The 57671-nt window shown below is 43.4% G+C and carries 58 protein-coding genes, 2 tRNA genes and 1 other RNA gene (2 of these 61 only partly in view); 28 read left to right on the plus strand and 33 right to left on the minus strand.

Features of this window, described 5'->3' with window-relative positions:
* Positions 1-1452 carry the 3' portion of a M23 family metallopeptidase gene (locus BANH1_RS05860; protein WP_015398443.1) on the plus strand. It extends 537 nt beyond the left edge of the window, so 1452 of the gene's 1989 nt are visible here — the last part of the coding sequence; its start codon lies off the left edge, out of view; its stop codon occupies positions 1450-1452.
* Positions 1453-1641: 189 nt separating this feature from the next.
* Here BANH1_RS05860 and BANH1_RS05865 read toward each other — a convergent pair whose 3' ends face one another.
* The 3 genes from BANH1_RS05865 to BANH1_RS05880 form a co-directional block, all read right to left on the minus strand.
* A complete protein-coding gene (locus tag BANH1_RS05865; protein ID WP_015398444.1) occupies positions 1642-3072 on the minus strand; it encodes a sensor histidine kinase in 1431 nt (476 codons plus the stop codon).
* A gap of 233 nt (positions 3073-3305) precedes the next feature.
* Complete coding sequence (locus tag BANH1_RS05875; RefSeq protein WP_015398445.1) at positions 3306-3860, minus strand: RNA polymerase sigma factor; 555 nt, start codon at positions 3858-3860, stop codon at positions 3306-3308.
* A gap of 6 nt (positions 3861-3866) precedes the next feature.
* Positions 3867-4070 (minus strand): NepR family anti-sigma factor, encoded by a 204-nt coding sequence (locus BANH1_RS05880; protein ID WP_015398446.1) that lies wholly within the window; start codon positions 4068-4070, stop codon positions 3867-3869.
* 161 nt (positions 4071-4231) lie between these two features.
* Between BANH1_RS05880 and BANH1_RS05885 the strand changes: the two genes are divergently transcribed.
* The 4 genes from BANH1_RS05885 to BANH1_RS05900 all read left to right on the plus strand — a co-directional run bounded on the left by BANH1_RS05885 (position 4232) and on the right by BANH1_RS05900 (position 7189).
* On the plus strand, positions 4232-5026 hold the full coding sequence (locus BANH1_RS05885; protein ID WP_015398447.1) for a response regulator: 795 nt from the start codon (positions 4232-4234) through the stop codon (positions 5024-5026).
* A gap of 20 nt (positions 5027-5046) precedes the next feature.
* The gene (locus BANH1_RS05890; protein ID WP_015398448.1) at positions 5047-6060 is read left to right on the plus strand and encodes a PAS domain-containing sensor histidine kinase; all 1014 of its coding nucleotides are present in this window, start codon (positions 5047-5049) and stop codon (positions 6058-6060) included.
* A gap of 265 nt (positions 6061-6325) precedes the next feature.
* Entirely contained in the window at positions 6326-6592 is a 267-nt protein-coding gene (locus tag BANH1_RS05895; RefSeq protein WP_015398449.1) for a hypothetical protein, read from the plus strand.
* A gap of 138 nt (positions 6593-6730) precedes the next feature.
* Positions 6731-7189: a hypothetical protein gene (locus BANH1_RS05900; protein WP_015398450.1), complete on the plus strand. Its 459-nt coding sequence runs from the start codon at positions 6731-6733 to the stop codon at positions 7187-7189.
* A gap of 17 nt (positions 7190-7206) precedes the next feature.
* Here the strand turns inward: BANH1_RS05900 and BANH1_RS05905 are convergent, their stop codons facing one another.
* Positions 7207-7896 (minus strand): DUF4167 domain-containing protein, encoded by a 690-nt coding sequence (locus BANH1_RS05905; protein ID WP_015398451.1) that lies wholly within the window; start codon positions 7894-7896, stop codon positions 7207-7209.
* 909 nt (positions 7897-8805) lie between these two features.
* Between BANH1_RS05905 and fdhE the strand changes: the two genes are divergently transcribed.
* On the plus strand, positions 8806-9675 hold the full coding sequence (fdhE, locus tag BANH1_RS05910) for a formate dehydrogenase accessory protein FdhE (RefSeq protein WP_015398452.1): 870 nt from the start codon (positions 8806-8808) through the stop codon (positions 9673-9675).
* An 869-nt stretch (positions 9676-10544) separates the two neighbouring features.
* Here fdhE and BANH1_RS05925 read toward each other — a convergent pair.
* The 18 genes from BANH1_RS05925 to infA all read right to left on the minus strand — a co-directional run bounded on the left by BANH1_RS05925 (position 10545) and on the right by infA (position 29927).
* Positions 10545-10970: a hypothetical protein gene (locus BANH1_RS05925; RefSeq protein WP_144050552.1), complete on the minus strand. Its 426-nt coding sequence runs from the start codon at positions 10968-10970 to the stop codon at positions 10545-10547.
* Positions 10971-11560: 590 nt separating this feature from the next.
* A complete protein-coding gene (locus BANH1_RS05930; RefSeq protein ID WP_051039118.1) occupies positions 11561-11827 on the minus strand; it encodes a hypothetical protein in 267 nt (88 codons plus the stop codon).
* Between the two features lie 5 nt (positions 11828-11832).
* Positions 11833-12486, minus strand: coding sequence for a lysozyme (locus tag BANH1_RS05935; RefSeq protein WP_015398455.1), 654 nt, complete (start codon positions 12484-12486; stop codon positions 11833-11835).
* Positions 12487-12591: 105 nt separating this feature from the next.
* Positions 12592-12816 carry a hypothetical protein gene (locus tag BANH1_RS05940; RefSeq protein ID WP_015398456.1) on the minus strand — a complete coding sequence of 75 codons (225 nt, stop codon included), beginning with the start codon at positions 12814-12816 and terminating at the stop codon, positions 12592-12594.
* Positions 12817-13221: 405 nt separating this feature from the next.
* Positions 13222-14193, minus strand: coding sequence for a phage tail protein (locus BANH1_RS05945; RefSeq protein WP_015398457.1), 972 nt, complete (start codon positions 14191-14193; stop codon positions 13222-13224).
* Positions 14190-15302: a tail fiber domain-containing protein gene (locus BANH1_RS05950; protein ID WP_015398458.1), complete on the minus strand. Its 1113-nt coding sequence runs from the start codon at positions 15300-15302 to the stop codon at positions 14190-14192. The genes BANH1_RS05945 and BANH1_RS05950 overlap by 4 nt, the downstream gene beginning before the upstream one ends.
* On the minus strand, positions 15299-15757 hold the full coding sequence (locus BANH1_RS05955; RefSeq protein WP_015398459.1) for a hypothetical protein: 459 nt from the start codon (positions 15755-15757) through the stop codon (positions 15299-15301). Before BANH1_RS05955 ends, BANH1_RS05950 begins: the two co-directional genes overlap by 4 nt.
* 56 nt (positions 15758-15813) lie before the next feature.
* Entirely contained in the window at positions 15814-17277 is a 1464-nt protein-coding gene (locus tag BANH1_RS05960; protein ID WP_015398460.1) for a hypothetical protein, read from the minus strand.
* Positions 17278-17976: a phage adaptor protein gene (locus BANH1_RS05965; protein ID WP_015398461.1), complete on the minus strand. Its 699-nt coding sequence runs from the start codon at positions 17974-17976 to the stop codon at positions 17278-17280.
* Positions 17977-18417: 441 nt separating this feature from the next.
* Complete coding sequence (locus BANH1_RS05975) at positions 18418-19536, minus strand: N4-gp56 family major capsid protein (RefSeq protein WP_015398463.1); 1119 nt, start codon at positions 19534-19536, stop codon at positions 18418-18420.
* Positions 19537-19678: 142 nt separating this feature from the next.
* The gene (locus BANH1_RS05980) at positions 19679-20518 is read right to left on the minus strand and encodes a hypothetical protein (protein ID WP_015398464.1); all 840 of its coding nucleotides are present in this window, start codon (positions 20516-20518) and stop codon (positions 19679-19681) included.
* A 48-nt stretch (positions 20519-20566) separates the two neighbouring features.
* Positions 20567-22429 (minus strand): portal protein, encoded by a 1863-nt coding sequence (locus BANH1_RS05985; protein ID WP_015398465.1) that lies wholly within the window; start codon positions 22427-22429, stop codon positions 20567-20569.
* Positions 22429-23754 (minus strand): PBSX family phage terminase large subunit, encoded by a 1326-nt coding sequence (locus tag BANH1_RS05990; protein WP_041583310.1) that lies wholly within the window; start codon positions 23752-23754, stop codon positions 22429-22431. Before BANH1_RS05990 ends, BANH1_RS05985 begins: the two co-directional genes overlap by 1 nt.
* Positions 23755-24570: 816 nt before the next feature.
* A complete protein-coding gene (locus BANH1_RS05995) occupies positions 24571-24900 on the minus strand; it encodes a hypothetical protein (RefSeq protein WP_015398467.1) in 330 nt (109 codons plus the stop codon).
* 428 nt (positions 24901-25328) lie between these two features.
* On the minus strand, positions 25329-27968 hold the full coding sequence (gene clpB, locus BANH1_RS06000) for an ATP-dependent chaperone ClpB (RefSeq protein WP_015398468.1): 2640 nt from the start codon (positions 27966-27968) through the stop codon (positions 25329-25331).
* Between the two features lie 553 nt (positions 27969-28521).
* On the minus strand, positions 28522-28764 hold the full coding sequence (yacG, locus tag BANH1_RS06005) for a DNA gyrase inhibitor YacG (RefSeq protein ID WP_015398469.1): 243 nt from the start codon (positions 28762-28764) through the stop codon (positions 28522-28524).
* Between the two features lie 29 nt (positions 28765-28793).
* The gene (locus BANH1_RS06010; protein ID WP_015398470.1) at positions 28794-29435 is read right to left on the minus strand and encodes a Maf family nucleotide pyrophosphatase; all 642 of its coding nucleotides are present in this window, start codon (positions 29433-29435) and stop codon (positions 28794-28796) included.
* A 273-nt stretch (positions 29436-29708) separates the two neighbouring features.
* Positions 29709-29927 carry a translation initiation factor IF-1 gene (gene infA, locus BANH1_RS06015; RefSeq protein ID WP_004856585.1) on the minus strand — a complete coding sequence of 73 codons (219 nt, stop codon included), beginning with the start codon at positions 29925-29927 and terminating at the stop codon, positions 29709-29711.
* A 355-nt stretch (positions 29928-30282) separates the two neighbouring features.
* On the opposite strand from infA, the gene purE reads away from it, so the two are divergent.
* The 7 genes from purE to BANH1_RS06050 all read left to right on the plus strand — a co-directional run bounded on the left by purE (position 30283) and on the right by BANH1_RS06050 (position 35403).
* The gene (gene purE / locus BANH1_RS06025; protein ID WP_015398471.1) at positions 30283-30780 is read left to right on the plus strand and encodes a 5-(carboxyamino)imidazole ribonucleotide mutase; all 498 of its coding nucleotides are present in this window, start codon (positions 30283-30285) and stop codon (positions 30778-30780) included.
* 1 nt (position 30781) lies between these two features.
* Positions 30782-31882, plus strand: a complete 1101-nt coding sequence (locus BANH1_RS06030; RefSeq protein ID WP_015398472.1) for a 5-(carboxyamino)imidazole ribonucleotide synthase — start codon at positions 30782-30784, stop codon at positions 31880-31882.
* A 443-nt stretch (positions 31883-32325) separates the two neighbouring features.
* The gene (gene ykgO / locus BANH1_RS06035; RefSeq protein WP_041583312.1) at positions 32326-32451 is read left to right on the plus strand and encodes a type B 50S ribosomal protein L36; all 126 of its coding nucleotides are present in this window, start codon (positions 32326-32328) and stop codon (positions 32449-32451) included.
* Between the two features lie 139 nt (positions 32452-32590).
* Positions 32591-33361: a tetratricopeptide repeat protein gene (locus BANH1_RS06040; RefSeq protein WP_015398473.1), complete on the plus strand. Its 771-nt coding sequence runs from the start codon at positions 32591-32593 to the stop codon at positions 33359-33361.
* 237 nt (positions 33362-33598) lie between these two features.
* Positions 33599-33758: non-coding RNA, 6S RNA (gene ssrS / locus BANH1_RS07265), on the plus strand.
* Between the two features lie 193 nt (positions 33759-33951).
* Positions 33952-34560 (plus strand): 5-formyltetrahydrofolate cyclo-ligase, encoded by a 609-nt coding sequence (locus BANH1_RS06045; RefSeq protein ID WP_015398474.1) that lies wholly within the window; start codon positions 33952-33954, stop codon positions 34558-34560.
* Positions 34561-34578: 18 nt separating this feature from the next.
* Positions 34579-35403 carry a TIGR00282 family metallophosphoesterase gene (locus BANH1_RS06050; protein WP_015398475.1) on the plus strand — a complete coding sequence of 275 codons (825 nt, stop codon included), beginning with the start codon at positions 34579-34581 and terminating at the stop codon, positions 35401-35403.
* A gap of 242 nt (positions 35404-35645) precedes the next feature.
* On the opposite strand, the gene murA is transcribed toward BANH1_RS06050, so the two are convergent.
* Positions 35646-36941, minus strand: coding sequence for a UDP-N-acetylglucosamine 1-carboxyvinyltransferase (gene murA / locus BANH1_RS06055; protein WP_015398476.1), 1296 nt, complete (start codon positions 36939-36941; stop codon positions 35646-35648).
* Positions 36942-37247: 306 nt separating this feature from the next.
* On the minus strand, positions 37248-37391 hold the full coding sequence (locus BANH1_RS07430) for a hypothetical protein (protein WP_015398477.1): 144 nt from the start codon (positions 37389-37391) through the stop codon (positions 37248-37250).
* 161 nt (positions 37392-37552) lie between these two features.
* Between BANH1_RS07430 and BANH1_RS06060 the strand changes: the two genes are divergently transcribed.
* Positions 37553-37627: transfer RNA gene (locus BANH1_RS06060), tRNA-Thr, on the plus strand.
* Positions 37628-37724: 97 nt separating this feature from the next.
* Here BANH1_RS06060 and BANH1_RS06065 read toward each other — a convergent pair.
* From BANH1_RS06065 to BANH1_RS06075, 3 genes are all read right to left on the minus strand, one after another.
* On the minus strand, positions 37725-38360 hold the full coding sequence (locus BANH1_RS06065; RefSeq protein WP_015398478.1) for a lambda exonuclease family protein: 636 nt from the start codon (positions 38358-38360) through the stop codon (positions 37725-37727).
* 454 nt (positions 38361-38814) lie between these two features.
* On the minus strand, positions 38815-39204 hold the full coding sequence (locus BANH1_RS06070; protein ID WP_015398480.1) for a hypothetical protein: 390 nt from the start codon (positions 39202-39204) through the stop codon (positions 38815-38817).
* Between the two features lie 308 nt (positions 39205-39512).
* Positions 39513-39830: a hypothetical protein gene (locus tag BANH1_RS06075; protein ID WP_015398481.1), complete on the minus strand. Its 318-nt coding sequence runs from the start codon at positions 39828-39830 to the stop codon at positions 39513-39515.
* A gap of 504 nt (positions 39831-40334) precedes the next feature.
* Here BANH1_RS06075 and BANH1_RS06080 point away from each other — a divergent pair.
* From BANH1_RS06080 to BANH1_RS06095, 4 genes are all read left to right on the plus strand, one after another.
* The gene (locus BANH1_RS06080; protein ID WP_015398482.1) at positions 40335-41393 is read left to right on the plus strand and encodes a YdaU family protein; all 1059 of its coding nucleotides are present in this window, start codon (positions 40335-40337) and stop codon (positions 41391-41393) included.
* A 50-nt stretch (positions 41394-41443) separates the two neighbouring features.
* Complete coding sequence (locus BANH1_RS06085; RefSeq protein ID WP_015398483.1) at positions 41444-43285, plus strand: toprim domain-containing protein; 1842 nt, start codon at positions 41444-41446, stop codon at positions 43283-43285.
* Between the two features lie 136 nt (positions 43286-43421).
* Positions 43422-44000, plus strand: a complete 579-nt coding sequence (locus BANH1_RS06090; RefSeq protein ID WP_015398484.1) for a hypothetical protein — start codon at positions 43422-43424, stop codon at positions 43998-44000.
* Between the two features lie 434 nt (positions 44001-44434).
* On the plus strand, positions 44435-44740 hold the full coding sequence (locus tag BANH1_RS06095) for a hypothetical protein (RefSeq protein ID WP_015398485.1): 306 nt from the start codon (positions 44435-44437) through the stop codon (positions 44738-44740).
* Positions 44741-44888: 148 nt separating this feature from the next.
* On the opposite strand, the gene BANH1_RS07435 is transcribed toward BANH1_RS06095, so the two are convergent.
* Entirely contained in the window at positions 44889-45044 is a 156-nt protein-coding gene (locus BANH1_RS07435; protein ID WP_015398486.1) for a hypothetical protein, read from the minus strand.
* Positions 45041-45196 (minus strand): hypothetical protein, encoded by a 156-nt coding sequence (locus BANH1_RS07440; protein ID WP_015398487.1) that lies wholly within the window; start codon positions 45194-45196, stop codon positions 45041-45043. Before BANH1_RS07440 ends, BANH1_RS07435 begins: the two co-directional genes overlap by 4 nt.
* Positions 45197-45912: 716 nt before the next feature.
* Between BANH1_RS07440 and BANH1_RS06100 the strand changes: the two genes are divergently transcribed.
* From BANH1_RS06100 to BANH1_RS06125, 4 genes are all read left to right on the plus strand, one after another.
* Complete coding sequence (locus tag BANH1_RS06100) at positions 45913-46209, plus strand: hypothetical protein (RefSeq protein WP_015398488.1); 297 nt, start codon at positions 45913-45915, stop codon at positions 46207-46209.
* A 1523-nt stretch (positions 46210-47732) separates the two neighbouring features.
* A complete protein-coding gene (locus BANH1_RS06110) occupies positions 47733-48080 on the plus strand; it encodes a hypothetical protein (RefSeq protein WP_015398491.1) in 348 nt (115 codons plus the stop codon).
* A gap of 537 nt (positions 48081-48617) precedes the next feature.
* Positions 48618-48971 carry a hypothetical protein gene (locus tag BANH1_RS06120; protein ID WP_015398492.1) on the plus strand — a complete coding sequence of 118 codons (354 nt, stop codon included), beginning with the start codon at positions 48618-48620 and terminating at the stop codon, positions 48969-48971.
* Positions 48972-49080: 109 nt separating this feature from the next.
* Positions 49081-49377, plus strand: a complete 297-nt coding sequence (locus BANH1_RS06125) for a hypothetical protein (RefSeq protein ID WP_015398493.1) — start codon at positions 49081-49083, stop codon at positions 49375-49377.
* A 943-nt stretch (positions 49378-50320) separates the two neighbouring features.
* On the opposite strand, the gene BANH1_RS06130 is transcribed toward BANH1_RS06125, so the two are convergent.
* A tRNA-Leu gene (locus BANH1_RS06130) sits at positions 50321-50405 on the minus strand.
* Positions 50406-50585: 180 nt separating this feature from the next.
* On the opposite strand from BANH1_RS06130, the gene BANH1_RS06135 reads away from it, so the two are divergent.
* The 4 genes from BANH1_RS06135 to dut all read left to right on the plus strand — a co-directional run bounded on the left by BANH1_RS06135 (position 50586) and on the right by dut (position 53492).
* Positions 50586-51197 carry a YqaA family protein gene (locus BANH1_RS06135; protein WP_015398495.1) on the plus strand — a complete coding sequence of 204 codons (612 nt, stop codon included), beginning with the start codon at positions 50586-50588 and terminating at the stop codon, positions 51195-51197.
* Positions 51198-51230: 33 nt separating this feature from the next.
* Positions 51231-51803, plus strand: a complete 573-nt coding sequence (locus tag BANH1_RS06140; RefSeq protein WP_015398496.1) for a disulfide bond formation protein B — start codon at positions 51231-51233, stop codon at positions 51801-51803.
* 136 nt (positions 51804-51939) lie between these two features.
* Positions 51940-52761 carry a VIT1/CCC1 transporter family protein gene (locus tag BANH1_RS06145; RefSeq protein ID WP_015398497.1) on the plus strand — a complete coding sequence of 274 codons (822 nt, stop codon included), beginning with the start codon at positions 51940-51942 and terminating at the stop codon, positions 52759-52761.
* A gap of 170 nt (positions 52762-52931) precedes the next feature.
* On the plus strand, positions 52932-53492 hold the full coding sequence (dut, locus tag BANH1_RS06150) for a dUTP diphosphatase (protein ID WP_015398498.1): 561 nt from the start codon (positions 52932-52934) through the stop codon (positions 53490-53492).
* A gap of 151 nt (positions 53493-53643) precedes the next feature.
* On the opposite strand, the gene BANH1_RS06155 is transcribed toward dut, so the two are convergent.
* Together BANH1_RS06155 and BANH1_RS06160 are read right to left on the minus strand one after the other, a co-directional pair.
* Complete coding sequence (locus BANH1_RS06155) at positions 53644-54111, minus strand: biopolymer transporter ExbD (RefSeq protein ID WP_015398499.1); 468 nt, start codon at positions 54109-54111, stop codon at positions 53644-53646.
* On the minus strand, positions 54095-54970 hold the full coding sequence (locus BANH1_RS06160; RefSeq protein WP_015398500.1) for a MotA/TolQ/ExbB proton channel family protein: 876 nt from the start codon (positions 54968-54970) through the stop codon (positions 54095-54097). The genes BANH1_RS06155 and BANH1_RS06160 overlap by 17 nt, the downstream gene beginning before the upstream one ends.
* Before the next feature lie 402 nt (positions 54971-55372).
* On the opposite strand from BANH1_RS06160, the gene BANH1_RS06165 reads away from it, so the two are divergent.
* Together BANH1_RS06165 and BANH1_RS06170 are read left to right on the plus strand one after the other, a co-directional pair.
* Positions 55373-55708 (plus strand): ElaB/YgaM/YqjD family protein, encoded by a 336-nt coding sequence (locus tag BANH1_RS06165; RefSeq protein ID WP_015398501.1) that lies wholly within the window; start codon positions 55373-55375, stop codon positions 55706-55708.
* A gap of 2 nt (positions 55709-55710) precedes the next feature.
* Complete coding sequence (locus BANH1_RS06170) at positions 55711-56148, plus strand: M48 family metalloprotease (RefSeq protein ID WP_015398502.1); 438 nt, start codon at positions 55711-55713, stop codon at positions 56146-56148.
* Positions 56149-56421: 273 nt separating this feature from the next.
* On the opposite strand, the gene glmM is transcribed toward BANH1_RS06170, so the two are convergent.
* Positions 56422-57671, minus strand: the 3' portion of a protein-coding gene (gene glmM / locus BANH1_RS06175; protein WP_041583320.1) for a phosphoglucosamine mutase. The gene runs 100 nt beyond the window's last position; only the last 1250 of its 1350 coding nucleotides appear in the window; its start codon lies beyond the right edge, outside the window; its stop codon occupies positions 56422-56424.

A 57671-nucleotide genomic window follows, 5' to 3' on the forward strand; every position in this document is an offset into this window, starting at 1 on the left:
AGCTATGATCTTATTGTTGATCAAGCCATCCTTGATGACGCGGATATATTCACCGATGACGAGGCACAACAAGAAACGCAAAAAGTTGGACTTGCTTTAAGAAAAATAAACCGAAACCCTCCGGCTTCATCGCCCGCTGATTCTACGAAATTTGGGGATTTATCCTCTGACTCCAAATCCACTGAGGTGCCTGAGGTGCGCATTACTCAGGAAAATGTCACCATTTCCCCTCAAAGTCATCGGATCGATCTCGCAAAAAACTATGTTGAAGATATTATTCCGATCCATAAAAAACAAAAAATATCAGAGGCTCTCAAAAAAGCCAATTATACACAAGAACAGATCGAGCAAGTTGCAGAGGCTTTAGCAACCTTTAACCATTCGGACGTACTCAAAGAGAAAAATCTTTTGCGCATTGGCATCGTTACACAACATGGAGAAGAAGACCATCTTGTGAGAGCGAGCATTTATCAAGGAATGCAACATATTCTCACCATCGCGTTAGATGATCATAACAAATTTGTCGAAAGCGCAGAACCAGAAATGTCGCGCGCGCTCAAAACGACATTTCAAAATGGTATTCCCCTTTCTTATGTCGATGCAACGCAGCTTCCAACAACTTATGACGCTATTTACCGCGCTATCTTGAGCCATAATTTATCGCAATCTCTGGCGCGGCGCCTCATTCGTTTGCTTGCAACCAATATTGATATGAAAAGCCGCATTACGCCGGCCGACCGATTAGAAATATTCTATGCTGTGCCAAAGGAAAAAGCAGAGAAGAAAAATAACGAAAAAAGCTCAAAAGCTGAAAATCTCACTGCTGATATAGATCCTGAGGTCTATTATATTAGCGCCACCATCGGCAACGTAACGCACAAATATTATCTTTATCGATCAGCAGATGGCAGTGTCGATTATTATGATTCAGAAGGAAAAAGTTCTAGACCTTTCCTCCTCCGAAAACCTGTCCCAAATGCTGTTTTTGGCTCGCCCTTTGGACCTCGTAAACACCCTATTTTAAGCTATGTGAGAATGCATACAGGTGTTGATTGGGTTGCACCTAAAGGGTCACCCATTATTGCAGTCGGCGATGGCGTTGTTACAAGAGTGGGAATAGCAGGCGGTTACGGAAATCATACTGAAATTCAACATGCTAATGGTTATGTGAGCAGTTATTCACATCAAAGCAGCTATGCACCGGAAATCAAACCGGGTGTTAAAGTCCAACAAGGGCAAATCATCGGATATGTTGGATCAAGTGGGCTTGCAACCGGACCCCATTGTCATTTTGAAATCATTGTCAATGGCACGAAAGTTAATCCTATGCGCATTCGCCTTCCTGACAGCAAAACTTTAACAAATCAAGATCTGCAAGCATTCATGCAGGAAAGAGACAATATTGATTCTGTTATCAATAGCCCTCTGACGCAGCCAGAAAGTTCTTCCTAAGAGGCTTTCAGAAAAATCCTCACTTTTTAAAATTCTTCCCCGAGAAAAAACTCAAAACAGCCTCCATAAAAAAGCCTAAAGAGGGAAATACCCTCACCTGGGGGAATCAAGAGAAAGAGAAAAATATCGGGAAAAGAGTACTTTTCTAAAAAGCTGCCAGTGCGTCGCGGAAAAATCTCGGGCGGCCTTTTAAGAAGCGGCGGGTGGGTCGGAAGAGTTACCTTCTTTAAGTTTCGGCAAAGGAATTGTAACCTTTGTCCCGCCTAAATCGGATTTTTCGAAAATTGATTGTTCTCCAAATTGCATACAAAGCTGTTCTACAACCAAACGGCCGAGGCCTGTTTTTTGTTGCGGGTTTTGGCTGCCCATACCTACGCCGTCATCTTCAACGATGAGCGTCATTTGGCCATTCGCTTGGGGCCCAAAGGAAATATAAATATGTCCTGAGCGGTGATGAGGAAAAGCGTGTTTCAGAGAGTTTGTTAGGAGTTCTCCCAAGATGATCCCGAGCGTTGTAGCGTCCCTTGAAGATAATCGGCACTCTTTAAAAGAAGTATGGATGGTAATGTTTTCGCGCAATTCAAAAGGCACAGCGAGTTCAACGTCGTGAACAACCGAACTTAAAAACTCTGCCAATAAAGTAGTTTCCATATCATCGCACAAACGTAAACGGCGATGTGCTGTAGAAATTGTCTGAATGCGATCACGTGCAGCGCCCAGAACAGAACGAACTTCCTCATTTTTACTACGATTTAACTGCAAACCAAGCAAAGAAGAAACTGTGCTAAGAGAATTTCCAATGCGATGACTGGCATCTTGCAAAAGCATCTCGACACGCCGGCGTTCTTTTTCGGCATGATTACGAGCTTTTTCCAATTCCTGTGTTCGCTCTTTTACACGAGTTTCGAGAGCTGCATTTTCACTATGAAGCAGCGATTGGTATATTTTTAAATACCGGACGTCGCGACGAAAACGATTAATCGCAAAATAAGCTGAAATAAAAGTGCTCACAACAGAAACAATCGCTGCCAGTGTTAAGGCTGCACGCATCATCGCTATACCATCGCGATGTTTTTGCCGTACAATGTCATCCCCATTGATAAAGCTTGCCATTAATTGGGCCAAACGCGCAACTTGTATCTTCTTAATTTCGGGAAAAGAAAGGGGTTCTTCCGGTGTATCAGGGAATGAATCAATGGCCACCATATGGGCACTCATAACGGCTTTGCGTGCTTCGACTTCCTTTTTAAAAGCAGTGAACCATTCATACCATTGCGGGTGGGCGTAAACGATAAGGGCCGTATAATCAAGAATATTCTCGAGATTACGAACTGCATTTTCAAAGCGAGCTTTGTCTTCTACTTTGCGACTGCTTGCGTAACTCCGGTCAGCAACAGCCATATCAATCAAATTAATGAGCACCAAATCAGCTTGTTCACGTAGCTCTGAACTTGTGTTTAACTGCGCAATTTCCCGATCAACTGCATTGGATAAAAGCATAATAAAGGTCGACGCCAAAAAAGCCATCAAAAGAGAAATTATAATCGCTAACCAGCGCCAGCGTAAGATCACTGAATCAGAAGTTGGCATTTTAGGAAGCAAATTTGTCTTCGTTGTCATATAATTTCCATCGGCGGGCCTGACAGTCGACATTCTTTGATATGTAAGGGGATTGTTTTATCGATCATGGCGCAAAAAGAAAAAAGCCTGATGAACGCTTTTATACAGGCTCCTTTTATTTCCCCCACAGATACACAAAAATTACTCTGGATCTCCCCAGAATGCCGACCTGCTGTAATAGCTATGACGAGAATAAAAAAAACAAGACTATCCACCATAATTACCACGTTCTTTTAGTTGTTAAACGAGCACAATGTGCTTCCAGCCGAATAAGAATCAGGACCGTAATCAGATTCACCATCTATCCCGAGAAGTCCTTGCAACCGGTTGCGCGCTCTGCTAACACGGCTTTTAATCGTGCCAACGGCGCACCCACAAATTGCTGCCGCATCTTCGTAAGAAAAACCAGACGCACCAATTAAAATGATGGCTTCCTTCTGGTCAGCAGACAGCATGTCTAATGCCTTCTTAAAATCCTGTAAATCCAGCGATCCATACTGAGCAGGGTGAATGGCTACGCTTTGAGTAAATGTACCGTCAGTATCTTGAACTTCCCTCCCTCTTTTACGCATTTGACTATAAAATTCATTTCGTAAAATAGTAAAAAGCCACGCTTTAATATTCGTCCCTATTTCGAAGCTATCTTGCTTAGCCCACGCTTTCACGACGGTATCTTGCACCAAATCTTCAGCTTTATCGTGCTTACCACTAAGAGAAATAGCAAAAGCCCGCAAAGCGGGAAGAATCAAGAGTAATTCTTTTTTAAAATCTTTCGTGCCCGCTGTCATAAAGGATCAAACCTTTTCTGCCCGGCCTGAGCTAGCGCGCTCCGCTTGATCCAATTTTTCCAACAATTCCAGCAGCTGTATTGGAATAGTTTCTTCTTGAACCTTCATATAAAATTGGCGTAATTTCAGGGCTATTTCGCTATTAACTCCGAGAAGGTCATCTCCAAATGTGAAGTGACCGGCGAGACTTTTTTCACCGCTATCGTTCATTTTTCATCCCCCTAACCCATATAGTAGCATATAGAAGGTTTTCCCTTCATAGTTGTAAATATAGTTGCATCTGAAAAGTTCCATATAAAAACGGAACTTTTTCCTATGTGGGGAGTTCCAATTAATCAAAGTGCCTTCAAAGGCCGAAGGAGTTACATATCATGTCATTATCAGCGCGTATTGCACCATATTTGCCTTATCTTCGACGTTTTGCTCGATCCGTAACAGGAAGCCAATCGTCAGGGGATGCTTATGTATCGGCTATGTTAGAAGCACTCATTACCGATCTTTCCATTTTTCCCCGAGCGTCTAGTGATCGCATTGGCACTTATCAGCTCTTTTGTCATCTCTTCGACCAAACCACGCCCAATATCCCTGAACCGCTACCGCAATTTGGTCTTGAACAAAAAGCAAATGCAAAATTATCCTACTTAACGCCACGCGCGCGCCAAGCATTTTTGCTCATTGCTGTCGAGGGGTTTAATGAGCGCGAAGCAAGCGAAATCATGAATCTTGATACGCAGGAGTTCCGCCAATTCCTTAATCAAGCATCTATTGATATTTCTCAACAAATCGCCACGCAGGTCATGATTATTGAGGATGAGCCTCTCATTGCTATGGATATCGAACAAATGGTAGAAAGTCTCGGACACCAAGTTGTGGGAATTGCACGCACCCGCGATGAAGCCGTCGTCATGTATCGCCAAAAAAAACCACGGATGATTTTGGCTGATATTCAATTAGCCGATAATAGTTCTGGCATTGATGCAGTTAATGATATTTTACAGGATGACCCCATCCCGGTGATCTTCATCACTGCTTTTCCCGAAAGGTTGCTGACCGGGGAGCGTCCTGAGCCAACTTTTCTGGTAACTAAGCCTTTTAATCCTGATATGGTCAAAGCGCTGATCTCACAAGCTTTATTTTTTCAAGAAAATGCTTCCAAAGCCGCTTAATACAAGATAAATTTTCGATCATGATTGTCACGCCCGTCTCCGCTCCGCCTATGGACAGATCTCATCTCAGTGCTTTAATGCAAGCAATCCGTAGCGCTGGTATTTGCGTCTTATATCAAACAACAAATTTGACATATTTATGGGCTGAAAATCTACCTAAGCATCTGCATAATAAATGGCGGGTAGGGTGTCGTGATAGTGATTTTTTTTCGCTTGATCTTGCAGATAATATGGAAACTATCAAATTACAGGTTTTAGCCACTGGCAAAAAGCAGACTATCGAAGCGCGATTTGAAGATATGGCAAAACAGGCTATTTGGTATAAATTTTCTGTCGATTGTCACCGCAATGATAACGGGGAAGTTATCGGCATTATCACTACTGGTGTCGATATCTCGGGGCTACGACGACGCGAGCATGTGCTAAAAGTACTTTTGCGAGAAGTCAGTCACCGCTCTAAAAATCTTTTGGCAATCATCCAAAGCATTGCCAGCCAGACTGCGCGCTATACAGAATCGCTTCACGTTTTTTTACGAAAATTTCAAGGACGCATTCATTCTCTCTCTAATTCTCAAGATCTTGTCACTGATTCCGATTGGCGTGGTGCCCAATTTCGTGAATTGGTGCAATCACAAGCCCTAGGTTATCTAGCTAAAGAAATAGAGCGATTTTCCATCGAGGGTGTCGATCCTTATCTTTTTCCAAATGCCGCTTTACATATCGGCTTGGCCTTCCACGAATTGATTGTCAATTCACTCTCTTTTGGCGCTTTATCGCAAGAAGGAGGAAATGTCACTGTGCGCTGCGAAATTCAAAAAAAAGTCGATGAAAATACGCAGCTTGTCATTACCTGGAGTGAAAATTTTGAAGCTGGGACAATTCTTTCAGAGCATAATAAATCCTGCTTTGGTAGTACAGTCTTAGAGAAAATTGTCCCCATTTCCGTCAATGGTTCAGCCTCTTTAAAATTGACAAAAGAAGGGCTCGTTTATTGCCTTTATGTCCCTGATAGTTACTTTGATACCTTGGCTTAAAATTGTCCTGCGTCCAACGTAATATAAAAGCCAATAGCGCTCCGATAGAGTGCCTCTAGCGTTCGTACGATTTTTCCTTAGGGAAAATATTCCCCTACCCTACGCCTCCCTCAGCAAAATATCACCCCCTGTGCTATAAGCGGAGCCTCCCCTGTGCTGTGAAGCTATTGGAACAAAGAGAATTTAAAATCGTTTAAACCGGAGATACCATTATTGCTGACAGATTATTTTCAATATCGTCAACTTCTATATCCGGAAACTCTTTATGCATCCTTTTATTTCTATTCTTCTTCTTATTTCATGTACAGACGATTTTGGAAGCTGTTATTCTGACAATACGATGGTTGAAGTCTATTCAACGGCACAGGCATGTGAAAAAGCTATGATTCCATCAGTCAAAAAATTCGCATATTCTGGACAACAAATCTTCGCTCAATGTACAAATATCCGTGCAAATTTAAATCAACAAAAAGTGACTCTTGTATGGTCCATAACAAGCCAAGGAGACCTTTTTCTTAAAGAAAAAATATAAATATAATGCACACACCGTACCTAAAAGAGACATTCTATGGTGCCGATCTTCCCTTTATACACTAAATGCATTGCATAAAAGGCTTTAAGGGCATAAACTCGCCGGATTTTAACGTGGGAATTCGTAGAAGAACGTAATATGGTAGATAAGCAGACAATTTATACGCCGAGCAATCAGCACAGTGAGCAACATGTCCCCCCTGCCCAAGATCAGCCCTTAGATCCTGCAGTAGAACGTGTAAGGAAGAAGCTCATGCGCTTGATGATGATTGCTGTATCGGTCACCATCATCCTTATTCTCGCAGTATTTGTTGGGATCATATACAAAGTTACAACATATGAGCCAGCCTCAAAACAAATAAAATCTTTCCCTCATCTATATAATAATCCACAAACCTTGCATCATATTTTGTCTTTCCCAAAAGGAACGCAAATTTTATCGCAAAGCCTTTCAGAACATAAGATTGTTTTGAAGATTGTAACACCAGACCAACAAATAAAATTCATGATTTATAATTATGACACCGGCGCACTTGTAGCTACTTTCTCCGTGGAAGAAACGGAAGAAGCGCCTGTCACGCAGTCTCCTCAGGAATGATAATTTACAGCTGGCCGTCAGATATTTTCCTCTGCTGAAGAAGTTGCCATTCTACGCCGGCGTGGCTTTTTCTGTGCTTCTTCGCTCAATAAAGGGAGGGAAACTACTCCCGGAGGGGTGGCTTTTTTCTCAGAAAATTCTGAATTTTTCTGTGAAAATTCAAAGGACGGTTCTTCTTGAGGACGCGCGGCGCGGCGCCGTGGAAGACGGCGTGTTTTTTTGGCAGTTTCAGAACTCTCTCCAGCAATCTTATTTTTTGGGCTAGCATCGTTAGCCAATGCGTCACAGGCCTGTCCATTTTGCCCTATGCTTCTTCGTTCATCACTGTTTCTTCTTGGCTGTTCTCGCGCCATAAGCTCGTCGGAATTGACATCATCCTCTTTGACGTCCTCAGCGCTTATTTCTTCATTATCTTGCTCACTATTTTCGTCACGCTGGGCGGACTGGGTCATTTGTCCTGCTGCCGATAAGATAATACGCAGATAATGTTCAGCATGTTGCAGGTAATTCTCAGACATAACACGATCGCCAGCCCCCTGCGCATCGCGAGCAAGGCTCACATATTTATCGGCAATTTGCTGTGCATTCCCACGAATTTTAGCATCCGGACCATTACTTTCATAATTCCGAGATAATGGATTAGGACCGCGACGATTATTGTTATTATTATTGCGACCGCGTGCCCGTCTATTCTGCTGTGGCCTCATATTTATCCCTTTTGGAGTATGTCTGTCTTTATTGACACTTCTTTGTTATATATCGACTTTATAACTTCGTTACATTATCGATGTTGATAATGTTGATCATGTTCAAAATACGGTTATTACATCGTCCCCGCTTCACTTTACTCAAATGACACCTATTGATATTTGATAAAAGCATATATTTTTTGAAAATCACAAAAACAGCGAGGAGTGCTTAAACACGAAATCCCCTATTCCTCTGTTAACAGGCAGGAACCTAGTGATATTCACATAAAATGCCAAGTGTTTTTTTCAAATAATCTATATTTCATTTAAAAAGAGCAACCATCTTGTGGAAAAACAACAAAAAACAGGAACACACACGCAATATATCAATAATATACTAACAAAAAACGAATTTAATGAACTTTCTTTTGGAGCAATTATCTTTCAAAATTGTCCGTATTCCCCTAGTTTTTTGCTTATTCAGCTTACGAACTCCACATAAGCATAGCCTCTACTCCGCTTTAAAGCAATCCTCTTTCGATAATCTTTTCATCCCCCTCTTAATATCTTCTCCATTTGCAGTTCAACCAATATAGAGTATCCTCCAAGAGCCGAGCCCAAAAATAGGTAACTCTTTTTATCAAAATTTGTTCAATGATATTGCGAATTTTCCACTTCTATATATTTTTGTCAAATTTGTTATTCAGACAGCAAACACTCCTCCAAAAACAAAATAATACGGTTTCGTTCTTTTGAATCATTACAAAAAATAATCAGCCTCTTATCAAAAAATTACACCTCTCCTCAAAAAGATAAAATATTCAAAATTCGGAAATCCTCTTAAAAATGCAAAAAACACACCCACCCTCTCATGCCCTCAATTTAGAAATTACGGCCCTTAAGTTTTAAATATGGATTAACATTAGTATGAAACGCACTCTTCCCTTTGTTGAACTCCCTAACGCGAAAACCCTGTTTGCAAAACGAGCACAACGTTTCACCGATTTAGCTATCATAAATTTAACTAAAGAAGATCTCCCCTTTTTTGCTAATTTTTGCGACGCTCAGCAACAATCGGCCATAAAATTTAAAGATTTCGCTTTTCCACTTTATCGTTTTGGAACCCCTTCTTCTCCCCCTTTTAATCGGTCAAAATTGCTCTTTTTAGGATTTTATGAAAGTGTTGTTGAAGATTTTCTTAAACAGATGTCGACGTGTATCCTCCCTACGACGAAACGCGAAGCCCTCGCTTACGCCCAGCAGCAAAAAGACCAATGGCGCCCATGGGGACATGACCTCTTAAATCACACCCTCCCCCAGCAACAACCAACATACTACTACCTCTTCATTGCTGGCGTCTTACAAATTATCTATTCCCTCACAGCTTCACAGCTCATTCCTCACACATTAATACCGCAAAAAAATAACCTCTGCCCCGCCTGCGGCGGTACCCACTCAGCCAGCGTGATTGCTACAAGCCACGGCTCAAACGAAGAGGCGCGCTTTTGCTCTTGCCTCTATTGCGGCACTTTATGGCGCTACGCGCAAGCTCGATGCACTTTTTGTGCATCGGCGCAGAGTACCTCCTCCTATAATATCGGAAAAAGCTCAGGCAACATTTTGGCCGAGACTTGCGACGCCTGCAAACGTTATTGCATACAACTCAATCAACACAAAGAACCCTCTTTAAACGTCTTCGCCGACGACATCGACACACTTACGCTTGATTGTTTACCGCATACCCTCCCTCATTTTAAACACGGAAACTTCAACCCTTTTTTAAAAGGGAACCCCTAACCACTCACTTTGTATCCGCGCAAAAAAAGAAAACCAAAACGCTTCACACGCCTAAATCGGCACTCTGTCGCATCCTCAACCCTCTTCCTCGATAAAGTAGATCGCCCCAGACGGCCAAGAAACCACACAAAATATCAGAAAACGCACTCCCTCAAAAAATACGCAAACATAATCTCACAAAAAGCTTGACCCCCAAACCTTTTTGTGACATAACAGGCGAAGGATAGTATCCTCCATTTTTTAAAGACAAACACGAAGACACACCCGACAACTGCGATTATACCCGCAGTTGCCGGTAGTGCTATGGAACATGTGGTGGCCCCAGAAAGAGACCCGAACTACAGGGAGAAGTAGCAAGCGCGATACTTTCATAATCAGCCACCCGGCCCGCGCCATGATCAAGCGCCGGAACCTCTGTAAAGTATCGATAATAATGCGGCAAATTTATGACAAAGAAAAACATTTTTAAATTAATTAAAAATCGCCACATCTCTTTTTTCGCAAAAATTGCCTAAAATTGGCGGATTTTGCCCCAGTGCCTAGCTTTAAAAATACGGAGGGCCAGGAAAATTGCCACCATCGATCATTTTTCTCTTTAAAATCGATGAAAATAATCGAAGTTAAAAGACGTTTTACAAATATTTTAGGTGCAGTCATTATTACGCTGAAATGAGCCAATAGCTAAAATAGCCGTCCCGTGGATCCCAGTTTCTGCTTGCATCAATTCCGGCAAACCTTAGAAAGAAGTGCAAAATACCCCACAGGATGCTGTACGCTGCAAAAATTGAGATTTCATAGCTACATCCCAATTTCTAAAATACTCCATAATATCTCTTAAATTTTCAGCAATAAGCGGCCTTTTTAAAAATCTAAAAATGTGCGCGTTCTTTACGTTTTTCATCGTCATTTTCACGCATGAAGCAATCACGTAGGAGAAAATAGTTCCCATCTCCCGGTCGCACCATTTTAATACACTTCTCCTTTGTCTTATCAGAGACCTTTTCCCACATTTTACGAACCGCAAAATAAGCTTCGCTTTCTACAGCAAAGCAACGCTGATAAACCTCTTTCATCGTACCGGGGACTGCTAAAGCAGAAATTTCTTTACAGTAAACGCGTGAATCAAATGCCGGAATGGTCAGTTCGACAGGAGCTTGTCGCGGGATTTCTTCTTTTAAAAAAAGGAAGCCAATACCCGCTTTAATCATAAAATACAAAACCGACGCGCAGACAAGCACTGTACAGATAAAAACGATTTTACTCTGTGATGCCTCATGATGAACTCTCTGCCCCACGCGGTTTCTTTTTTCCGTCAATACTATGTCCTTCAACGTATCAAGGTTAACTTTCTACAAAAGAAAAAGTTATAAATCGTCATAACCTAAAAAGATGTGTATTATCAATCTTCTTATATCAAAAAGCAATGGCTCGTTTTATGAAAAAATAAAAGATTTCCTCCTCCGCAGCACCATCTAATAAATAGGCTAGAATCTCGACTTTTCCAATATCCGCACAGTTCACCAGTATGAAAAAAGGAAGACTGATCAGTACCATTTTTGCTTATTTTTTATGAAGATTCCGAATAAAAAGCCAGAATGGTGTATAAATTGATCTCACCTTCAATAAATTTGATAGGAAGAAAATCTAAAAAATCGAAACCTTCGTTATTCTTCTCTGAAGGCCAATGCTCTACCCTTTAAATTAACGCTTTACCTTAGATATTTATCACGAAAGCAGATAGAATAAAAAATTTGTCCTTTTATTGAGGTTCCTGATTTTTTACTAACATTATGATTACCAACAATTTTGCTTGTGGCCAAAGCGGTCCGTGGCCACAATCCAGCGTGATAATGATGGCTCTATTTGGACGAGGTGGGCGGGCTTATTAACGGCGGGAGGTTTTATCCAACCTGCGCAAGATGGTGGCGCATTCCTTTGACACCCCACCAAGAGCAAGACAGAGGTGAAAAGGAGAAAGAGACAAAACTTCATCATTGATTTTCTCACGATTTTGAAAAGCCATTTCAGCTTGGACAAGAATTTTTGTACGTTCAGAAGAACGGCCGTAAAAAACACAACACGCTCCAGCAGAGAGAACGAGGATAACCCCTATAAAAGCAGCAACGAAGCGCCAACAAAACAAAACAGGCATCGATATCATTCCCTCGTCCGGCGGATATACATCCAAATGCCCATTATTGCGGCTAAAACCATGACAGTAGCTAAAGCCCACTGCGCAGGGCCATATCCAGTAAAAATTCCTGTTAAACCTGAAAAAGATCCCATAAGTGGTGCTAAAATTTCAACATTTAAAAGAGAATCACTCTTTGGGGCCTCCACCCCTTGATAATTGGAGGCAACATAAGCTCCCTTAGTCCATAAGCCTGATTCAGCTGAACGCCGATGGACGAGCCCTTGTAAGCGTTGTCCACCTGCTTTAGTCCATTTTTGCAATTCGGCCGGCACAGCTTCATAATGACCTTTATTAAGCTTTTTTAAGAGTGTAGAATTGCGAAAAGCTTCTGTTCCGATATTATAGCAAAAGGACACGAGAGCTGTGAATTGCCCATCGGTTAAAGGACAAGAAACCTCCTGTTCAACAACCTTTTCAAATTGTTTTAAATCGCGGCGCAGAATGGTGTCTGCTTGGCTTTGCGTGATTTTCATACCGTCTTGAACAAAAGGTTCCCCCGCCTTTACTGTATGGCCGTAACCAATTGTCCAAACACCGGCGGTATCTTGATAAGCCTGCAGACGGAGGCCTTCCCATTGTTTAATGAGTTCTAATCCTTCTTTTGATATTTTTCGCATATTATTTATCCTATAAAAAAGCCCGCCCCTGTGAAATTGACAAGGCAGCGGGACCAATATCGATATTATTTTGTGATGTATCTTAACTTTTGCTTCGAGATCTTTTTAAGCTTTGGTGAGGTTTTTTAATTTTTCCTCAAGGTCGCTCACGCGCTGCAACAATTGAGCATAATCCTGGTTGCGTTTTTTATCTTCACGCTTTGCGTCTTTGCGTATTTGATCTAAAAGTCCATTTAAGGGAGCATGCCCCATTTGTCCGCCTGAATAAATAACAATACGAATATGTTCAGGATCACCAATATCAGCAATAGAAAATGGAAAAAGTGCCATTCTCTCACCCCGTTTTTCTTTTATAAATAAAATATTATAGCTATAATTCATTGTCCGCCATTTGTACGGATACGCCTCACCACAGCCCCTCAAATACCTGCTGTCGCCAACTACTCATTTAGGTAGATTTTGCCGCAAAACTTGAATAACCATTGTGATGACCAAAATGATCGGAAAATGGCTTAAGCCCCCTTTGCCCACTTTCGCACAGGAGGAACCAAAAGGTGAATAATGCCTCTCTTAATATGTGAGCACTCTTTTCTTCTAGTTTTACCCTTGATCGATGATAAAGAAAAAACCGTGTTCTTTTTCTTGAATGAGGCGTTATAAGCAAAATTAGGCGTTCCATAGCCCACCATGACAAATATTTTGAAAACCCTCTAATACAGATAGGAGGCTCAGTTTTTATACTTTAATTGCGTAAACGACGGCTATATTGACAGGGCGTGTTTCTGGGCCCCCTGTTGCTTTTAATGTCAGTGTGTGGCTATGTTGTCCTGAAGCACCTGTGAGCTTCTCTTCTCTATTACCACATATATAATCGTGAATACCACCCTGCCCTGTCCATGAGTAATACGGTTTTGTGGGCTCTAGGTATTTATGTGCATGCCCACCATTTTCACTTATTGTCCCTTGATGGGTATGGGCTTTAAAAGATTCTTCTTGCCTGCTTCCTAAGACACGCCCTTTATCAAGCCCTCTTTCACTATCCAATCCACGCAAAAACATTCCCCGTAAATCAGGAATATTGAATGTTGTTGTTCCATCGCCTATTCCCCATATCCCGCCGATAGCGGCAAAAAGGTTCGCATATTCCTCTCGCGAATATTCTTTTCCGTCGCATAAAAGCCAGCCTGTAGGCACATTTTTCATAGCAAAAGTTGCGATAAAGCCTGACGGAAAAATTTGAGGAAATGTCGGATTTGTCAGACACCACCCATCTTTATCGTCCCCGCCAATGCCCAAATGATAGACGAGTTCGTAGAGACCACCCTCTTGAATTTCCCCACCAGTTAAGGTTTCTAGGCCATTTTGCGTTGTCTTATAGACGGGTTGAGCCAATAATTGATTCAAAGCGATATTTGTTTCTCCCCTGTTCGTTCCTTGTGCTTTAAAACGGACAACAATATCGTTTGCATAGGCAGCGATAGGAGACTTCGTAATCAAGCGAATCTCTGTTATATCCTCGTAACTATTTGCCACAAATTGCGTATCAATGGCACCGCCATTATCGGAGAGATATTCTCTGAATCGCTGCATCATGGCACGCGCACTATCATTCACTGAGCTTGGAGGTTGTCCTTCTGCCCAGTTTATAATTTCGTCGGCGCGGGCATTTTCCGGCGCTATAAGCGACCAATCATAAATTGTACTCATAAGATATGTCCTTTTTTCAGGAAACCAAGAAAAGAAAAGAGGGCGAAGATGATATTTTTGAGGGATTTGACCTTCTTTATTCTGAAGCCAATTTTGTTATAATCAACGTGTAATAATTTTGTTTTTACGTTGACGTAAACAGCCGCGGGGTTCAGACGTACTAAATCTTGGGCCATAACCCCCCGATAGCGTTGAGGGTCGCCTTTGTAATTAAAGTCGTAAAGGGGGTAGCCATTTTTCTCTCCTACACGCACGACATTTTCTTTTACTCTAGCGTCAGAAAGACCGATCACACCGCCGACTAATCCAAGGACGCGCTGTAAATCTTGTAAAGGGTCTTTTGTGATTGAAGGTATTGTTTTTGAGTTCTCAGTCTTAGTGCCGTAATTGCCGGCTGCCGTCGTACCAACCTGCAAGAGTTTTTCCAACCGGTTCCACGCTTGATTATCTTCTTCTGTCCATTTTTCACGATTGGCATCCAGAGCGTGCTGACGATTTGCATCTTGCACCATCCCGCCCTGCAAAGCATTTTTCTGAGCATTGCTTTGCCCTTGATAAAAGGCATTCGCCGCATTGACCTGATCGTACAATGAGCGGTCAATCATCTGATTGGCGTTCATCATATTGCTCACATCCTGATTATATTGTTGAGCCGCTGCTTTTGTTGCTAAAGCACCCAACTCATCGGTTAATACGCCGGTATGAGCGCCAGATCCATACCGCCCTGCTCCTGCCATTGATTGATTAATAGCGTCAGAAGTTTTACTGAGCGCATTGTTGAGCGCATCGTTGAATTTGTTATTGCTTCCAATAAAATTTCCCTTCGCCATATTGAGAAGATTATTGTAGCTTTGCGTCGGTGCATTCAGCCCCTGATTAAAAGTGGGGTTATTGTACTGGTTTGCCGCATTTTTAAGGCCGTTGATGGCGTTTTTTGTTGCATCGCTCAGGTCAGCATGTCGCTCGCCTTGGTAAGCATTCCCACCAATCCCTTGATTATACAAATTAAGCGCATCAGCGCTTGCTGTTTTTAAATTATTTGCAGCCCACGCAGGTGGGGCATTTGTTTGTGTGACTTTTTGGATTTGTGGCGTTGTTCTTCTGCTCATGGAATGAGAACCTTTCTGTAATGAATGAGGTTAACGGTATGTCCGTGATGGGCGAGCTTTTTGGCCCACCCGGATCTTCCAAGTGTTAGTATTTCATCGGCGTTGATTGTCCGCGCCCATTCTTCGATCTCATCGACTAATTTAACGAGTTTGAGCCCTCCTTCTCCAGCAAGATCGAGGATGACAACGCGTTTTTTCCCATTGTGGGTCCTTTCGATTTTAGTGATCCCGAAAGCGCTAAATTGGGTCTTATTTTTTAAAATCAGCCACAATTGTGTTTGTCCGCTGGCAATTTCTGCAGCGACAGTCGTTAAGCACACATCATCGGGAAACCGCTGAGCATATTTTTGCATAGCGCCATTGAGAGCATCGCGATAGGGTGCCATTTTTTCCTGTGGCCATTGATCTGTAAGATGAATAGAATAGGTATTTTGATCGTCTTGTTGGCCTGTCATGATTTTGTTTTTTCAGTCTTCCTGATGTTTCTCGTCTTTTCTGATCTTTGCTGTGTTCATCGCAGGCCAGCAGGTTTCAGCGATACATCAAATCCCGTAGCATGAGACCAAAGAGCTCCTCGAGGAATCCGCAATTTAAAACGATAAAACCGCCCCCTTGCGCGGGAATGAATTTGGCCTGTATTACGGGAAGGTTGTCTTTCTGGTAGCCAAACAATTTTCTCTCCGACAGACTGGCGTAAACGCACACCCACGGATAAATAAAACTCTTCGCTATTCACTTGAGGCATGATATTTCCCACGCGGGTTATCGTGCCGTTTGTCTGCCCCATCTCTTGAGATGTGATCACACAGGCCATTGATTCACCAGAAAATGAACCAAGCTTTCCTTCGAAATCAAATGCGCCCAAAACGGGAGCTTCATTTTGCCACGCTTTACTATCAAGCGAAAACGGCAAATCATCAATGCTTCCTGAAAGCCGATCTAGTCCTTCTAAAGTGTGTCCAGAACAAAAAATGGGCAAGATCATTTTGGTACCGACAATCGCTTTTGTCCATTTTTTCAGTCCCCAATCATAAATGAGCAGTGTACGTTCTTTTACATTATTGCCAGCATCCATCATCCAATAAACGCGGTTATAAACGCCATCAATAGCAGCCCGCGAAATTGATAAACCGTCGTGGCTCATTTTTTCGCTCATCGTCCGATCGACTTTTTCGAAGCCAATAGGCATGATTTGCCCATCATTATTTATTTGGTAAAATCCGCCTTCATCGGCAAAGAAAGCGAGATCACCCCGACAAACAATTGATTCAGAACTTTTCGCGCCACGTTTATCGTGTATTTTTTGAAAACTGAAAATAATTTTGGAACCGGGGATGAAGAAGCCCGCATAAATTGCGGAGCGCATAAAAATGATGGGATTCGTTGTTTCCGTCGCGCCTTGCACGTGTCCACCATCGGGAAAGTCTTGATAATCGCAGCTTTTTTTTCCTACGGTCCAGAATTCAGCATCGTTCAACCCGGACCAATGCACGCGTCGAGGATATTCTGTTAATTTCATCAGACAGACGAAATCACCCCAAACTCGGACGATTCCGGCCTGTGGTGGATTTCCTCTTAAATTTCTAAAAATGACGTCACGCTTAATATCAAGGATTTGAGGTTTATCATTGGCATTAACAGCGATGACATAATCACCAAACAAAGCAAACGACCACGGAGAATCGACATTTGCTAGGTATGGTGCGCCCTTTCGACTAATATCTTCCCACGTCATAAGTTCGTTATTGAGCAGGTAAATTTTTTCTCCTGTTCCTGCAATAATAGAGACGCCATTTTTAGTTCTTACGGCAATAGCGCTTAAAATGGGTGCAGGACAAGGCTCTGATAAAGAACGAAAGCTTGGCATAGGAATATAGGATCCATCTGCAGGCAGCACATTAACGAGTTCATCGGTAAATAAGCCGTTGATATCAGCAACGTCGGGCCGATAATCCGCGATTGGAAAAAAAGCCATTTAAAACCCCGTTGCCAGAATGTTTGAGCAGCCTTTTGCGCGTGATGTTTCGTAGCGCAATGCTTGGAGCTGTTCTTGAAAATCGTTGAAAGAAACAATCGTATATTCAGGATCTTTGAGAATATTTTTATAGAGTTCATATTTTGCGCGGGCTTTAATGAGGTCAAATGCGTGGGTAAACCAAGGATGGTTGTCCTGCATCGAACACTCATCAACTGAAGGAAAAGGGGTATAAGAGAAATGGACAATGTCAGCATTTTGCGGTGTTGGAAACAGGCCTATTTTTTGATCATCGTAGGTATAAAAAATGGGGATTCCCTGTGGTGGGCTGTCCTCATATTTTTTTTTCAAAAATTCGGCAGATTTATAGAGAAGGGGTCTCGGTTCTGCGTTATCGTGTTCTAAGAACAAAGACCCGATGGCAACTCCCACTCCAATTGAGTCATTATCATCTCGCCCATACCAGGTTTTTCCGCTTTGCGTTGTAAATGTGATCTTTCTTTTTTCATTAAAGAAAAAAGGCTCTCGTTCACATAATCGAAGAGCGGTAAAAATGGCATCTTGAATTTGGACCGTATATTCCGCTGTCGTATCGTCAATTTCGTCTTGAATGAGCATGACCATTCGCGCAAAATTTTTGTCCTGTCCTATCTTTTTGAGATCAAAATAATTGGCACCAACGGCCGTCGCAGTTTGCATAAATAATCCCTTTACGCGTTAAGTTTCTATCCCAACAAAATCTCATATGGTTTTTGCGATTTTCTAGGATCTCCCGTGTTCTGCACAGTCCCCCTGCGGTCCTACGCAATTCCCCCCGCGATCCCAGTACACCCCAAGTCCCCGCGCAGTCCCCTGCGGTCCTGTGCAATTCCCCCCGCGATCCCGGTACACCCCAAGCCCCCGCGCGGTCCCCTGCGGTCCTGCGCAATTCCCCCGTGATCCTGTGGTACACCCCAAGCCCCCGCGCAGTCCCCCGCGGTCCTGCGCAATTCCCCCCGTGATCCTGGTACACCCCAAGCCCCCGCGCAGTCCCCTGCGGTCCTGCGCAATTTCCCCCGTGATCCCGGTACACCCCAGTCCTTTAAGATTTTGTCGTCTTTTGTCAGGAAAGAAAATGTCTCACAATTCCTCGAAGAGCCATTAAGCGGGTTCTCCGTAAGTTGGGATGACGATTGTTGCAAAATCTTGAGCCCCTTGCGCATCACCCGGCGCACAGAAACGTGCTTTTTTCATGCCAATGATGGTTTTCGCGGCCACACCAAATTCGCGTTCATAATCAAAGAGCTCTTCGACCAATTTATAGCGTGTTGCCTCCCGGTCTTTACCAAAAGCGATAACAGCACTTTGCGCACCAAGCAAAACAGCACGGCGAACATTTTTAACGATATTTTTTGATTTTCCTGATTCCACACCTTCTGTTACATGTTCTGTTTCTCGTAAGATCACCCCATTATACATACCCAGTGACCCGCTATAGATTGGATTTTTGGAGCGGCTTCCGTTATAAATCGCTTTAGTAATATCCAGCCATTGACCGGCTTCTGTATTGGTCCGCAATTGCGTAACTTGTGTTGGGTGGAGATAAAGCACATAAACACTTTCGCCATCGACACGCACGGGTCTGATTTTTGGATTAGCCAGTTTAGCGCGCTCGACTGCTTTATCGATTAATGTGAGATTGAATACATCATTGGCTTCCAATTTTTCATCAGCTTTTTTTCCATTTGGATATACCACGCGTTTATCGGTCGGTGGCGTTGGTTCATTGAATCCGTAATGAACAGGTTTTATGGTAATTGTTCTACCTTCAAAATTGATTGTTTCTGCCGTATATCCGCAAACTTGCATAAAGAACATCATGCTTAAGCGATCAGCATACCAATCGACCAAGCCATTTTTGGCTTCCGTGCGCAGATTATGCAAGACACGCTGTTGATCGATTGTTCCTTCATTTTTGACACGTACAGCATGAACGAGTTCATTAATGACTAGGCGATCTGTTAAGAATTGTAGAGCTTCTTCCTTCCCTTCAAGAGCCTGTCCTTCCGTGATTCCATCGCCAAATAACTGCACACGCAAACCAAAAGTCATGGTATCACCACTTGCTTTATTGGTTTCGTCTTTCAACTGTATAATGCTATTGGAATCTTTTCCGATCAAAGATGCGATAGGAATTGATTTTGAGACTTCTTGATTGAGTAATTTGGACCATGCGCGCACAGCCATTGGATCATTGATTCCGACACGAGTTTCGGTCATTTCTTCCTCTTAATGTTTATTGATATAAAAAATCCGGCTGAATGCCGGTTGCGAAGCGTCCACCTTTCTGGTTTTCAAGAGAGTGGATTGCTTAGTGAATGATGTATCTTTTGTTTATTTACAGCGTCTTGCCCCTCCTTTTTTAAAGATCTCCTCCCCCCATCAAACGATTAAAAGCAGCTTTATTTTTTGGGTCATTGATCCAAACGCTAAATTCTGCTTCAGACATTTTATCAATCATATCTAAAGAAAGCGATCCGCTTGATGTTAAGCCATTATGAGCCGCGAGTGTTCGTGCGGAATTTTGCCTTTCCTGTATATTTTCCACAGGAGCGCTTTGTGTGTTTGTGTAGCCGATTTTTTGCGCGATAGTGTAGATCACCTCAGCCGGATTTTGATTTTTTTTCGCGCAATCTTGGACAATCTGTTTCAACTCATCTCCGATGATGGCTTCAATCACTTTTGGATCTGCCATTTCGGGATAGAGCGAAGAAAAAGCGGCTAATTGTTTAGCGCGCACATCGTAAACAAAGTCAGCAGCTTGATCAAAATCCTGATGCTGTTGTTTAACGGCTGCGGCTGATTGATGAAAAAACGAATATAAATGCTCTGCTTCTGAAGGAGCAGACATATTTTGCTGTTGAGCCCGTAATAATTCTTGTTTCTGTAGTGTTTTCCCTAGCCATTGTATATAGCCCATAAAATCTTTTTGTGGATCGGGGGGCGTTTCACTTTCTTGGGTTATTTTGCCCTCATCGTGATTTTTTTTCAGCTCTCTTTCTTTTTGCCCTTCTTCCCTTCCTTGAAGCTTGGCATATGCTATCCCTTTTCTTTCACTTTCTTGGGACTGGAGATGCACACTTTCTCTTCGTTCAGTTTCTTGAGGCTTAGCCCACGCCGTGTTTTTTCCTTCTTCGATTCCTTGCAGCTCATCATGTATAAATTGATTATATTCTTCTGCTGTTAAGTTTTCTGCATCCATTGTGTTGGCCTTTTCTTTCTCAGACAATAAAGGGTTATTTTCTTAAATTTAAGAAACTGGTTGCGCTGTCTTTGCTGCCTGCAAAAAAGCCTGTATCATTTGCCCAGCCTCGCTCTCATCGCTATTTTGTGGCACAGTTTGCTGATTTTCCTGCGCTTGATTTTGCTGTTGAAATTTTGCTGCAATTTTATGAATGAGTGATACTGGCAACGGTGAGTAGCGCAATAAATCGATCATAATTTCCGGTGTTGTGAAATTTTGCATCAATGGAAGAAGCTGCATCATAATAGCGAATGTCCGTTCTTTTTCGTTAGGACTCGTTGGCGCATCATCGACCACAATATCATATTCCAAACTTGTGATCATTTCCCGTGTAAGCGGGACATATTGAGCATTTTCTTCACCGGTAATCCGTATCAATCGCCCATCAGAGAGATAATTTTGGATGAGATAGAGAATAATTTTTCCCTGTCGTTGTCGATATCGCCGTAGACCGTCAAAGAAAGACGCTAAGAGATTAAGAGAGGACTGACGACGTTGTGCTTCGAGAACCCCAGGTTGGTTCACAGCTCGTGTTCCGACAAATTCTGGAGATAATCCTGTCACTTGAGTGATAGCACCTTTAGCTTCATTAAAAAGCTGAAAGAAGCCATTAGGAAATTGCGCCACAGGTTTTGGTTGGACTCTCCCGCCAGAGACAGCGCCATTTTTAAGCCAGGTAATACTATCGGCTCTAGCCCAACTTTCCATGGCTTGTCGGTCGTCATCAAAGGCGTCACGTTCAGCCATAATTCCGCCCTTTGACTGGCTATTGAGGAGGTACATCACTTGACTGAAATATTTATTGGCCCACCGTTGTGGATCTTTTGCAGGTCGCACCATGCCGTAAAATTGCCGGCTCAATTTATCAAAATAGCCTGTAATGCACTCCCACCCTAATTGATTAGGTGGCACCAAAGGCTGATCGGGAGCTTCGAGCAATCTTTTGCCTAAAAAAGCGCGTTTAACGACTTTTTTGGTCAGCCTCGTTGCTTGAAGATCTGGAATCTCTTTAGCTAATTTTTGAAAATCCTTCTCAGAATAATCGAAGAATTGCCCTGTTTTCGGATCAAGTGCTTTGTAAATGACCTCACGTTCAAACCACCGACATTCAACCAAAGTGACCATTTTTGGCCCCTTATGACCGGTATCCTCATTATGATCTTCAATGTAGTCGTGATAGCTCTCACTACCATTTGAGTGAAGAAGCGTAGGGTATTTGACCCAGTCAGCATTGAGGTCACTCCAATGGACATCGGGGAACATGTCTTGAGCAACAGCAAGAGGTTTTTCATCAATATACCATACGCGCTGTGCATCGACGAGATTAGGCTTTACAGCACTGGCATCCCAAACCATTTTCATGGGATCCAAACGAGCGATCACAGGTTTTCCTTTTGGATCTTCTTCATAGTCGAGCCGCGTATCTGTCCATCCCATTCCGCAGATAACGGCATCTTGAAAAGCGTCAGAATCTTCGTATTCACCGTCAGCCTCATCGCGAAACCATTCAGCGGCTCCTGTTAAGATTTGATTGGCTAAAGCTGCACCTTCTTGCCGTGGGATGAATTGTACTTGTCGTTTATTGTTTCGCTCAGCGCCGATGACAGCATTAATCAAGGGCGCGATGCGATTAAATGTCATAACGGGCCTGTTTTGTTTTTGTAAAACAGCGAGATCTTGCTCATTCCATTGCCGCCCATTATAAAAATTATAATCTTCTTGAGCATTTTTGCGCCACTGTTCGGCATGCTCAATATCGTCGCGATACCAACTGACGAGTTTTTGAAAGAGTGCCTGATGTTCGATTTTCTGCCCAATTTGATGTTCAGTCGTTTCAAGTGGGGCAAGAGAAGCTGTATGATCGTGCATTAAAAAGCCATCCATGATGTTTGAGAATGATGAAGAGAGCGATAAGGATCTTTTCGTGGTTTAATATTTGGCTGTTCATAGGCGATACAAAGAAGTCCGAAACTATCGGCGCCATGGCTTGCCCAATCATGTTCAGCACCCAATCCGATATTGCGTTGTTCGTCGCGTTTTTCGTGATACCATGCGAGTGCTTTTCGCCCGGCTTGTGTTGTTTCACGATTGAACCACACAGCGGGGAACAATCGCCTCACGGCTTCGATACGCATTTTGACGGCTCCCAGCCCTTGATTGGGGATAATTTGGGTTTGAAATCCGGCCTGCTGGAGAGCGCTTTCAAAACTAACATTATACACGCGATCTTTTGTGGCCCCATCATGAGGGAGAACCATGACTGCATTGTTATATCCCCTTTGACAAATCCACCCGATATGCTCAGATAAAGGTTGTCCTTGAGCTTCATAATAATCAAGGACGCGAATTTCGCGTCCGATGAATTGTGCAACCCACAAAGCAGTTGCATCAGCTTTTGCGCCCGTCCCGCCGATATCCCAAAAGACTTTTGTTTGAATAAGCGGGTCGCGCGGAACATAAGTAATCCGCCCTTCTTGCTCGGCTTCAAGAAGTAATTTTTGATAATAAGCGCCTTGAATAGCTTGTAGATAATCGCCTTCCCAGATATGGTTATATTGCTCAGGTCTTTGTTCTAAATCAGCTTTTCGATCCCGATTAAGTTTATCAGGGAAGCGCGGATTATCGCGCCAATTAACCTCGGTGCCTTTAATATTGGGGTCTTTTACATGGCGGAATCGTTTTTCAACGGGTGCATTTTCGCGGAGGGGATTCCATGTGACCCATAATTCGGAATGCCAATCTTTTCCCTCTTCGCGTAATGTTGGGATGAGGGTTTGCCAAGCGGTTTCGGTAACGGGTTCGGCTTCGTCGACCCAACAAAGAAGGATGCGCCCCATGGATTTAATGCTTGCGATATTGCGGTCAAGGCCAGCAAAAACATAAAGGATCCGTCCATCTTTTGATTTAATATATTTATCGCCAATTTCGTAATAATCTTTCAAGAAACTGTAGGACTCGATGGCTCGTTTAATTTCTTCGAGGGAACTTTCATTGAGCGAATTTTGAAATTGTCTTGCGCATAAGATAATGCCGCGCTCTCCTGCTTTTCCATGCCGATATCCGACCACAGCAGACATCAAAGCAAAGGATCGTGTTTTTCCTGATCCACGCCCTCCCCAAGCGGCGCGGACGTCAGCTTGTCCAGAAAAAACAGAAATAAGTTTTGGAATAAGAGCAACTTGAGCGGTTGTCATCATAGAATGTCTCCGCATTTTCTCGTCAATATCTAGTCCAGTAACGGCAGACACCGGCGTAAAATTATATCTCACCCGGTTCTGTTTCCTCCTCAAGCAGCACGCCCCACCGGTTACATCTGCCTCTACGTCCTCTTCAAGCAGAGCGCCTACCAGTTTCACCTAGTTCTGCACCCTCCTCAAGTAGCGCGCCCCGCCGGTTACATCTGGTTCTACGTCCTCTTCAAGCAGAGCGCCTACCAGTTTCACCTAGTTCTGCACCCTCCTCAAGTAGCACACCCCACCGGTTACATCTGGCTCCACGCCCTCTTCAAGCAGAGCGCCTACCAGTTTCACCCAGTTCTGTTTCCTCCTCAAGCAGCACGCCCCACCGGTTACATCTGGCTCCACGCCCTCTTCAAGCAGAGCGCTTAGCGGTTACACCTAGTTCTGCACCCTCCTCAAGTAGCGCGCTCCACCGGTTACATCTGACTCTACGTCCTCTTCGAGCAGAGCGCCTACCAGTTTCACCTAGTTCTGCATCCCGCTCAAGTAGCGTACCTACCAGCTTGCGTGATAAAACAAAAAACAATCCCGCGATAAGAACATTTCAGGCAACTATCATTATAGAGCAAAAACATCCCTTATTAATAAGGAGACCCCCATGCGCACATAATGGCTAAAAATTGAGGCTCTTAATATTTTGAACACCGACGGAAAGAGCAAAATTTCACTGATTATTCGGTTATGGAATATCCCTGTCATACAGAAATTGATACAGGTGAGGTGAAAGAATGAGTTCATGATGTAAGAAAATCCTCCTCTTATTTTGCAGCATCAATGTTCAAAAGGAGACGTACCATGATTATTTGTCGCTGCATCACTTGGGACAACAGGTATAATCTCAACACGCGAAATTGTTTGAACATTGCCTCCCCCTTCTCCTGTTACTTGTAGAGGCAAAACTTTTGCTAAGAGTGAAAAAAAAGGCACAGGATTATTGATCGCGTGATATTGCAGATAGGATACCAGGCCATCGTGACCATAGTGGGATCCCGCTTGCTCTGCCGCTGCGATGAGAGCATCTTTGAGCAATTTAGTTGTTTTATTTAATGAGCCCTTTGGACGTCCTCTTCCGCGCGAAGAGAGACGATTTTCTTTTGTCACGGTCCCGCTCCTTCATTTTGTATAATCAAGTTTCGCTGCTACATCATTACCGGAAAAATTTTAGCATCATCAAACAGTTTTTCGGCGAATGCTGAGACAACACACCCAGTTCAGCAAATGCCGAGACGGCACCCAGCAGGTGATAGATGATCGCGTAAAAAGGCTAAAAAGTCCGATAAATTATCAGAATAAAGAATGCTGGAGATCGCGCATCACGCAGAGCTTCCCTGAACCATCTTGAGGAGAAAATCAAAATCCCCCCGCCCCCTAAACGCTCAAAGCAAAATAGCACCTCGAATAGGACACTGCTCAGGATAAGACAATAAACACAAAAAAAACGCGGCACAGGACATTACCCCACACCACGACGCGCAAAAAAGAACGCAATTCCAACTCTCCTTTTATGATATCTGTTTAAGTTTACCTTGTCAAGTTTTATTTTCTTCTTTTATCTTTTCATTTTCTCCGGCAGCTTCCTTTTGTGCACCTTTTGCTACGGAAGAAAAGGCTAATCTATCCCCTTCTTTCGTAATGGTGACGGTCGTATCGTCTTGAATTGTCCCAAACAAGATGCGTTCGGCCAAAGCGTCTTGAATTTCTTTTTGAATAATCCTCTTTAAAGGGCGTGCTCCATAAAGAGGATCATATCCTTTATCGGCGAGAAATTCACGTGCTTCTGGTTCGATATGCAAAGTTATTTTGCGTTCATTCAGCAGTTTTTGTAAAGATTTGATTTGAATATCGACGATGGCCTCCATATCCCTGCGCTGTAATCTTTGGAAGAGGATAATCTCATCGATACGGTTAAGAAATTCGGGACGGAATGCTGCTTTGACGACACGCATGACGTCATCTCTGACTTTATCAGTTGTCTCGCTTGCAGAAAGTGAGGTCAAAAATTCAGCCCCGAGATTAGACGTCATAATGAGTAGGGTATTTCGGAAATCAACGGTTCGTCCTTGACTATCGGTTAACCGTCCCTCATCCAGCACTTGGAGTAAAAGATTAAAGATGTCGGGGTGAGCTTTTTCGATTTCGTCGAAAAGAATGACTTGGTAAGGTCTGCGTCTCACGGCTTCAGTGAGCACTCCCCCTTCTTCGTATCCGACATATCCCGGAGGAGCTCCGATTAGCCGCGCTCCTGCGTGTTTTTCCATATATTCTGACATATCAATCCGCAACATTGCGTTTGGGTCTTGGAAAAGGAATGCGGCGAGAGCTTTTGTTAATTCGGTTTTCCCCACACCTGTTGGCCCTAAGAACATGAAGGATCCGATAGGTCTATTGGGGTCTTGCAATCCTGCGCGAGCGCGTCGCACAGCGCGCGAGATAGCCTGAACGGCTTCACCCTGCCCGACGACGCGTTGACTGATTTCATCTTCCATACGCAAAAGTTTATCGCGTTCTGCTTCCAGCATACGATCGATGGGGATGCCGGTCCATCGTGAGACAATTTGAGCAATATGTTCAGCTGTAACAGTTTCTTCGACTAAGCCATTTTTGTGGTCATCATTTTCAGCGGCACTTAATTGTTTTTCCAGTTCTGGTATAACACTATAAGCCAGCTCACCCGCGCGTTGAAATTGCCCATTCCGTTGAGCAATAGCCAAAGCATTTCGTGCTTCTTCGAGCTGTTTTTTGAGGTCTGCGGCGTGTCCTAATTTTTGTTTTTCGGCCTGCCAAGCACTTGTCATTTCTGCAGATTGTTTTTCTAAGCTATCAAGCTCGGTTTGCACGGTTTGCAGCCGTTCTTTTGCAGCGGGGTCGACTTCCGTTTTTAGCGCTTCGCGTTCAATTTTCAATTGCATGATGCGCCGATCGATTGCATCAAGCTCTTCAGGTTTTGAATCAACCTGCATGCGTAATCGTGCAGCCGCTTCATCAACGAGATCGATTGCTTTATCGGGGAGGAAACGATCGGTAATATAGCGATTTGATAAGCGTGCAGCAGCGATTAATGCGCCATCGGCCAGCCGTACTTTGTGATGTTGTTCGTATTTTTCTTTGATACCGCGTAGAATAGAAATTGTATCATCGACCGTCGGCTCAGGCACGAAGACAGGTTGGAAGCGGCGCGCTAGGGCTGCATCTTTTTCGACGTATTTTCTGTATTCTTCAAGTGTTGTGGCTCCCACGCAATGGAGTTCTCCCCGTGCAAGAGCTGGCTTAAGCAAATTGGAGGCGTCCATGGGCCCATCGGATTTTCCAGCACCGACAAGATTATGCAATTCATCGATAAAAAGGATGATCTGCCCGTTTTCGGCCTGTATCTCTGCGAGAACTGCTTTTAATCTTTCTTCGAACTCCCCGCGATATTTTGCGCCTGCGATAAGCGCTCCCATATCGAGCGCGTGAAGCTGCTTATCACGCAATGTCTCTGGAACGTCCCCATTGACGATACGCAGTGCTAATCCTTCAACAATTGCAGTTTTTCCCACTCCTGGTTCGCCGATAAGAACGGGGTTATTTTTCGTCCGTCGTGATAAGACTTGAACAGCCCGGCGAATTTCTTCTTCACGTCCAATAACAGGGTCCAATTTTCCTTCGCGTGCCTCTTTTGTCAAATCCCGGGCATATTTTTTCAAAGCTTCATATTGGCTTTCGGCGTGGGGGCTTGTTGCGGTTTTTCCCTTTCGCATTGTTTGAATAGCTTGATTGAGGGCCTGTGGTGTTAAACCTCCACTTGTTAAGATATCGGCGGTTTTTGCCGTTTTTTCCATAATAAGCGCTTGTAATATCCGCTCGACGGTTACAAACTGGTCGCCGGCTTTTTTGGCGAGTTCCTCGGCCATTGTGAAAATTTTTGCAAGTTGCTGCGACATATAGAGCTGGCCATTTCCGCCTTGCACTTTAGGCAGCGCTTCGAGTGCTTCTTGGAGTGCTTTGCGAATGACAGGCAGATCACCGCCGGCTCTTTGAATCAAAGAAGCTGCTAATCCTTGATCATCGTCCAAGATCACTTTTAGGAGATGCTCAGGCATGAATTGCTGATGATCAGAAGCGAGAGCGTTGCTTTGCGCCGCCTGCAGAAAACCTTGAAGCCGTTCACTATATTTTTCCAAATTCATTTTTTCTTCCTTTATCGCTTTGCCCGCTTCTTCTTCAGAACAAGTCCTCAAGGATATACAAAACCATGCGCAAAATCGTTAACAATATCAATTGAAGAATAGCCACTGTTGTCTCCTGAATATGGGTTCCTTGAACAAGGATAGCAAGGGGATACAAAGAAGCAAAAGCTTTTAAAAGGCCACAGCTCTGCGCTTGGTTCCCTCAACGCAAACGTCCAAGCCTGAAGACGCCGCTTCAGCATCCTTAAACTGAATGCTTGATACCCGACATCTTTAGCCCACAGGCTCCACCTCAATGTCCTCAACCCCAAGGCTTGATACTCAGCATCCTCAGCCTAAAGGCTCCACCCTGATGCCCTCAACTCCAAGGCTTGATACTCAGCATCCTCAGCCTAAAGACCCCACCCTGATGCCCTCAACTCCAAGGCTTGATACTCAGCATCCTTAGCCTAAAGACCCCACCCTGATGCCCTCAACCCAAAGACTTGACGTTCAATATCTTTAACCCGAGGACTCTGCGCCCAGCGCCTTCAATCTGAACGCTGTATCTTTTTCATTCTTCTTCGTCGGCTCTTTGGGGCGGTGGCGGTAAAATATAGGCCCCTGCCAACCAGCGATTAAGATCGATTACCTTGCAGCGTGACGAACAAAAAGGGTAGGTATTTTGCTGTGACATTCTGCCACATTCAGGGCAAGGAAGCGGTGAACGTGTAGAATATTGAGTTGATTGTCCTTGGAGATCCGTTGTTTTTTCTTGTTGGCGCTTTGACTTTTTTGATTGATTAAGCTGCGTCATTATGTTTCACCCGTCAATCAATTTTCCGTTTAATCAATCCATTTGGCCCAATTTTGCATAATAGGATAATGGTGAGCCAGCAGAAGATCGACAGTTTCAGCCAATGGCAAGCCGACGACATTGGAGTAAGAACCCGCGATATCGACGACGAAAGCCCCTGCTTTTCCTTGAATAGCGTAGCCTCCGGCTTTTCCTTCCCATTCCCCAGAAGCTAGATAAGCATCCATCATGGTGGATGTTAAGCGCCTGAAGCGAACACAAGTTTTGACTAATTTGACCGCTATTTTCCGGCTCTCATTCATCAAACAAACGGCGCCATATACTTTGTGCGCACGCCCGGAAAGGAAGCGCAAACATTCATAGGCTTCGTCTTCTCCTTCTGGCTTAGGGATAATGACGGAGCCAACAGCGACCACAGTATCAGCAGCTAAGATTAAACTGTTCTTTGAGAGCGCAGGGTTTTCACTATTTTGGTCGCGCCACAAGAAGCTTTCTCGGGCTTTAAGGGCTTTTTCCTTCGCTAAACGTTTTGCTAAATTTGCGGGATGTTCTCTTAATTTTGGAGTTTCGTCTATATTGGCCGCGTAAACATGACGGGGATCGATGCCAATTTGCGCTAAGAGTTCCAGACGACGCGGGGAAGCGGAAGCTAGCACTAAATCGATTTCCATTATTTTGACTCTCCAAAAGTGATTCTCAGTACGTTGTCTGATTTTTCTCTAACGTCACCGACCTCATGGTAACAGCTTTGATTTCACTGTAATATATATCCCCTTACCCACCCCCCGGTCCTCCCTACCGGTCCTTTTGCCGGCCCTCCCACCGGCTTAATCTCTGTATTTAGTTGCTCCCAAAAGATTTTTTTCTGTGATAAAATGAAGATATTTTCTAAGAAATTTTGAAAAATACCGGGTCTTTTAGGAAGCGCAGCGAAAAACCCCGCCCTATTTATAACGATATATGATGCGTCCTTTTGTGAGATCGTAAGGAGTCATTTCGACCATAATTTTATCACCAGCCAAAACACGAATACGGTTTTTGCGCATTCTTCCAGCAGTGTGAGCGATAATTTCGTGGTCATTTTCTAGTTTTACACGAAACATTGCATTAGGCAAAAGCTCAGTAACGATACCAGAAAATTCCAAAACTTCTTCTTTGGACATAAATAACGACTTCCTTCATATTTTGCGCGTTTACGTTGTGCGAATTATTTCCCGGGGTTCATATCCTATTTTATCTGTTTTGTGAACAGAAATTCAGCGAAAAGTAGGGAGTTTTTCCTTTTTTGTTTGTTTTTGATAGTGTCAAACCGGTCGCTTTTGGTGCCTTTTACTTCCTCTTTAATCTTTTTTCAATTCTCCAGCATCACCCTCATTATTTTCATTTTCCTAAAACCGGTACTCTCCTCAAAGAGACACGAAAAAGTATTTTTCCTTATCAATTGACTTTGCAAACAGAGTATAAGACCTTTAAAGAAAGGGGCTGAATTACGTTTTGACACTTTAAAAAGGATGTGTAATGGCTGAAAAATCATATGACGTGGCACTTTTAATGGGCAGTCAATCGGATTGGCAAACGATGCGCCACAGCTCGGATATTTTGACAAGTCTTGGCATTTCTCATATCTCGCATATTATATCGGCCCACCGAACCCCTGAGCGGCTTTACCAATTTGGGAAGGGCGCAAAAGCGGCAGGTTTTAAAGTTTTGATCGCGGGTGCTGGAGGTGCAGCACATCTTCCTGGCATGTTAGCTGCCATAACACCGCTTCCTGTTTTTGGCGTTCCGATACAATCACAAACCTTGTCTGGTCAAGATTCTTTACTTTCGATTGTTCAGATGCCCGCGGGTATACCGGTTGGCACATTAGCGATTGGCAAAGCAGGCGCTATTAACGCGGCACTTTTGTCAGCAGCAGTTATGGCGGTTTATGATGATATTTTGGCCCAACGTTTAGAAGATTGGCGTCAACAACAAACTGCCGATGTTGCTGAGTATCCTACAACTGAGGTTTAAGATGGCAGATTTCTCTGAAAGCTTACATCCAGGCAGGACCATTGGTTTAATAGGGGGCGGGCAACTGGCGCGCATGTTAGCTATAGCGGCAGCGGAACTTGGTTTTAGGACGGTCGTCCTTTGTCCTGAAGAAAATTGCCCGGCGGCGCAAACAGCAAATGACCATATTGTTGCTGCATATGATGACCGTTCGGCATTAGACCGTTTTATTGCGATGTGTCATGTGGTGACTTATGAATTTGAAAATCTTCCTATATATACGGTTCAATATATAGAGGGAGCGAGACGTCTTTATCCGTCCTCAAAGGTTTTAGAAATTACGCAAGATCGACTTTTTGAGAAACAATTTTTAAACGCGCAAGGCGTCCATACGGCCTCGTGGTATGCCGTTGATGACCGTACTTCTTTAGTTTCTGGACTTTCTGCGCTAGGAGGACAAGGTCTTTTGAAGACGCGCCGTTTTGGTTATGACGGAAAAAATCAGATTATGCTTCGTGATCCCAGTGCGCACGCGATTGATGAGGCTTTAGCTTCGCTACAGCACCAACCAGCGATTTTAGAAGAGATTATCCCTTTTGTGTCAGAAATTTCGGTTCTTTCTTCGCGCAATCGAAAAGGAGACTACGCTGTTTATGACTGCCCTGAGAATCAGCATAAAGACGGCATTCTTCGTAAAACATTTGTTCCCTCAACAGTTCCACATCATGTGCAAAAAACTGCACAAGAAATCAGCCTTTCGGTAATGCAAGCCCTTGACTATATTGGCGTACTTTGCATCGAATTTTTCGTCTTAGAGGATGGACGTCTTCTGGCTAATGAATTGGCTCCTCGCGTACATAATTCTGGCCACTGGACCCAAAAAGCATGTATAACCTCCCAGTTTGAACAGCACATCCGCGCTCTATGCGGCCTTCCTTTGGGCAGCACATACCGGCATAGCGATTGCGAAATGACGAATCTTCTTGGCGATAATTTAGGTGATTTTCAATATTTTTTGGCGCAGGAGCGCACCTGCGCGCAATTATATGGCAAACATTCTGTTCAGCCAACACGCAAAATGGGGCACGTCATCCGATTAACGGGGCCGGCGACAATTTCCTGATATACGATAAAATGGACAGACTCCTTCTCCTTCCCTCTCCACTTACCTCCTTCCCCATTCCCTCCACTTCCACCCTTTTTCCCTCTCATCACTATGCCTCTACACTCTGCTCACAGCGTCCACCCCGCTTTTAGCTTCCCTGTCCACTTACCTCCTCCCCCATTCCCCCCACTTCCACCCTTTTCCCCTCTCATCACCGTGCCCCCACACTCCGCTCTTCATCTCTCTCCCTCAGTTCCCCAGACACCCCTATTTAGTTTGTGAAGGATGTCTGCTTGACAAAAATGACGCTTCCTGCTAGGAGGATCTTAGTTTTTCGCGGTTTTCGCGTGTTCATTATGCCGGTAGATATTTTTGTCTGAGAGGGGAGCGTTCTTCTTTACAGAGCGGCGGAGGGGGTGCGTGGTGTTACACCGTGCTAATGTGTATAAACGGTGAGTATGATGAAAATTAAAAATTCGCTCAAAGCGCTCAGAGGACGTCATCGCGACAATCGGTTGGTTCGCCGCAAGGGGCGTGTTTATATTCTGAATAAAACCAACCCGCGTTTCCGGGCACGCCAGGGTTGATGGCCAAAATTAGTTGATGGTCAAAATTAGAAGCCGAACTTAAGGGCCGAGATTTATGGCCAAGATTGGGGATCTGTGAGCCCGCTTTTTTCGTGGGTCTCTTTCTTTATTGATCTTTTGGGGCCGGTGTCCTTTTTTGATGATTTTCTCCTTTCTTTTTTCAAAGGCTCTGCAGTGGCGTATTTTCTCTGTTATTCGAGCTTTCTTTTCTGTCGTTTTGGGTATTTTTTGTTTTCTCTCTCCCAGTTATGGCGGCGAGCGTCCTTCGTCACCTTTTGAAGATTCCCCTCCACAATCGCTTTTGCCTTTGGATGATCTCATTCCGAGCCAACCGTCTTCTCCCCCTTCTGTGACTGATCCGGCAACAAATATTCTCGAAGATTTGGAAGCGACGGATCGCCCTCCTATTCAGAATGCTAAACAGCGCAAAGAGGCAGAGCTTATACGCTTATTCAAAGAATTAAAACATTGTGCACAAGTTGATGAAGCGAAAAAAATCAGCCAGCAAATTCAACGTTTATGGTCACAATCAGGGAGTGAGACTGTTGACCTTTTGATGCTGTGGGGCGAAAAAGCGATCAACACGGAAAATTACGGCCTAGCGCTTGACTATCTTGACAATGCGATTGCGCTCTCTCCCACCTACGCCGAGGCTTGGGTTAGACGCGCTTGGATTCATATTCAACTTAGTGATTTCAAGCTTGCGATGCTTGATCTTAACCATGCGCTTGAGCTTGAACCGCGGCATTATGTAGCCCTTTTTGAGCTCGGAATAATCATGGAAGCGACAGAGCGTCCACAGCTCGCGCTCAAAGCTTATGAAAAAGCCCTTCATTATTATCCTCAAATGCAGCGGCTTCACCAACGTATTGAAGTGCTTTTAGACGAGCAATCTGCCCAAGAGATTTGATAATGCGTCCCTTAGCCGATCTGCTTACTCATTCTCCCATCTGGAAGGGGTGTAGTCGCTCGCCTTTCAGACGACGGATTTACTTAGAACCCCATCTGGGATGGGATATAGTCACTCGCCCTTCAGACAACCGGCTTACTTAGAACCCCACTTAAAAAGGACATAGTCATTCATTTAAGAGGAATTTTTTGTAATTTTTTCTAGCTGGGGAGACTAAACTATCCTATAATAGCGGGTGGTGTTCTGCACTTCTCGACAGGAAATAACGCATTCCTGAGACCTTATTGATTTCCAAGGGAGCTGTCCCTGAGAGAGCTCGTGGGCTTTCTCATATGGCGCCCACCTACAGAGTAGGTTCTCGGGGTCAATCTTTTCCATCGGTTGCTGTGGTTCACCATTTTTACGTGCACGGCCGCTTTTGAGGTCGTCATAGGTGCTATTCCCGAAAGGATTTGTGGGCTTTTTTAAGGTGCTCACTCACCCAGGGGGGTTTTTTGAGATCGGCTTTTTTGTTGAACGCCGAGGGTTTGGTGTTTTTCGCGTGAATTGAGCAGATTACGATGGTGATTTTTAAAATGATTGATTGAATAATGCCGAAGATCACCAAATGCCCAGAGTCTCTTTCTCAAATACGCTCTCGTTTGCGCGCGCTCGGCCACTTGCGGCGCGACGAGCTTTCGGTGCAAGAGCGTCGCCTTTTTTCACAGCTTGCTTGCGCCCACATAGTACACTACCTTGAACAAATTGTTGAAGATTTTTCGCAAACAGTTCTTGCTGGTTATTGGCCAATCCTGTCAGAAATAGACCCTCGCCCTTTATTTGATTTTGTTTTGTCACGGGGCGGCCATTTAGCTTTGCCGGCCGTCATTGATAGTACAAGGATGGTTTTTCGCGCATTTTCGGCAACCACTCCCTTAGAACCTATGCGATTTGGCACATTTGGTCCGGGTGCAAATCAGAGAGTTATTAACCCTAGCATTGTGATTGTGCCCCTTTCTGCCTTTGATAATCAGTGCCACCGACTTGGCTATGGGAAGGGATATTATGACCGCGCTATTAAGAACCTTCAGAAAAGCGGACATCATGCCCGTTTATTGGGCTTAGGCTTTTCTTGTCAAAAAGTTGAGTCAATTCCTTGTACAGATCATGATCTTATTGTAGAAGGAGTTTTCACAGAGAAAGGTTTTTTCAAATGCTAGATCCCCGTTGAAGCGCGCATGCGGTTTTTGTTCTTAGGAGATATCGTTGGGCAAGCGGGGTGCGCGATCGTTTTGCATTACCTTCCAGAATTGATTACCCAGTGGCGCCTCGACTTTGTTGTTGTAAATGGCGAAAATGCTTCCAACGGCTTTGGCATAACACGAAGGATCTATCGAGACCTTTTAACTGTCGGGGTTGATGTCGTTACGACGGGTAACCACGCCTTTTGCTGTAAAGAGATATTGAATGATATCGAGCAGAGCGACTGTTTTTTACGTCCAGCGAATTTTGCTACGGGCACTCCTGGGAAGGGTTCAGATTTATTTACGGCCAGGAATGGCGCACGTATTCTTGTTGCGAATGTTTTAGGGAATGTTTTTATGCCTTACGGTGGCATAGCTGATTCTTTTGAGACGGCAGAAAAGATCGTCACCGCCTGCTCTTTGACTGAACAAGCTGACGCTATTATTTTTGATTTTCACGCAGAAGCAACGAGTGAAAAGCAATGTCTTGGCCATTTTCTTGATAGCCGTGTTAGTGTTGTTGTCGGGACACATACCCATATTCCAACGGCTGATGCACATATTTTACCAGGCGGGACTGCTTACATGTCGGACGCGGGTATGTGTGGCGATTATAATTCATCACTTGGCATGGATAAGGAAGAGCCTCTCTACCGTTTTCTTTACAAGAAGAAGCACAGTCATTATGAGCCTGCACGAGGTCCTGCAACTCTTTGTGGTTTAGCGGTTGAAATATCGGATCGCACAGGCTTAGCGGATAAAGTGTCGGCGGTTCGCCTCGGTGCTCATTTAAAGTCTGAAGTTCCAGATTTTTGGTAGATTTTGCCGTAGATTTCACATTTTTGTGCCATCTATGGGCGCAGTTTCGCGCAAAAGGACGTCGCTTTAGGTCTACCCTGCTAGATTTTCTAAATTGGTTTTCATTCACACTTTAGGCTTATTTTCATCGAGGTTCTTCGCAAAATTTTGGTTCCCCGACCGGTTGCGGTCTGCTTATCGCATTTGACCTGTCTGCGAATAGGTTCACTTCTTCATATATTAAAAGGGAGTTAGACTTCTCATTAAATAGCAATGCGTTGCAATATTGCCCCACATTGGGATAATTTTTCTTCCAGCTTTTCAAATCCACGATCAAGATGATAAACACGATTCACAATCGTCTCCCCTTTTGCGGCAAGGGCGGCGATGACGAGAGAGACGGAAGCTCGCAGATCAGTTGCCATTACTGGCGCTCCCTGTAGACTTTTTGTTCCCTGAACGGTTGCAGTCCGCCCATCGAGTTTGATCCGCGCCCCCAAGCGTACGAGTTCCTGCACATGCATGAAACGGTTTTCGAAAATTGTTTCGGTGATCCGCGCACTCCCCTGAGCCTGTGTCATTAACGCCATGAATTGAGCTTGGAGATCGGTTGGAAAAGCCGGAAAAGGTGCAGTCTCGATATCGACAGGGGTAATTTTTGTTTTATTTTTGTCTCGTTTAACCTGAATACCTTCTGGTTTTATTTCAATATCGAGTCCTGTTTTTTGGAGAACACGAAGCACTTCGGTGAGATGTTCTGGATCAGCATCTTTGAGCAGGACATTTCCCCCGGTCATAGCAACGGCTATTGCGTAGGTTCCTGTTTCGATTCGGTCAGCGATCACGCTTATTCTTGCACCATTGAGTTTTTGGACACCGTTGATTGTGAGAGTACACGTACCTTCACCGGTTATTTTTGCCCCCATTGCTTTGAGTGCTTGGACAAGATTTGTGACTTCTGGTTCACGTGCTGCATTATCGAGAACAGTTTCTCCATGAGCTAAAGCCGCAGCCATGAGCATAATGTGTGTTCCCCCAACGGTGACTTTAGGGAAACGATAATGCCCCCCTTTAAGACCTTTTGGGGCTTTAGCGTGAACATATCCATTTTCGATTTTAATTGTTACGCCTAAGGCTCTGAGTCCTTGAAGGATTAAATCGACAGGCCGCGTTCCGATAGCACAGCCTCCTGGCAATGACACATAGGCTTCTCCGCATCGTGCAAGGAGTGGGCCGATAACCCAAAAGCTTGCGCGCATTTTTCTAACCAGTTCGTAGGGCGCCCGTGTTGTTGTAATATTATGAGCAGTAAAATGGATTGTTCTCGAAGCAGAGCACTCTTCATGACATTTTCGCCCTTCAACAGCATAATCGATCCCGTGATTATTGAGAATCCGGATTAAGAGTTCAACGTCAGCCAAATGAGGGACATTATCAAGGGTTAGTGTATCCTTGGTAAGCAGGGCAGCGATCATAAGAGGTAAAGCAGCATTTTTTGCTCCGGAGATAGGAATAGTACCATAGAGAGATTGCCCGCCAACGATTTGAATAGATTCCATAATGCTTTCACTTTTTTCTTTTTCTTGATCCTGCGCGGTTTCCCTTTATCCGCACTTTTTAAGAGGCTTTCGCTTTTTGAAAAGCTACTCCTTGCAATAGCTATAACGACTCATTGAGAAATTTGGTTGCAAAGATGCCGTAAAAATGCCTAAACTGAAAGTTCTTTTGTGGATTGTCCCAAGAGCTTTTCTGCAAAGCCTTTTCGCAATCCCCCAAATATCTCCCCCCCGGCCACCTTAGAGCTTTTCTATGAAGCTTCCCTGCACACTCCTGTGTGCAAGAGGAACTTCTTTCACGGATAGTTTTTAGGATTCTTTTTGAGCACGTTTGCGACTTTGCTCTTTACGTCGTTTAAGATTTTCGCGCAACTGCTTAGCGAGCCGTTCTTGGCGCCGCTTTTCTTTTTCATCTTGATAATTCTTTTTTTCTTGTTGATGCATTTGCGTCATTGCACAACCTCTTGAGCACTATTGACTTTCTGAATATAGAATTGACGTTTTTTACAAAGTTCGTGTCATGACATAAGAAGGGGTTTCTTGCAAGAATGGACGAATGGTCTCTTGCCTATTTTATGACAATATGGCACAAGGCAGCGTGGGATTTCAAAAATGCTGCGGTAGCTCAGTGGTAGAGCACTCCCTTGGTAAGGGAGAGGTCGAGAGTTCAATCCTCTCTCGCAGCACCAGTGTTTGTGCTTTTTTTTGCATCCCTTTTGTAGCTTTTTTCCCGTTTTCCCGGACCCATCTTTTATATTCAGTGCATTAGCACTCTTTTATCTCTCTTTATTGTTCTCTCATCAATTTTCTATCAGTATTTTTAATTTGGTGGACCATGATATTCAGAGCCTCATTAAAGCGATTAATTTCAAATTCAAGCTTACGAATATAGGCTTCATCACGGTAAGCACGCTTAATCAAGGGGGGCATATCTGGCCAATAAAGCATCAAATCTACCCATTCACGTTGTGCGATCCACAATCCCCCTTGGCATTGAGCCTTATGTTCAGCCGGAAAACTTTTTTGGTAAAAATGAGGGATCAAAATTTCGGGTTTTTTCGTTTTAATTTCCAACAACCCATTTTCTCCGATAAAAGCATCCGGGGAAAAACCTTTCATGCGATCATCGGTGAGAACAAAACCGATAGATTTTGGCTCTACCTGGGTGAGGACTCCGTAGAGTTGGCGCGCGGTTGGTTCTAATTCTGTTCCGCGGCGCATAGAGGGAGTTATCGCCTCTTCGACGGGTTTTCCTGTGATTCTTTCTCCAGCGAGTTTCATCATAATAGATTGATATTTTTGCGTTTTTTGTCCATCTTTTTTTCGTGCCATAACCATTTCGAACAAAGAAGCGGTAACCAGACCATTGCGCGCTTGGCGCCATTCGGGCGTTCCTTGAATACAATCTATAATGATTGGCATTGTGTTTCCTCCCTCTCCCATTTTTTTAAATTTTTTTACCATCAGCACCTCGGCACCGACACCGGCCCTTCGGCACCAGCATCAGCACCTCAGCACCAACATCAGAACCTCAGCACCAACATCAGTACCCCGGCACCAACATCAGCACCTCGGCACCAACATCAGCACCCCGGCGCCGACATCAGCACCCTCAGCGCCTTTCGCACTCATACGCCTTTTTTGTTCTCATTGGCTAAAATTGGTAAGAAAACTCAACCATGCTTCTCAACCACAGAAAAGTCGTCTCTATGGCATTGGTGAGCCAGTTTCTTCGCGACGCACCCCGCCGCCTCTCGCGAGATAAAAGCGAATGCACCATGTTTTTGTGGCTCAAGTCTGATTATGTGTTGAGTATTTCCCGCATAGTAAAGTGGGACTCCATAAGAAATTGTTTCGAGATAAGTCAGCATTATACTCACCACCAACAACCGGACAGTACATCACATGGGCGCAAACGATGCTGCTTTTCATAAGAGCCATAAAGATTATCTTCGTAGTCGCGCATAATCTTCCGGTCAAGCTGTTTATGATATGCATCACTCTCGAGAATGAACGGCTGAAATTGCCCTATTTGTTCATCTTCTCCGTAGTGTTCCATATAGAGATGCGCAATTTTTTCGCTGATATCGTCAGCATGAAGAGTTTTTAAATCAAGCCGTAAAAGTCTCTGTACGGTATCACGTCCTTCCACAAGATCCAAAACTTCTTCTTCTTGGTCGATAGGCCCGACATAGGCCCCACTATCTTCATCTTCACAATAGACAATAAGAATTTCGTCATCCTTAATAAATGGAATGTGCTTCATGATCTCCCCCTTAGATAGTTGATAAACCCAAGCTTTATCTTGACATGATCAAATATAGCGTTAGTCTTATATCCTCTATGGGAGATATGTCAATTGTTTTATCCTCAATAAAAGATATATTTTACTCTTTACGACGTTCAAATAGCATGTGTGAACCAAAAGACGTCATACTTTGTTCACCTATTGTCCTTGTATTGTTCACTCTTTGTTCACGATTAATGCAACCATAAAAAGACAGGAGAGCGAAATGAGTGATTTAAAACTCGTACAATATTGGTGCACCATTGACAAAAAAACACAAAAAGACGTTATTGTTCTTCTTCGTCAATTGGTCGCCGCAAAAGAGTCAAGAGCGCCTGTCGTTCCTGTGGGGAAATTTTTGAAATAAGTTCAATGAATTCTTGATCTTCTGGACTACATTTTTGTCCGCACAGAATATAACTCATACTGACATTAATTGTGTTGCACACATCGGAAAGCGACTCAATCGTCGGATCTTTTCCTTCAGCAAGGATAGAGTGGAGATAACCGGCTCCTTTTCCTGCTGCGAGGGAAATAGACCGCTTTGACCGCCCGGTTTTCCTGAGTGCTTCGCTCAATCTCTGACGCCAACCATTGATATTCATAGTTTCACCATATAGCCTGTCTTTCTAAAAAAATACACGTTCTTTTGTAAAATTAACTTGCATTATCCTCCAAAGAGGAGGTAAATTAATAAAATAAACTTCATTTTAAGAAGGCCTTAACTACATTTTTGAGTCACCAAACAACCCGTCGCCCAATCAAATGCAGGTAAATTCCCTGAAAATTCCATGGGTTAAAACCCATCTATCTCCGATATCGCGCCACTCATCCTTTGCTGTCTACACAACCTAAAATTGCCTATACAGGCAAACACAGTCAATTAGTAGATTTAATTAAGGAAAACTGAAAAACAAAATCATTCAACAGAACAAAACGACACAAACCAGAAACATTTTACCAAATGGTAAACTTCGACTGAATGTCCGCAAATCTGTGCGGGCACTGTTTTAGATTTTTCCCACGCAGCAGCCAGGAGTTCTCCCGAGCAGCAGTCGGAAGTTCTCTTGCGTAGTAGTAGGAAGCATCACGAGAAAGCCGATGACACTATGATACAAAATCAAAAACCATCTCTTCTTAGCCCAGCATCTGTTAGTCAAGCCTCTCCTAATTATGAATCATCCTTACTTCCTTATGTTTGTTGGTATCAGAATGATTTTCTAGGCGGAGTCCGCGGAATGCGGGCTCATGAAATTGGTATTTATACAATTTTATTGAACGAAATTTATGCGCGCGGGCGCCCTTTAGATTTATCGAAGGAACGCTTAGCACGCCTTTGTGGTTGTGATAAGCGGACATTTGTGAGTGCTTTAGATATGCTCATTGCGGAAGGTAAGATTTTAAATTTAGCGAGCGGTTTATGGAATCAAAGATGCGAAAATGTGTTTCAAGAGCGAGAAAAATTGCTTGAGCAAAAATCGTTTGCTGGTCGCTCTTCTGCACAAAAACGTAAAAAAATCAATGCTCAGGTTCAACATCTGCCTGACGAATATCCAAGAAGTGATGAACGTAACTCAGAAGCTCAAAAGAGAGAAGAAAAAGAAACACCTAATGGTGTTTTACAAAAGAATACACTCCCCGGCTTGAAAAAAGGAACTTTTTTTGGAGAAAGAGTTGAAAATATCCCATCTCAAGGAACTACCACTGAAGAGGATCCGAAAGGCCGCACCTCCTCCTGCACAGAGACAGGAGAACAAACTGTCACAAGCTTGAAGGGAGAGCGCCTTCCTTCTAATTGGACAGCAGATCTTCACGCAGCAATTTCAGAAGGCTTGAGCGAAGAACAAGCGCGTTGGCAGGAAAAGAAGTTTCGTGATTATTGGCGCGCGAAAAGTGGCAAAGAAGCCCTGAAAATGGATTGGCAAGCCACGTGGCGCAATTGGTTCCGCCGTGAAATTGAGCGTCTAAAAGAGAACCGCGAAAGACTTGCTGCTCTTTCTTCTCGTCCTGATACATCCTCTAGAGCCTCAAGCGAAGAGGATCTTTACTGCAGCCTCATTAATTATCAAGTGAATGAAAAAGACCCTGCAATGAAAGCAACTCATCCAGGCCTCATCAATGATCCATCAATGAAAGGAAATTCCACCCGAGCCTCATCAATGATCTAGTCGATGATAAAGCCCTCCATCAAAGCATCATCAATGATTAAGTGAGTGAAATGAGCACGATTTTTGAGATAAAACAAAAACTTTCGTCCCAAGCTGGATCAATCGCAGAAATGCTTCTTCCTCAGGGGCAAAAACGTGGTAATTCTTGGGTTGTAGGCAGCACGCAAGGCGAAGCGGGCCAAAGCTTATCGGTCTGTTTAAAAGGCCAAAAATCAGGTCTTTGGCATGATTTTGCAGAAGGAAGTGGTGGTGATCTTTTAGACCTGTGGTGCGCTGTTAAAGGGATCAGTCTTTCTCAGGCCTTGGATGAAGCACGCGCTTATCTTAATCTTGAGCGTCCTAAACCTTTCATGGCGCCACGCCGTCATTATCGCCCCCCACCGGTTCCTACGGGGGACGAACCCCACAATTTAGTAAAAACCTATTTGCATAAAGAGCGTCATATCCCTCTTGAGATTTTAAAGCGTTACCGCATCAAAGAAAAGGGAAATTCAATTATTTTTCCGTTTTACAAGCCGGATGGTACTCTTGCTTTAGTGAAAGAACGACTAGCTGAAGCAGGAGCAAAAGCCAAACCCACAGCCTCACAATGCGAGCCGATTTTGTTTGGCTGGCAAGCTCTTTCCTCAAAGGACCGTGAACTTGTCATTACCGAAGGTGAAATTGATGCACTTTCGCTGGCTGCTTATGGGTATGCAGCAGTATCAATTCCCTTTGGGGGAGGCAGTGGTGGTAAACAAAATTGGATTGAAAATGAATTTGACCATTTAGAAGCTTTTGAGAAAATTTTTTTAGCAACAGATATGGATACGCCTGGTGAATTAGCGGCTATTGAGATTGCTAATCGGCTTGGTCGTCACCGTTGTTATCGTGTCCGCCTGCCTTATAAGGATGCCAATGACTGTTTAAAAGCGGGTCTTGAGGATTCAGTCTTATCGGAAGCTTTTTCACAAGCAAAAAGCTTTGCTCCAGAAGGATTACACAAAGCTTCAGACTACAGAGATAAAGTCATTTCGCTGTTTTGGCCCGCTCCTGAACAGCATCTTGGCTACACGGTTCCTTATTCTAAACTGAACGGAAAGCTTTATTTTCGCCCAGCAGAATTGACACTCTGGAGTGGTGCAAGTGGTGCAGGTAAAAGCCAGCTTTTATCGGACTGCATTCCGCATTGGATTGCACAAAAAAGCCGTCTTTGTTTAGCTTCCTTAGAGATGAAAGGAGAGCAATCCTTACGTCGTTTAATCAAGCAAACAGGAGGACGTGAACAACCGACGCAAGAGATGATTAATCGTGTTTTGGATTTCTTAGATAATGGCCTTCTCCTTTATGAGCACGTTGGCACATCGAATGTTGATACCTTACTTGATGTTTTTGACTATTGCCGTGCAAAATATGGCTGTGATCAATTTATCATTGATAGTTTGATGCGCCTTGGCATTGCTTCGGATGATTATACAGGCCAAGAACAAGCTGTTTATAAGATGGTTGACTGGGCAGTTTTAAACGCCGTGCACATTCATCTCGTCGCGCATGCTCGCAAAAGTAATCTTGATAAAGAGGTTCCCGGCACTGAAGATATTAAAGGTACCTCAGAAATCGGTGCCAATGCGTTTAACATTATCACCATCTGGCGCAATCGCTCTTTAGAGGATAAAATTTTTTCAGCGCACCTACCGGAAGAAAAAGCGCGTTTAACAGAGCGCCCGGGAGTAATTATGAATATCGCCAAACAACGTTCAGGTGATTTTGAAGGAAAAATTGGTCTTTGGTTTGACCCCAAAACTTACCGTTATCGTTGTTCGTCTGAACATACGCTCCGGCCACGACGCTATATTGAGCGAGAACATAAAAGAGACAGTGTCCCAAACCACGCGGCCACAGCATATGCATAACACTGCCCACAAGCAAATAGCATAGCCGTACAATACACCTCCCCTGGCGAAACAATGCTGCTTTTGGCACTTCCAATGCCCTTGAGGAAGCATGTTTAAGCACACATAACCTAATAATTATTTTTGAGGAGATATTATGACATATCAAAGCAAGAACAAGAAAAACGCAACAGACCACCCCTGCACCCCCTCATTCGATAAGCATCATTCTATTGGGCATTTACAAGCACAAGAAGTACTCGTTGAAACGAGTAATCCTTATTTTCAACCAACTTACCCAGAAAGCCAGGGGAACCCCCGTACTATTATTGCCGTTGCCGACGCCCACAGCCGCCCTATCGCGCTTTTATATACAAAAGGCCATATCACCACCGCGCAATATAAAGCAGCGGAGCGCTTTTATCTTTATTGGCGTCAAAGCCAAGGCGATTCACACATGAGCATTGATCTTACGCGCACGAAAGTTGACGGCGGCGAAGGCCATATACACACGATGGAACGCCGAATAGAAGCGGCAAACCATTTACAAACAATCAAAGCTGAACTTGGTGTTCTTGGTTATCGTCTTGTTGAACAAGTCGTTGGTTATGGCCAAGCGATTAAAGATCTAAGCCCATCGAAACGCAAACAAAATTCTCTCGCAGATCACTTACGGGATTGTTTGGACCTTTTGGCATTTCATTGGAAATATTCAAATCAAAAATACCCCCAATAACAATAAAGGGGGACTACTTTCAGAAAGCCTATTCCTACTCCTAGAAGCTAAAACAAGAATAATCTGACTCTCGCGCACAAAGCAAACCGCAGCACCGATTAAGCACGTTAAACGACCTGGCTGATCGCGGCCTGTCTGATCATAAGTTATAGCTTAATTGCTTATGATCTGATTGGCCGCACAGACTAGCCAGCTACGATAGCAAATTTCGTAGATAGTTTTACGCACCCCTATCTCCCGCACAGCCCTATCTCTCGGATATCCCTATCTCTTACACACCCATATCTCGCTTTGGCGTGCACAATTTTGGCTAGTTATCTGTAATTTTCGAAGATTGTTGCACTTTTACAATATTTCATTTTGGATTAATTTACTGTAAAATACATTATGTGTTTTATTAGATATTTTATCAATGGAAATAAGGAAATTAGATTATGGCCAAATATTATGTTATTTTGCTGTGCGCACTTATTTACAATTCCGCCATTGTCTTGCCGGCATCAAGCCGTGCGGTCGTTAAGGAGCCAGAAAAAACTACTGTCGCCTCTACAGTTTTTGTGTCAGGCTCTGTTTCAAGTGAAAAAGGAAAATCTTCCTTGCCGAAGATGGGATTTTGCGGCTCTACCGGGCATATAGGGAGAGACGTAGAAATTTTTGTGCGAGAAGGCACATCTGACTGGCCGAAACTGCTGAGTAATTTTTGGGGTGTTTTGGTAAAAATTTTCACAGGCGGGCGTTAATGGCGATTCATCCTCCCCGTGATGATGAATATTTTCCGTGGTAACCCACTCTCTCCGCGGAGATAAATCTTTCCGTACTATTCTACTCTCTCCGCGGCAGGGGATGTTTCCCACAGCACCCCACTTTTTCCATGATGGCGAATCCTTCTCATAATATTCTGCTCCCTCCACGGTCATGAACATCCCCCACAGTGTCCCGTATTCCCCACGGTAATGAATTTCCTCCACAGTACTCTTCTCTCTCCGCGGCAGGGGATGTTTCCCACAGCGCACCACTTTTTTCATGAGGGCGAATCCTTCTCATAATATTCTGCTCCCTCCACGGTCATGAACATCCCTCACAGTGCCCCGTACTCCCCACGATAACGAATTTCCTCCACAGTACTCTTCTCTCTCCGCAGCGGTGGATGTTTCCCACAGCGCACCACTTTTTTCATGAGGGCGAATCCTTCTCATAATATTCCACCCCCTCCACGGTCATGAACATCCCCCACAGTGTCCCGTATTCCCCACGGTAATGAATTTCCTCCACAGTACTCTTCTCTCTCCGCGGCGGGGGATGTTTCCCACAGCGCACCACTTTTTCCGTGATGGAGAATCCCTCCCGTAATACTCCGCGTTCTTCACAGTAATAATATTTCCTGTAATGCCCCACTCCCCCGCAGTAAGAGATATGCCTCACGATAGCTTATTCTCCACAGAGAGGTTACTCCTTATTGAAAGATAAAAAAGGTCCCGCTTTATTCGGGGTCTTTTTTCGTTCTTGATGTTGTTATCCTTACTTTAGTCCATTTCTGCGATAAAAAGAAAAGATACGCTTCAGGCAATAGCCAAAGCTCTTCCCTTCTGAAAAACAACTAAACAAAGAAGAAATCGCCGACTGACCGAAGTCCGCGCAACAGACATCACTAACACAAGTTTACTCTCCCCCCCAACACACTACCATCTGCCTTTGATGGAACCAACCGAGCTTGTCTTGCCACATCTACCGGTCGAGCATATTGGGCGACTTTATTCTTTTACTGTTCAAAAAATAGAATTTTGCACGCCGTTTTTCTTCATAGGAGGCCCAAGTTTGGTAGAACGCAAATAAATTTCAGCTTTATTACTATATTGATATTTAAAACAGACTACATATAATCCATTTTGATTTTTATTAAGGAAATAACATTATGAATATAAAAATTCTCTTAGCATATGTTTTTGTGTGTAGTTTGGTCCTCACATCGCAAGCTTCTAGCAACGTGAATGACCAAAAACCCGTTTTCTCTGTTATACTTGCAGTTGGAATGGATTCGCCTACCGACAAAAGCGCTTTATCGCGCCTAGTAAGTAGCTCGCCTTCTGAAGAAAAAGATTCTGAAGAGTCCGACTTTCCTAAAACGGGTGGTCACTGTTACTCTCCCCCTCCAACTTCTCCTTTAGGATCTATATTAGCGGCTCTATTATTACTTTTTGGTGTAAGATAGTGCCCAATTGATGAGCTCATAGAGTGTGATGGAGAAGAGCTAACAAATAGTGAGCTGAAGAGTCTCGTTCGAAGAGGGGCCGTCTGGGGTATATCTCTGAGCCCCTTTTTAGCTTTACTATCATTTTTCTTTACCCCCCTACTAAAAAATAGGAAATAGATTTTAGAAGAGAGTCGAAGTTCCCTTCACTGATAAAAATTCAATCTGGCCTTAAAAAAAGTTTAATCGATCACTCAGGGAAGAGCTGCCAACCGATCGAGATATGAAGTCAGAAACAGCCGGTCCCCACTTAAAAATCCTCCCCCTTTTCCTCTATATCAAGAGAGAATATACCCATAGTATCAGCCCTATTAATCAAATATATCCCGCAATTTTACTTTTACCGATCAAAAGAATAGAATTTTATAGGCCTCTTTTTTCCACGAAGACTCGAATTCAGTTAAGCCTGAGGGTCGTTTATCAGCACTGTGATAATTTTACTATATTGATTAATTAAAAAAAATATATAAAATTCATTTTGTTTTTATTTATAATTGGAGTGGGTATGAGAGCTTTCTTGTTATATATCTCTGTTTGTAGTTTGGCCTTTACGTTGCAAGCATCGAGCTACACGGTCGCGTTGCGGATGTCGGGTTATCTACCTGGTGGAGAGCGAGGAGAAATCACTACCTCTCTGTGATGGTGGAGGTCGTCTTTTTTAGGGAGCATAGAGGGGCCTTTTGTAAGAGGGAGTTTTTGTGGCTCTGTCGGGGTAAAGGGGGTGGCGTACGGATTTTTAAAGAAGGTCGTTTGATGAAGGGGGGTTGTCGTCTCGTGCCCGGGTGCCGTCGTAGGAGAAGCGGTGAGGGGGGGAGTTCGCTCTTTTTGAGATGGCCGGTAGTTTATTTTCCAGGGTTGTTTGTTGTCGGGGAGAGTTTTTTGTTTTTGCCTAAAGTAAAGTGGGAGATTTTTGTTCGATACGGAGTTATTTTCTTCCACCGCTGTATTCTTTTTACTTCGCTTGAGCTTCTTTATTTTTCTTCATAAAAAGAAGCGCCGCGGGGGGGGTATATAAAGTTCTTCTATCGGCAAAATTTCGGAGCGGCCTGAAATTCGAAACTTTAAATGAATCAGTAAGAGAAAAATCGCTAGCCAGCTGTGCGTAGCGGAAGCAAACAAGCCCGTTTTATCCACTGAAAAGTTTGTTTGTTCACCGACGAAACTGTTTTATTCGCCAAAATGTCGCCATTCCCCTTTTTAACGAAGCGCACTTAATACGCCCAATTGAACCTCTCCATCTGATAAAGTCGATCGAACATGATCAAGCTAAGCTTCAGCTTGTATCATTATACCTACGAGCCAAATACCCCCGCGCTTTTATTCTTATCCGCAGAACGGAACTTTCTAGCGCATTTCTAAACATCAATGTCCGATTTTATCTAAGTTTTGTAATTTTTGTGATTATTGTGACATTTTTACTATATGATATTTAAGAAAATAAAATAAAATTCATTATGATGTTTGTCTAAAATAGGAGTAACATTATGAATATAAGATCTTTTCTATCATGTACTTTTATTTGCGTTTTAGCTTTAACAGCACAAGCATCAGGTCGTGTGGTTACCACGGGACCCGCACCGACTGTTGCTGTTGTGTCTGCAACTGAAACAGACTCTTACTTCAGCAAACAGTGGAGTTCTTACTCGCATATGGTGAGCTCTATTTCATCAGGAACCTCGTCAGAAACCAGCGATCCTTCCGCCTCAGCAATAACAGGCGGCCCTCTTGTAGTTGTAACGGCGAGGGGTGCAATATCAGCCATATCTAAGTTTATTGGTGCCATGATAGGTGTTGGTATCGAGGTATTATTGACATATTTGCTTATCATTTAGATTTCGTATAGGGCGAATTAAAAACTGTGCGAGTCCCGCTTAAACGGGACTCCGGGGGCGGAATCTCGCTATCCTCCTTCTTATGTTTGCTTCTACCTTTTCACTGTAAAAGCAGGATAGTATTTTAGAAAAGATTGACATTTTTCTTAAGAAAAAGCCGGCCTTATTTTGACAAAAAGTCAAATTTTGCCGAACTCTGGATTACTTAAATAAGACAGACTCCCACCCGACCAAGCTGTAGATGTCAAAAATAGTCGGAATAACTGTCCTTAAAAAGCATCACTTCTTTGCACGCATATTGAAATATTTGAAGGATATCAGAAAGCGTCCCTATCATGGGCATTTGCCAACTAACTATATTTCCTGGCTTTACTCCATTTCCAAACTAAAAAAGTATGATTTTACAGCCTATCTCCCCTTATCCATACTCACTTTAGTTGAGAGCGTGCATCTTTTTATGGCCATTATATGTTTTTTCCTATATGGTTTTTTAAATAAATACGGTACGATACTTTTTGCTAAAAAGGGAGAAACGTTATGAATAGCAAGTATTTCCTATTATATATTTTCATTTTCAGTTTAGCTTCTACTTTGCCATCATTCAGCTATGCGACCACTCGAACATTAGCGCCGGTCGTTTTTGTTTTGTCTGCAACTGAAACAGATCCGCACCCGAGCGAAAAAGGCGACACTTTTCTGCCTACAGTACCTAACTCTGCTGATCCAAAGAGTTCTGCAACTCCTTTTTTTCTTACAGAAAATGTATTTTATGATTCTTTAGCTACGGAAAATTGGATATCGTTTTCATCTGATATTATTGGCGCCGTTTCGGGTATTATTATCAAAACAGCTCTTCTCTACGCCTTTCATCAGTTTTACCCTCTCCTTTAATATCCTAATAGAAAGCGAACATTTTTTTGTGGTCGTTTTCAATTTTTTTTCTATATATTTTTTTAAATAAATATGGCGCGATACTTGTTACTAAAAAGGGAGGAATGTCATGAACAGCAAGTATTTCCTATTATATATTTTCATTTTTAGTTTAGCTTCTACTCCGCCATCATTTAGCCACGCGAACACTCGAACATCAGCGCCGGTCGTTTTTGTTCTGTCTACGCCCGAAACAGACTCGCATCTTAGCAAAAAAGGCGACACTTTTCTGCCTACAGTACCTAGCCCTGCTGGTCCAAAGAGTGATGCATTTTATGATTCTTTTGATATTATTGACGCCGTTGCGGATATTATTATCAAAAAAGCTCTTTTCCATAGCTTTCATTACTTCTACCCTCTCCTTTAGTATCCTAATAGAGAGCAAAATGAAAGGGGGAAAACCAGCTTCATTGTAGACGAAGCTTTTTTCCCCCATTTCCGGCACTTCTTTTTATTCTTATTTTACGTCGGTCTCTTTCTGCCATGAAAAGTAAGATAGGTTTGAGAAAAGCGTCAAAGTCTCTTTCTCGAAACAAACAATTAAGCTAAAAAATCCCTAGGCTGATGAAATTTAATCATTAAAACCGTATTTTTCTTTAATTTCATCCCTAATTGTTTCATCTTTTAAATCATCTTCTGTAATATTTAAGTTATTTCATCGGTTCTTATGGTACTACTATTTAATTTATATGTTAAATACCCAGGACTTTTTTTAAAAATGTTCATTGAAATTTTATAAGTAGGAATTCTATTTTCTAATAAATATTTTTTTAAGTTTGCTATAAGAATTAATTTATTTATATCCATAATCAATCCTTTCATATTTACAATATTTTCAGTAAGCCAATAAGAGGATATGCTCCTTGATACGAACCTTCATGAATTCCTAGTGTACGGAAAATAATATTGCGCGTATAACATTGGCTTTTTTCTGATTTACGAAGGAAAATAAAATGAGTGAAGATGATACGAGAAACTCCTCTCTAGGAATTGCAATGGGCTTAACGCAGAAAGAATTTCATTTTATGACTGAGGAATATCGTTAAAAATCGCGCAATAATTTAAAAGGATAAATTTCGAGAATAGCATAAAGGGAGAATCTACTTTCATTGAATGAGCAAAACGAAGCTTTTCGTGACTGTTCGATTTGGAATATAGGTTTATAAACAATCCTTTACGGCACACAGAAAATGAGAATAGCCAGGCATGTAGAGGATCAGATTAAACTGAAAAATAATCGAAAGCGCGAATCCGTTATATTTTCTAGACCTGTTGTATTTTTTGGAAGGATATTGTGTTTCTTTAATGGGTGGTGCGGGTGGTCGGACTCGAACCGACACTCCTCTCGGAACCAGATTTTGAGTCTGGCGCGTCTACCAGTTTCACCACACCCGCATATTTGCGTGAAGACATAAAGAACGGTCTTGCTCGCTCGTTCCCCGCACTATATGAAGAAGCACAAATGAGTCAACACTAGACTCGCGTTTTTTGAAGAATTTGTATCACTTTTATTATATTCGATTTATCTAGTGCATTCGTTGCAACCTTGACCTCTTAAATCCACGGAATAAAATCATGGTGTTGAGCACATTAAAACGTTGGGCGTTTTCTTTAGCGCAGCAGCGCGCAGCTCCCCGTTGGCTCAGTTTTGTCGCTTTTATCGAAAGTTTTATTTGTCCAATTCCAACTGATATTTTATATATCCCGATGTTACTACTTCGTCCAAAGAAGGCGTATTGCTACGCTCTCATTGCGACCATATGTTCTGTTTTAGGGGGAATTGTCGGTTGGTTTATTGGCCATTTTGCTTATAATAGTCTGGCCAAACCGATTCTGGAGTTTTATGGTAAATATGAAACTATGCAGACGCTTCAAAGTGATGTGACGCTGAAATTTTTTGTCATTTTGCTGATTATTTCGGGGTTTTCGCATATTCCACCTATCAAGATCGCTACGCTTTTAGCGGGCGCCGTGGGCGTTCCTCTGTGGCTTTTTGTTACTGTATCCATTTGTGCACGCGGCTCCCGCTTTTATCTTTTTGCTTGGCTGGCTAAGCGTTTTGGCCACCAAATAACGAACTTTGTTTCCCGTCATTTTAAATGGACTATATTGGCTGGTTGCGTCATTCTTTTATTAGCCTACACAATCTTATTTCATTTTGAAAAGAGTAAATTATTGCTACTTTGAAAATAACAAATTTAACCTTAAGGAGGACACTCCATGACTTTTTCGCCACCTTTTCGAGATATCGTGAGGGAGCACTTTTATCTGAAATTAAGCAGAAAAGAGCAAGGTTTATGGGCTTTATTTCTAACTTTTTGTCTATCAGCCACCCTGAGTATTGCCATCAGTTTTGAATATATTGGAGGGTATCTTCCCTGCGTTTTATGCGAGATCGAGCGTTTTCCTTATTATGGTGCTATATTATTTTCGGTTTTAGCAATTTTTGGAGTACTATTTTTCCGCAGATCTTGTTGGGTGCAGATTTTGTTTTTGTGTGTTTCAATATCAATGGCGAGTAGTCTCGTCTTAGCAGTGTATCACGCGGGTGTCGAATACGGTTTTTGGCAAGGTCCTATTAGTTGCAGCGCAAGGATCTCAAAATTAACAACGGATATCAACCAACTGCTTAATCAGTTAAACAGTGTCAAGCTTCCTTCGTGCTCCCAAGCGCCAGGGCGCTTTCTTTCTCTTTCCTTTGCTGGTTGGAACGTTGTCGCTAGCTTCTTTTACCTGCTTATCAGCCTCTATGTTACGTCGAAAGGACTCCTCTCAAACCGCCCAAAATCATAAAGACCTAATCCAAGAATCCTACATCAATCCGCACATTTACTTTACTGCAACATTTTCGCGATTTGCGAATTGCGGATTGACTTTCGTTTTTTTCATTTTATATTATTTAGAATAATTCTAAAATAAGAGCGCGACGATGGTAGATTCTTCTTTTTTGTCCACGCAAAACAAAAATAGAAATTGTTCCTCTTGCTCGGCGCAAGGGGTTATCACCCGTTTTCTTGAATTCAGAGAAGCGGAAGCTGCTTTTTATCTAAAAAACGCGCAAACATCGCAATCTCAGTGTCTCAACCAGGCAGCTCTTTTTTCGAAAATGAGCGCGCAGGAAGTCCAAGATTATAAGCAACTTCTTTGTTCATCCTGTAGTAATCAAGAGAGAACCGCGGATTCATTCAGCCATGTGCCTCCTCTGCTGGAACCCGTCCACTCGCAAGCCAGCTTTCAAACAACACAGACATCTAAAGCAACGGCATCCGAGCACAGCGAGCAAACACACAGGCAAAGGCTTTTGACATGGATTCAACCAGGTCTTGCGGGGTTGATGGATGGGTCCGTTTCTACCCTCGCGCCAATTTTTGCTGCCGCTTTTGCAACAGTTGATACCCATCAAACTTTTTTGATAGGCCTTTCAGCTTCGATCGGGGCAGGACTTTCAATGGGTTTTACAGAAGCCGCCCATGACGACGGTAAATTATCAGGCCGCGGTTCCCCCCTTAAAAGAGGCATTGCCAACGGGACTATGACAATGTTGGGGGGGCTTGGTCACACTTTACCTTATCTGATCCATTCTTTTTATTTAGCAACAATCGTTGCATTTATTGTCGTCTTTTTTGAATTATGGGCCATTGTATGGATCCAAAATAAATTTATGTCGACTCCTTTTTGGCGCGCTTCTCTGCAAGTTGCCGCCGGGGGGGCTTTAGTGTTTGCCACAGGTATTTTGATTGGCAGCGCGTAAAACGGAAGATACTCGCCTTTCTCCTTTATAATATCTTTGTCCGCTTTTTTCTCGGCATCTACGGTGCGTTTACTCGCCCTCTTCCCTAAGCGTCACACTTTGTCTGCTTGTTTTGTGAGAAGACTTTTGTTAAAGTGGCTCATATTTTTCGATTAAGGGAACCTCTTGTCATGTCTCATACTCAGGATGATGCTCGCTCGATGAACCAAGAGGGAACTCCTCCTTCTCGTCCCTCCTCTCAGCTTTCGCAGAAGATGTGCTTGTCCGTGGAATATCTCGAACATGGGAAAGGTTTGGAGCTCCCTTGCTATGCCACAATAGGCTCAGCCGGTCTTGATCTACGGGCAGCGCTCGCAGAAGGAGAAATAACGGTTCTTTCTCCCGGGCAACGCGCTCTCATTCCAACCGGTTTGATATTTCACCTTTTACCTGGCTGCGAAGCGCAAATACGCCCCCGCTCTGGCTTAGCCCTAAAACATGGTATTACGTGCCTGAATGCGCCCGGCACGATTGATAGCGATTATCGCGGTGAAGTGAAAATTCTCCTCATTAACTTAGGACATGAAGACTTCTCTATTCAGCGTGGCATGCGTATCGCACAAACGGTAATCGCTCCGATTGTTCAGGTTGATGTGCGCGTGATTGAGCCGAGTCAACAAGACCAAGTGCATACGCCCGACCATGGAAAAAACCGCGGAACAAGTGGCTTTGGGTCAACAGGGCATTATTAGATAAACACGACAGCATATTCGCGCGAAGGTTTGGGGGCACTTTGTGTGGAATTGAGTGCCTTATACAGAGCGGTGCGCGAGAGGGGCAACTACCTCCCGCTTCTGTTGCCATGAGCGGCTTTTTCACGGACATTTTCCCCTCAGCCGCCAACTACAGCCCGTTCTCGTTCCTCTCGGCATTAATCGCAACATTGTTTAAAACTTTCTGCAATCCCACGAGGCCAATTTTGCTATATCCAGCAATTCGCAATTGATTCAGCAGCTCCACGACATAGCCATAATCAATTTCAGTGTCGGCTTTGATCAGGATCTTTTTATTCAAATTTCCTTGGGTTTCCTTCAACAAAATTTCAACAAAACGCGCTCTACTGACCAGAATATCCCCGATATAAAGAGAATTATCTTTCTGCAATGTAATATAAAGAGGTTCGTCAAATTGAGAAACGGGCGCTTGAGTGAGAGAAGGCAATTGAACGGGAAGAACAGACGTCGAGAGGGGCGCTGCCACCATAAAGACGATGAGCAAAACCAAAACGACGTCAATGAAAGGCGTTACATTGATGCCATCATATACGGCAAAATCACTTTTATCCCAGTCGTCACTAAAGTTCACGTCCATTTTTGCGATTTGCCTGTCGTCTTTGTCGATCAAGCTCACGACTCAAGAGTCTTTCAATGGCCGTAGCGATATCGCCTAAATCACTCCGATAACTATTGAGAGCGCGGGCAAAACTATTATACATAATAACGGCCGGGATAGCCACAAAAAGCCCGACAGCTGTCGCCAATAAAGCCTCGGCGATCCCTGGCGCTACCACGTCCAGCCGTGTTGTATGGGACTCAGCAATCCCAATAAAGGAATTCATAATACCCCAAACGGTCGCGAAAAGACCAATAAAAGGCGCCACCGCACCAATTGTCGCAAGAACAGTAGTTCCACACGCCACACGTCGCATAATAGCCAGCGAGCAGCGCGACAAGAGCGAGTGCACGCGCCCCTCGATACCCCCATTGGCCTTGCGAACAATCCCCTCGCCTCCTCCGTTTCGCAGTACATCTTCATAGTCATAGACATCCGCGTGCCGACTTTCGTCAAGATTTTCGGACCCGACAAAATCTATCTGTTGTGTAGAAAGATAAATTTCTTTCAGAGTCTCTTTTAAAAAGATAACACCCGCCCCCTTTTTGCCCTTGAAGCTAGCAGCCAAACGCGCAAAAGTTTGCGCATTGAGGACCAACTGAAGCGCACGACGTGCATCCCGCTTCGCTAACGTTATCTCGATAACTTTAACGATAGTAATCGTCCACGACACAATAGAAGCAAAAAATAAAAAAACAATAACGGCCTTTACGACCCAATCCGCGGCCATAAACATGGAAAAAGGAGAAAGACCAGACGCAGAAAAAGCCGCTAGGCCCTCGCCTGCAACTCCAACGCTCTGCGCGCTACTCTCTAAGGGTGCTATCTCAGGTTCCATCTTCGCCTTATGATTACATTACCGCCCCTTCTAGCTTTAATTTATGTTCAATTTAAGGAAAAAAGCTTGATAAATCACGCATAGCTTATCCAGCATGGGGGCACGCAGAAGTACAGATTTCTGGAGGAAGATGATAATAATCCCCTCCTTGAAGAGCCTTTTTACAATATTTCAAGCATGCTTTTGATCTTTTTTTACCATATGGTGGCCTTTTTCACCATATGAAGCTCTCACATACAGGCAAGATTGATTTTATACAAAACACTTCTAAATTGGATAAAAAGGTGGAACAAAAAAAATTTTGTAACGTTACCTCGAACAGTGAATGTTTGAAGTTTTTTACTCCAGCACAAATCATCACTTAAATATTAAACTCGTGAGTTAATAGAAAGAAACATCATCATGGCAAACAACAAAACAGCAGAAAACGGCAGAAATGATAGAACAACAGCAGAAAAAGATCTGCAGAAGCAATTAGAGCAATTACGTGGTGAAATTGCGGGCATAACTTCAACGCTAACCGATCTTGGTTCGAGTAAATTGAACGAAGCAAAGCACAAAGCTGAAAAATTTTACACCTCAGCGAAAGAAAATAGCGAGGAAATCGTCTCTCAGGCAAAAGAAAAGTTAGATGAATTTGAATCCTATATGAATCATTGTGTGCGCAAAAACCCAGGTAAAAGCGTTCTATTTGCTGCCAGTATCGGCTTTATTCTCGCTCAATTATTGCGTCGTTAATCATGTCTAAGTTCATTACACCTCTTTTGAGTTACCTCGTCGGTGAAAAAGTCAAAAATACCGTTACGCGGATTCGTATCCAAACAATTTGCTACGGAATAACTGGGTTTGCGTTATTTATGGCTGTGCTGTTTTTGTCCTTCGCGGGCTTTATATCTTTATGCTCGATATCAGGACCCGTTACAGCAGCAAGTATCATGCTTTTAATTTGGCTTTTTGTTGCAGGATTAAGCGTTTTTGTGGGCCGGCTTCTTGCTGCTTACCAACGGCACAATCATCGAAAACAATTAGAAGAACAAAGGCATAAATTGATACAAGAATCGGCATTCTCTGGCGTTGAGATACTTAGTAAACATTTGCCTCTCGCCAAATTAGGAATACCAGCTCTTGGGCTTGCCACTTATCTTTTATGGCGCAGAGATAAAAAGGACCCTTCTTAAAGACCGCCCTTTAAAGCTCCTACTTTCAAAGCAGCTTCTTCGCAAGAGGAAGCTGCTTTTATTTTGGAAACAAAAACCCCTTCAAGTTCGACTATAAAAGTACTTCCCCAGCCCTACTCATGGAAACAACCATTCATCAAGCTTAATTGTAAATATAAGATTGAAAAACGCAGCGCCCCCTCCACCCTCATATAGGCCAAAAACGATGAGGCCCTGTTCGCTTGGTGTTAAATTGTCGCGAAAAATAATAACACTGCAAAAATAATCACCGTCTTAGTAGGCGTCATTATCCACGATTATGCCCATCAATTCAGCTACACTATCTTTAAGGGCTTCTCGATTATCGCCTTCAGCCATAACACGAATCAATGGCTCCGTTCCAGAAGGACGAATAACGAGGCGTACTTCTTTTCCCAAACGCTGTGTTATCTGTTCAATTGCAGTTTTGACCTCAGATTTTTGCAGTACATTTTTGTCTTTAATTGTTATATTTTCCAAAATTTGTGGCACAGGTTCAAAACGCTTACATAAGTGACTCATAGAATACTGACTTTCTCGCATACAGGCCAAAATCTGCAAAGCAGCCACCAGTCCATCACCGGTTGTGCAAAAATCACTTAGCACAATATGTCCAGAAGCCTCACCACCGATATTATAGCCCTTTTGGCGCATTACATCGACAACATAACGGTCTCCGACATTTGTCCGAACGAGATCTATCCCTTTATGCTTTAAGAAGCGCTCAAGACCAAGATTTGACATAATTGTCGCCACGACACCATTATGCTGGAGCCGCCCTTTTTTGTGCCAATGCTCAGCAATAACAGCGATTAATTGATCCCCATCAATAATTTGAGCTTTTTCATCAACCATCAAAACACGATCACCATCGCCATCAAGAGCAATCCCTACATCGGCGCGCACTTCATGAACTTTTTTTCTCAAAGAAGCTAAATCAGTTGATCCACATTTTTGATTAATATTAAGGCCATTGGGATCATTATTAATGGCAAAAACCTCTGCTCCTAGTTCCCATAAAGCGAGTGGCGCGGCTTTATAAGCTGCGCCATTGGCGCAATCGACTACGATACGCAGAGCATCTAAACGAACATCACGTGGTAAAGTTCGTTTAGCATATTCGATATAGCGATAAATATCGCCCTCAACGCGTTTTGCATGTCCAATTTCTGCGCAATTTGCCAAGGATTTTGAGAGATCTGTATCAATGAGTTTTTCAATTTTTTCTTCTATTTCATCCGAAAGCTTAAAACCATCAGGACCAAAAAGCTTAATGCCGTTATCATAGAAAGGGTTATGAGAAGCAGAAATCATTACGCCAATATCAGCGCGCAGAGAACGGCATAGCATAGCAACGGCGGGCGTTGGCACCGGCCCCAGCAAGAGAGCTTCCATTCCAGCTGCAGTAAATCCTGAAACCAAAGCGTTTTCGAGCATATAACCGGATAACCGGGTGTCCTTTCCAATAACCACACGACGCGACTGGCGTTGTGTTCGAAGCAAAA

This window comes from Bartonella australis AUST/NH1, from assembly GCF_000341355.1.
GTDB classification, from domain to species: domain Bacteria; phylum Pseudomonadota; class Alphaproteobacteria; order Rhizobiales; family Rhizobiaceae; genus Bartonella; species Bartonella australis.

Coding starts and splice junctions, on each gene's coding strand:
- BANH1_RS05880 (WP_015398446.1), bottom strand. CDS start 4,070: ATGAACGATAGCGGTGAAAAAAGTCTCGCCGGTCACTTCACATTTGGA.
- BANH1_RS06165 (WP_015398501.1), top strand. CDS start 55,373: ATGGCAAACAACAAAACAGCAGAAAACGGCAGAAATGATAGAACAACA.
- ykgO (WP_041583312.1), top strand. CDS start 32,326: ATGAAAATTAAAAATTCGCTCAAAGCGCTCAGAGGACGTCATCGCGAC.
- BANH1_RS06160 (WP_015398500.1), bottom strand. CDS start 54,970: ATGGAACCTGAGATAGCACCCTTAGAGAGTAGCGCGCAGAGCGTTGGA.
- BANH1_RS05945 (WP_015398457.1), bottom strand. CDS start 14,193: ATGAGTACAATTTATGATTGGTCGCTTATAGCGCCGGAAAATGCCCGC.
- BANH1_RS05960 (WP_015398460.1), bottom strand. CDS start 17,277: ATGGCTTTTTTTCCAATCGCGGATTATCGGCCCGACGTTGCTGATATC.
- BANH1_RS06080 (WP_015398482.1), top strand. CDS start 40,335: ATGATACAAAATCAAAAACCATCTCTTCTTAGCCCAGCATCTGTTAGT.
- BANH1_RS05990 (WP_041583310.1), bottom strand. CDS start 23,754: ATGACAACCGCTCAAGTTGCTCTTATTCCAAAACTTATTTCTGTTTTT.
- BANH1_RS06045 (WP_015398474.1), top strand. CDS start 33,952: ATGCCGAAGATCACCAAATGCCCAGAGTCTCTTTCTCAAATACGCTCT.
- clpB (WP_015398468.1), bottom strand. CDS start 27,968: ATGAATTTGGAAAAATATAGTGAACGGCTTCAAGGTTTTCTGCAGGCG.
- BANH1_RS05895 (WP_015398449.1), top strand. CDS start 6,326: ATGCATCCTTTTATTTCTATTCTTCTTCTTATTTCATGTACAGACGAT.
- BANH1_RS06170 (WP_015398502.1), top strand. CDS start 55,711: ATGTCTAAGTTCATTACACCTCTTTTGAGTTACCTCGTCGGTGAAAAA.
- BANH1_RS05875 (WP_015398445.1), bottom strand. CDS start 3,860: ATGACAGCGGGCACGAAAGATTTTAAAAAAGAATTACTCTTGATTCTT.
- BANH1_RS05980 (WP_015398464.1), bottom strand. CDS start 20,518: ATGGATGCAGAAAACTTAACAGCAGAAGAATATAATCAATTTATACAT.
- BANH1_RS06135 (WP_015398495.1), top strand. CDS start 50,586: ATGGTGTTGAGCACATTAAAACGTTGGGCGTTTTCTTTAGCGCAGCAG.
- yacG (WP_015398469.1), bottom strand. CDS start 28,764: ATGACGCAGCTTAATCAATCAAAAAAGTCAAAGCGCCAACAAGAAAAA.
- BANH1_RS06140 (WP_015398496.1), top strand. CDS start 51,231: ATGACTTTTTCGCCACCTTTTCGAGATATCGTGAGGGAGCACTTTTAT.
- BANH1_RS05865 (WP_015398444.1), bottom strand. CDS start 3,072: ATGACAACGAAGACAAATTTGCTTCCTAAAATGCCAACTTCTGATTCA.
- BANH1_RS05955 (WP_015398459.1), bottom strand. CDS start 15,757: ATGACAGGCCAACAAGACGATCAAAATACCTATTCTATTCATCTTACA.
- BANH1_RS05985 (WP_015398465.1), bottom strand. CDS start 22,429: ATGCACGATCATACAGCTTCTCTTGCCCCACTTGAAACGACTGAACAT.
- BANH1_RS07440 (WP_015398487.1), bottom strand. CDS start 45,196: ATGAGAAGGATTCGCCCTCATGAAAAAAGTGGTGCGCTGTGGGAAACA.
- BANH1_RS06075 (WP_015398481.1), bottom strand. CDS start 39,830: ATGAATATCAATGGTTGGCGTCAGAGATTGAGCGAAGCACTCAGGAAA.
- BANH1_RS06125 (WP_015398493.1), top strand. CDS start 49,081: ATGAACAGCAAGTATTTCCTATTATATATTTTCATTTTTAGTTTAGCT.
- BANH1_RS05965 (WP_015398461.1), bottom strand. CDS start 17,976: ATGCAAACTGCGACGGCCGTTGGTGCCAATTATTTTGATCTCAAAAAG.
- fdhE (WP_015398452.1), top strand. CDS start 8,806: ATGAAACGCACTCTTCCCTTTGTTGAACTCCCTAACGCGAAAACCCTG.
- BANH1_RS06120 (WP_015398492.1), top strand. CDS start 48,618: ATGAATAGCAAGTATTTCCTATTATATATTTTCATTTTCAGTTTAGCT.
- murA (WP_015398476.1), bottom strand. CDS start 36,941: ATGGAATCTATTCAAATCGTTGGCGGGCAATCTCTCTATGGTACTATT.
- BANH1_RS06030 (WP_015398472.1), top strand. CDS start 30,782: ATGGCAGATTTCTCTGAAAGCTTACATCCAGGCAGGACCATTGGTTTA.
- BANH1_RS06110 (WP_015398491.1), top strand. CDS start 47,733: ATGAATATAAGATCTTTTCTATCATGTACTTTTATTTGCGTTTTAGCT.
- BANH1_RS05905 (WP_015398451.1), bottom strand. CDS start 7,896: ATGAGGCCACAGCAGAATAGACGGGCACGCGGTCGCAATAATAATAAC.
- BANH1_RS05885 (WP_015398447.1), top strand. CDS start 4,232: ATGTCATTATCAGCGCGTATTGCACCATATTTGCCTTATCTTCGACGT.
- BANH1_RS07435 (WP_015398486.1), bottom strand. CDS start 45,044: ATGAGAAGGATTCGCCCTCATGAAAAAAGTGGTGCGCTGTGGGAAACA.
- BANH1_RS05940 (WP_015398456.1), bottom strand. CDS start 12,816: ATGGCACTTTTTCCATTTTCTATTGCTGATATTGGTGATCCTGAACAT.
- BANH1_RS06090 (WP_015398484.1), top strand. CDS start 43,422: ATGACATATCAAAGCAAGAACAAGAAAAACGCAACAGACCACCCCTGC.
- BANH1_RS05900 (WP_015398450.1), top strand. CDS start 6,731: ATGGTAGATAAGCAGACAATTTATACGCCGAGCAATCAGCACAGTGAG.
- BANH1_RS07430 (WP_015398477.1), bottom strand. CDS start 37,391: ATGACGCAAATGCATCAACAAGAAAAAAAGAATTATCAAGATGAAAAA.
- BANH1_RS05930 (WP_051039118.1), bottom strand. CDS start 11,827: ATGCCTGTTTTGTTTTGTTGGCGCTTCGTTGCTGCTTTTATAGGGGTT.
- BANH1_RS06040 (WP_015398473.1), top strand. CDS start 32,591: ATGATTTTCTCCTTTCTTTTTTCAAAGGCTCTGCAGTGGCGTATTTTC.
- infA (WP_004856585.1), bottom strand. CDS start 29,927: ATGTCCAAAGAAGAAGTTTTGGAATTTTCTGGTATCGTTACTGAGCTT.
- BANH1_RS06010 (WP_015398470.1), bottom strand. CDS start 29,435: ATGGAAATCGATTTAGTGCTAGCTTCCGCTTCCCCGCGTCGTCTGGAA.
- BANH1_RS05935 (WP_015398455.1), bottom strand. CDS start 12,486: ATGCGAAAAATATCAAAAGAAGGATTAGAACTCATTAAACAATGGGAA.
- BANH1_RS06100 (WP_015398488.1), top strand. CDS start 45,913: ATGAATATAAAAATTCTCTTAGCATATGTTTTTGTGTGTAGTTTGGTC.
- dut (WP_015398498.1), top strand. CDS start 52,932: ATGTCTCATACTCAGGATGATGCTCGCTCGATGAACCAAGAGGGAACT.
- BANH1_RS06095 (WP_015398485.1), top strand. CDS start 44,435: ATGGCCAAATATTATGTTATTTTGCTGTGCGCACTTATTTACAATTCC.
- BANH1_RS06065 (WP_015398478.1), bottom strand. CDS start 38,360: ATGCCAATCATTATAGATTGTATTCAAGGAACGCCCGAATGGCGCCAA.
- purE (WP_015398471.1), top strand. CDS start 30,283: ATGGCTGAAAAATCATATGACGTGGCACTTTTAATGGGCAGTCAATCG.
- BANH1_RS06070 (WP_015398480.1), bottom strand. CDS start 39,204: ATGAAGCACATTCCATTTATTAAGGATGACGAAATTCTTATTGTCTAT.
- BANH1_RS06155 (WP_015398499.1), bottom strand. CDS start 54,111: ATGGACGTGAACTTTAGTGACGACTGGGATAAAAGTGATTTTGCCGTA.
- BANH1_RS05890 (WP_015398448.1), top strand. CDS start 5,047: ATGATTGTCACGCCCGTCTCCGCTCCGCCTATGGACAGATCTCATCTC.
- BANH1_RS05975 (WP_015398463.1), bottom strand. CDS start 19,536: ATGACCGAAACTCGTGTCGGAATCAATGATCCAATGGCTGTGCGCGCA.
- BANH1_RS06145 (WP_015398497.1), top strand. CDS start 51,940: ATGGTAGATTCTTCTTTTTTGTCCACGCAAAACAAAAATAGAAATTGT.
- BANH1_RS05950 (WP_015398458.1), bottom strand. CDS start 15,302: ATGAGCAGAAGAACAACGCCACAAATCCAAAAAGTCACACAAACAAAT.
- BANH1_RS06050 (WP_015398475.1), top strand. CDS start 34,579: ATGCGGTTTTTGTTCTTAGGAGATATCGTTGGGCAAGCGGGGTGCGCG.
- BANH1_RS06085 (WP_015398483.1), top strand. CDS start 41,444: ATGAGCACGATTTTTGAGATAAAACAAAAACTTTCGTCCCAAGCTGGA.